Here is a 57671-nt window from a genome sequence, read left to right as displayed (position 1 = left end):
CTTTAATATTGGAATTGCTTATTTTTTCTAAGAGATACGCCTCATATCTTTTCTTATTAACCTTAAATCATTTTTGCTATGAAAAAAACAGTAGTATTTATCGTATGCGCGTTTATCGGTCTGAGCACCAGTAACGCACAAGTTATTCAGGGCACCAGTAACGTCGGAGGCGGCAGTAGTGCCGACACTGAATTCAATATTGGGGTCAAGGCAGGTTTCGGAGCATCTACTTTTTTCGGCTCCGGATTCACCGGTATTTCTGCACGACCTAGTGTTTATGCCGGGGGTATTGCTGAGATACCTGCTTTTTTTGATGGTTTTTATTTGCAACCGGAACTGGTTTTTTCATTACAAGGGGCTGATGTTGGTTTGGACAATTTGAACCTGTACTACCTGAACATCCCGCTAATGGGCAAGTACCATATTACAGAGGAGATCGCCGTTGAGCTTGGACCACAAATCGGCTTTTTGATTGCCGACAGCTGGGACGACCCAGTTACGGGCTCTGAAACGAACAAAATCAACCTCGGGATCAATATCGGTGGGGGCTATCGACTGAACGAGAATCTTTATTTTCAGTTGCGATTTAGTCCCGGTTTCACTAAGATTCTGGATGATATCAATCTTACCAATGGTGTATTTCAGGTAGGAGCGGCCTATTTCTTTTAGATTGATATTGAGAAAATGATAGTAGTTACCAAGACCAACGTTTTCTTTTAAGGTGAAATAGCCTAATTTTAACCTATGAAGTTAATTATCATAAACGGCCCGAATCTCAATCTTCTTGGAAAACGGGAACCTGAAGTCTACGGCAACAAGACTTTTGAGGATTATTTTGCCGAACTTCAAATCAAGTTCAAGAATGTTCAACTGGAGTATTTTCAATCCAATATCGAGGGAGAGCTTATCAGTCGAATTCAGGAAGTTGGTTTTTCATATGATGGTATTGTGCTTAACGCCGCTAGTTATACCCATACTTCTGTCGGTATAGGTGATGCGGTAAAGGCCGTTGAGACACCTGTAGTCGAAGTGCATATCTCCAATACCCATAAAAGGGAAGAGTTCAGGCATGTTTCCTATATATCCTCTGGGGCCAAAGGTGTCATACTTGGTTTCGGTTTACAAAGCTATGACCTGGCCATACAAGCTTTTATCGATTCGAAGTAAAGTCCGAATCTGGTTTACGGTGCGTATATATTCATAAAAACCCCCTGCTATGAAACCGATTATAGGGCTGCTGCTGCTTGTTTTTTTCCCATTCTTTTCTTGTAATACTGAAGATGCACAGGTTGCTGTGGATGGTGTCGAAGAGGAGGAAACGGAAGAACCCGTCATAGCCAAGGTCGAGATTTCCTTGTCAACGGCCTTCCCAGAGCTCTCTTTCGAACAGCCACTTGACCTACAATCGCCAAATGATGGTACGGACCGTATTTTCGTAGTCGAGAAGCCAGGAAGAATCCAGGTCTTTTCCAATGCTACGGATACTAGCGAAGCTACACTTTTTCTAGACTTGGGAAATGACATTTCTACAACCAGTGAGCAAGGGCTTTTAGGCTTGGCGTTTCATCCTGATTACAGCTCAAATGGCTTCTTTTATGTGTATTATACGCCCAACACGGGGCAGTCGGTTGTATCTCGCTTCTCGGTTTCAGCATCCAATGGTAGTACTGCCGAGCGCGATAGCGAACTGGTTTTGTTAGAGATACCACAACCTTTTACAAATCACAATGGAGGACAAATCGCTTTTGGACCGGATGGCTTTCTCTATATTGCTCTTGGCGACGGGGGAAGTGGGGGCGACCCACTGAATCATGGTCAAACAACAAGGTCACTTTTGGGTAGTATACTTCGCATTGATGTTGATAACCGGGAAGGTGAAGCCAATTATGCAATTCCGCAAGATAATCCCTTTGTGGATGACCAAGGCTCACGAAATGAGATTTATGCTTACGGTCTTCGAAATCCGTGGCGGATGAGTTTTGATAGCCAGACCGATAAATTATGGACGGGTGATGTGGGTCAAGGTGCTATAGAGGAGATCGATATTATTACGAATGGTGGAAATTATGGTTGGAAATTTTTTGAAGGCACCGAGTGTTTTTCAGGGGATTGTGATGCTACAGGATTGATTCCTCCGATTTTTGAGTACGATCATACAAATGGAGACCGTTCGATTACCGGTGGATATGTATATCGAGGGGCGGCACTTCCCACCCTACAGGGAAAATATATCTACGGTGATTTCGTCAGTGGCAGAATATGGGCCTTGGAAGAAGACGGAAGTGCAAATACCTTGCTTGTTGAATCAGGCCTTGCCGTCGCCTCTTTCGGCACGGATGCAAACCACGAATTATACGTATGCGCTTTTGATGGTTCGATTTATAAGTTTGTAGAAAACGCCCAATAGGTTCTTTAAGTAAGCGATTACCCTTCAACTCTAGAACTCACTCCGATGCTTTCAAGGGTTTCAAATACTTTGAGTCCACATAGAAGGTAGCAAAGGGGAGAAGGGATGCGGTCAATAAAATGACCACTCGTTTGAACGGCCATTTTTTTTGGAAACAAAAAAGCAAAGCGAGTAGGATGTATGCAATAAAAAGAACGCCATGCGCATAACCAACATATTTATTGGGCATGGGTAAGCCGGCCATGTACTTCAGAGGCATGGTCACCGCAAACAAGGAGAGATAGGATATGCCTTCTAAAATGGAGGTAATGCGGAACAGGTTGAGCATAGCTTTAACTAAAGAGAATTAAGATAATAACGGGGAAAATCAACCCTATAAGTGCCAATTTCCACCCCCTTCTTTTAAAGGTGTTCTTTCCCTTGGTGATAATGAACATTCCGGTAAAGGCGATGACAAGCATACCGATACCGAAAACATCTGAATACCAGATCCAGAACTTATTGGTCGTTTTATGCAAGAACATCGTTTGCCCCAAAATAGGAGTTTTACGCTTGTACTCTACAATGCCTTTGCCGGTAGTCAGGTCAGCATCAAGCACAATATTATCATCATAATAGACGCGGAGTTCGTTATCTCGAATTCGGTGACTATCATATTCGACATCCAGATTCCAAGATGACGAAATTTCTTTGATGAACTTCTCCGAATCAATGGCGTTTTTATCCGACGGAAGCTCCAATTGCACTTCTTTGGTCTCATAGGTGTAATCCATTGGGTACCAATCTTGCCGATGGTTCAATATGATTCCTGAAAAAGAGAATGCGATAATCAAACCGATATAAAAATAGGCGACATCTCTATGAACAGTTCTATTTTCCCATTTCATTTCGACTATATTTTTCTAGTTTTATCGATACCTCAACCTTGGAGCAATCCCAAAGGATATACCGACTATGATTTCGAGTTCGCTGTATTATAAATGGATAACCTCGTCATAAGCGTCCGCTACTGCTTCCATAACTGCTTCGCTCATGGTCGGGTGAGGGTGAACAGCTTTCAAAACTTCGTGACCAGTAGTCTCTAGTTTACGCGCGACCACCGCCTCGGCGATCATATCGGTCACACCAGCTCCGATCATGTGACAGCCTAACCATTCGCCATATTTCGCGTCGAATATTACTTTCACAAAACCGTCTGAGGCTCCAGATGCTTTTGCTTTACCACTTGCCGAAAAAGGAAATTTCCCCACTTTAATGTCCAATCCTTTTTCTTTGGCCTGTTTCTCGGTTAGCCCCACGGAAGCCACTTCAGGAGAACAGTACGTACAACCAGGTATATTACCGTAATCCAACGCTTCCACATGCATTCCCGCGATTTTTTCGACACAAAGAATTCCTTCTGCGGAAGCAACATGGGCCAAGGCCTGTCCGGGTGTCACGTCTCCTATTGCGTAGTATCCAGGGATATTCGTCTGATAGAAATCGTTGACCAATATTTTGTCCCTGTCCGTAGCTATACCTACATCTTCAAGACCGATATGCTCAATATTGGTTTTGATGCCAACGGCGGAGAGCACCACATCAGCTTCTAAGATTTCCTCTCCTTTTGAGGTTTTTACCGTAGCTTTTACTCCTTCACCTGAGGTATCTACTCCAGTGACCTCGGCTGATGTCATTATCTTGATTCCGGTTTTCTTGAAACTTCGTTCCAACTGTTTCGACACATCCTCGTCTTCTACGGGAACGATACGGTCCAAATATTCAACAACGGTAACCTCCGTTCCCATGGCATTGTAGAAATAGGCGAACTCGATACCTATTGCCCCACTACCCACTACAACAAGCTTTTTTGGCTGTTTTTCCAAGGTCATCGCTTCGCGATATCCAATGATTTTTTTCCCATCTTGAGGTAGACTTGGAAGCTCACGGCTACGAGCACCTGTAGCAATGACAATGTGCGAGGCACTATGTTCGGTTTCGCTGCCATCTTCACTTTTCACGGAGATTTTCTTGCCCGGTTTTAAAGTTCCGAAACCCTTGATCACTTCGATTTTATTTTTTTTCATCAAGAATTGAACGCCCTTACTCATGCCATCTGCGACACCTCTACTACGTTTCACCACGGCATCGAAATCCTTATCCACTCCTTCGGCCTTTAGGCCGTAGTCACCTGCATGTTGAAGGTATTCGAATACCTGTGCTGATTTCAATAGTGCTTTGGTCGGTATACAACCCCAGTTCAGGCAAACACCGCCAAGGCTTTCCTTTTCTACAATGGCTGTTTTCAAACCCAATTGTGACGCCCTGATAGCGGTTACGTAGCCGCCTGGACCACTACCCAAAACAATAACATCGAAATTGCTCATATCCTTAGTTTTTGAAGTTCATTTTACGAAGTGCAAAAGTACGGAATTCAAACTCCAAAAAGCAAGTGCCGAATCGCAAAAGAGCGATAATCCGAAATTGATTTACAAACCGAATTTTTCTTTGTTAAAGGTTGCAGAGCCCCCCTTGGGGATGGAGAGGGAATTCCATCCGGCCCCTTTTATCATTTTTCCGATAAAAACGATTTGTCCCACATGATTTGAATAGTGGGCGAGTTGGCGATGCACGGCTTCTATGACCGTATGTTGCTCATTCCGAATGCGTATGGGTGTATTAAAATTGGTACCGTTAAGGGTCGCTAAAGCATCGAATAGGCAGTTCCAGCCCTTGGCCCACGCTTCGAGCATTTCTTTTTTTGACCCGTAGCCGTTTTCGAATTCATCTTCCCGATTGCGCCAGATCTTCTCGCCATCTTCCTCCAAAAAATTAGTCCATCTGCTACGCATATTTCCCACTAAATGCTTTACGATAATCGCAATGCTGTTATCGGTATCGCTATAGGTCCAATGGATGTCCTGATTATCAAGCTGGGCAAAGGTTCGGTCACCTAGTGTTTTGTAGCGTTTAAATTCGAATAGGGCACTATCTATAAAATTTTTCTCGTAGCTCATGTACTTCAAGATAAAAAATAATAGGCTTACTTGTATTTTGTACCAGTTCAAGAACAAAAAAACCGGAACCTATCGGCCCCGGAATTTGAAGTTTGTCTTTCTTTTCAAAGAAATCAAACACTAAGGGATCACAACCTCTATTTTGAGGGGATGAATTTCAAGGCAGCGCCATTGATACAGTGCCGTTCGCCCGTTGGGGCAGGGCCGTCTTCAAAAACATGTCCTAAATGCCCACCACAGGTAGCGCAATGCTCTTCGGTGCGTTTGTATCCTATTTTATAATCGACGTCATAGCCAACATTTCCTTCTATTTCCTTATAAAAACTGGGCCATCCCGTACCGGAGTCGAATTTGGTCTCGCTTCTAAATAGTTCCGTGTCGCAGGCGGCACAGACATATATACCTTCCTCTTTATTGTCTAAAAGTTCGCTCGTGAATGGGTTTTCGGTAGCTTCCTTTCGAAGGACATAGAACTGCATGTCGGTCAGTTGATTTTTCCATTCTGCCTCGGTCTTGGTAATTGGAAATTCCTTTTCGGACTTTTTTTGAATGACTTTTGCCGATTCATTTTCTTGCGAGTTGCCCTTGCAGGCGAGTACTAAGAAGCAAAGGGCGATGGTAATATTTCGTAACATAGCTAAATTTTGTTTTTTCTTTTTCTCATTCCTCTTTTATCAGGAATTGTTTTTGGAAATTCTAATTGAAATGAACTTTCGTTTTTAGACGTAGCGCACTTGGAATACTTTCAAAATTAAGAATTATTCCTATAGGTACTGATAAAGAAAAAGCCCCCTTAGTAATTAGAAAAAGGGGGCTGTTTTAAGGGTTTTACCGCTCTTAGGGCAATTTGATTTTTTGGATATCACCTTCTTCGATATTTAAGGCCTGAAGTACGGTTGATAGATTTGATTTATCCATTTTAGAGGACGTGCCCAGATTGGCAGGAATGACTACGACCCTGAATACTTGTGCCTCCACAAGATCCGCCGGTATTAGGGTTGCATCGAACTCGGGTTCGACGAATATTCCGAAATCAGCTTGCGTAAAATCGAAATTATAGTATAATAATCCTTGTTCGGAGAAAAACGGTTGTGGTAACTGTCGCCAAACATCAAGTCCGTCGTTTACCTCCTCCAGTCGATACATTAGTATGACATCATCTTGTATTAGGGTGATGTCCGACGGGTAGAGCTCTGGGCCAAATTCATAGATGTTGGCATCGGTATTCAGCAAGAAATCTATTTCAAACTCAAAAGCCGCTGCCTCGAAGGCCGATCCGTCCTCACCGGCTGGTCCCTGAGGACCTTGTGCTCCGTCAAAACCAGGAGGTCCGATAGGGCCTTCGCATGAAGTTAAAAATAAGGCTAAAAATACTCCGAATACTACACTGATTTTTCTCATAATGAATATTTAATACGTTTTGTTCGATTTCTATTTTTTCTATCGTTTCAAAAAGCGTTCCATTTTTTTGGTTTGCGCAAAAGTAAAAAGACCGAATGCCAAAGTAAGCAACGCTTTTTCCTTATATTTCGCACAAGTTAGTTAGTTTTGCATCCTAATTATCAACGATATGGCCAAAGTAATAGTACATAGTCTTTTTACCGATTTCGATATTGATTTGTTTAAAGCCGGAAAGCATTTTCGATTGTACGATAAGTTGGGTTCACATCCTTTGGAAGTAGCAGGAGTTAAGGGTACTTATTTCGCGGTTTGGGCCCCAACGGCACGAAGTGTATCCGTAGTTGGTAATTTCAATGATTGGAACGATAGTGCCCATCTTTTAAATGTACGATGGGACTCTAGTGGTATATGGGAGGGTTTTATCCCCGATGTAGGACACGGTGAAATTTATAAGTATAAAATATACTCGAACAATCATGGTGCCGTAACGGAAAAGGCCGATCCTTTCGCAAGATACTGCGAGCACCCGCCCAACACTGCTTCCATCATTTGGGAAGCGGATTATAAGTGGAAAGATAAGAAATGGATGGGTTACCGGGCCGAAAAGAACGGGCTCAATCGCCCATATTCGGTTTATGAGGTACATTTGGGATCTTGGAAAAAGAAAAATGGCAATGAATTCCTGTCCTATGCCGATTTGGCTAAGGAATTAACGGAATATGTAAAGGATATGGGTTTTACCCACGTGGAGTTTATGCCCATCATGGAATACCCCTATGACCCCTCTTGGGGCTATCAATTGACAGGGTATTTTGCACCTACATCTCGTTTTGGTGAGCCGGAAGGCTTTAAGCTTTTGGTCGATACCCTTCATCAGAACGATATTGGGGTCATTCTTGATTGGGTGCCGTCACATTTTCCGGAAGATGCCCATGGCCTCGGTTTTTTTGACGGATCACACCTCTATGAACATCCCGATCGCAGAAAAGGATACCACCCCGATTGGAAGAGTTTGATTTTCAACTATGGTAGAAATGAAGTACGTGCTTTCTTGATCAGTAATGCCCTTTTCTGGCTCGATCAATTTCATGTAGACGGACTTCGGGTCGATGCAGTGGCTTCAATGCTTTATTTGGATTACTCAAGGGAAGAGGGCGAATGGGAGCCCAATATCTATGGCAATAACGAAAATCTTGAAGCCATGTCGTTTATTCGTGAAATGAACGAGGCGGTCTATTCTAACTTTTCAGGTGTACAGACGATTGCGGAGGAATCAACAGCTTTTACAGGTGTCTCGAAACCCGTTAATCTAGGGGGGCTCGGTTTCGGAATGAAGTGGATGATGGGCTGGATGCACGATACCCTTGAATATTTCAAAAAAGAGCCTGTCTACAGAAAACATCACCAGAACGACCTTACCTTTAGCATGACCTACGCATTCACCGAAAACTTTATGCTTCCTTTTTCGCATGATGAAGTGGTGTATGGCAAACAATCGTTATTGTACAGAATGCCCGGTGACGAGTGGCAGCGATTTGCGAACCTGAGACTACTGTATGGCTATATGTTTACACATCCTGGTGCGAATTTGATTTTTATGGGTGGGGAGTTCGGTCAAACTTCCGAATGGAATTTCCAACAAAGTCTTGATTGGCACTTATTGCAGTATGAAGTGCATTCGGGTACGCAACAAATGGTAAAGGACCTGAACGCATTTTACAAGACACATCCGGCTTTGTATGAGAAGCAATTCAGTCCCGAAGGTTTTCAATGGATCGATTACGGAGATCATGAGAATTCCGTATTGACCTATATTAGAAAAGGACATGATACCAAGAACGATATTTATGTTGTCTTGAATTTAACACCGGTACCTCGGGAGAATTATAGAATAGGGCTTCCTAAAAAATCCGGTACGATGAAAGAGCTCTTTAACAGTGACGAAAAGAAATATGGCGGCTCCGGTATGTCTTCCAATATTTCAAAATTGGCCAAGAAACCCTGGCATGGTCATGAAAAATCAATCGAAATAACCATTCCCCCTTTAAGTATTGTGATTTTTCAATAACCTTTAACGAAGAAAATGCAATTTCTGCCGAATCGGTATCCTTTCATTTTCTAATTAGAAGTTAAAGTGTTTTTTTTGTTAGCTTATTAAAAACCTACTATGATTACAAACACGGAATTAGAGTATAAGGGTGATTTATACCCCAATCAAATAGTCGATTTTTTACAGGACGTCGACAAGCTTTATTTTACTTCTGAAAATGGAGTGGTATTGCAAATTACGGTACTTCGAAATAGTGCCCTTCGTTTTCGGTATGCCACCAATTATACTTTTCAACCCGATTTCTCCTATGCGATCAGTGAGGTTGGTCTTCGAGGGTATGACAAGCTTGATGTTTCGGAAACCGATACGGAGTATCTTGTCGAAACCATACGGATGAAGGTTTTGGTCGATAAAAAGACCATGCGTGTTCAGATTTCCGACCCTGACGGACAGATTATTAATGAAGATGAGATAGGGTTTCATTGGGAAGAAAACTACCAGTATGGCGGTAATACGGTGAAAATGAGCAAGATTACCCAATCCGGCGAAAGCTTTTACGGAATGGGTGATAAAGCGACACACTCCAATTTGAAAGGCAAGCGCATTTCTAACTGGGTGACCGATCAATATGCCTATGGTAAAGATCAGGATCCGTTGTACAAGGCAATACCGTTTTATGTGGGTTTGACAAATGGTAAGGCCTATGGCATATTTTTCGATAATACCTTCAAGACCCATTTCGATTTTGCCCATGAACGAAGAAATGCGACGAGTTTTTGGGCTGATGGAGGAGAGATGAATTACTATTTCATCTATGGCCCTGATATGAAGAAAGTGGTACGCCTCTATACGGATTTGACAGGGAAACCGGAATTGCCCCCGCTTTGGGCTTTGGGATATCAGCAATCAAAATGGAGTTATTTTCCCGAGAGTAATGTCAAAGAGATTGCCAAGAAGTTCAGAGACTTAAAAATACCCTGTGACGCCATTTATCTGGATATCGATTATATGGATGGTTTCCGCTGCTTTACTTGGGATAAAGAACGATTTCCTGATCCGAAAAGAATGATCGGTGAATTGGAGGAAGATGGGTTTAAGACCGTTGTTATGATCGATCCTGGTATTAAGGTAGATCGCGACTATTGGGTCTATCAAGAAGCCATGGAGAACGACTATTTCTGCAAACGAGGTGATGGTCCGTATATGAGTGGAAAGGTATGGCCGGGCCAATGCCACTTTCCTGATTTCACGAATCCTGAGGTCAGGGCTTGGTGGGCAGAACTATATAAGGAGTTTATGGCCGAAATGGGGGTCCATGCCGTCTGGAACGACATGAACGAACCTGCCGTTATGGAGGTTCCTTCAAAGACCGCACCGCTTGATACCCGTCATGACTATGAGGGTAATTCCTGTACACATCGGAAAGCACACAATGTATATGGTATGCAAATGGTGAGAGCCACCTATGCAGGGGTAAAAAAGCATACCTACCCGAAAAGACCATTTGTCATCACCCGTGCCGCCTATGCAGGAACGCAGCGCTACGCATGTACCTGGACGGGCGATAATGTTGCCACATGGGAACATTTGTGGTTGGCCAATGTGCAAATGCAACGCATGTGTATGAGTGGCTATTCTTTTGTAGGTTCCGATATCGGTGGATTTGCCGAACAACCTAACGGAGAGCTTTTTGCCAGATGGATTCAACTTGGTATTTTCCATCCCTTCTGTCGAGTGCATTCCAGTGGAGATCATGGTGATCAAGAACCATGGTCTTTTGATACTGATGTGACCGATATTGTCAGAAGGTTTATCGAGTTGCGTTATCAATTGTTGCCTTATTTATATACGATGTTCTACGAATACTCAAAAGGAGGTATCGCGATGTTGAAATCACTTGTGATGTTCGATCAAGAAGATCCACAGACCCATTACAGAACTGATGAGTTTATTTTTGGAGACCAAATCTTGGTCTGTCCGGTTCAGGAACCGAATGCTCAGGGAAGAAGAATGTACATCCCTCGAGGGAAATGGTATAACTATTGGAACGATGAGCTATTTGAAGGCGGCAAAGAGAAGTGGGTAGCCGCCGATATCGATAGTATTCCATTATTTGTAAAAGCAGGAGCGATTATACCGAAATACCCTGTGCAACAATACATAGGTGAAAAAGAAATCGACAAGTTGATCCTTGAGGTGTATTTTAAGGACGGCGTCGAGAATTCAACGGTATATGAAGATGGTGCAGACGGCTATGACTATACCAAAGGAAGATATAGCTTAAGAAATTTCAAGTTGGTCGGAAAGGAGAAACAATTAAGTATTCAGCAGTATAAAGATGGTACGTTCATCACGCCCTATGGCACTATGGAAATCAAATTGCACGGGTTGCCTTTTCAGATAGATGGCATAGAGATTGATAATGAAAAGGTAGATTTAAAAGACGTCAAGCGCAACGGAAATGATTCGATCGAGGTGGATAAGGACTTTACGACCTTGCACATCACGGGAAAATAATTTTTTTTGTATTTTACGTCAAACTAAACACTATCATACAATGAAAAAAGTAATTCTGATCATGGCCCTTTTTTTGGGCGTGACGGCTTGTAAGGTCAACCCTTTTACAGGCAAAAAAATGTTGAATTTTTATGGGAATAAACAGATTTTCCCAATGGCTTTTGCCCAATATGATCAATTCTTGACTGAAAATGCCGTAGTCGAGAATACGGCGGAATCACGCATGATTACAAAAGTTGGCCAACGCATAGCTTCTGCTGCCGAGAGATGGTTGAACGCCAATGGGTTTCAAGGGTATCTCAATGATTATAAATGGGAATACAATTTGGTAAAGGATGAGACGGTGAATGCGTGGTGTATGCCTGGCGGTAAAATCGTTTTTTATACCGGCATTTTGCCGATTACCCAAACCGAGAGGGGGGTAGCGGTAGTTATGGGCCATGAGGTGGCACATGCTTTGGCAGATCACGGGGCGCAGCGTATGAGCGCTGGAACACTACAACAGATAGGAGCAGTGGCCGGTAATGTCGCTATTCAAGATGAGCGAAAGCGAAATATGTTCAATCAGGCATATGGTCTAGGTTCGACTTTAGGGATTATGCTGCCCTTCAGTCGAGGTCATGAAACAGAGGCGGATCGCATCGGGCTTCAGATTATGGCAATTGCCGGATATGATCCTACGGAAGCAGCTGAACTATGGAAACGCATGAAGACCAAAAGTGGGGGACAGGCCCCACCGGAATTCATGAGTACCCACCCATCGAATGACACACGAATTCAAAACCTTACTGCTTGGGCTCCATTGGCCAAGCAAGAGGCTCAAAAATTCGGGGTTACAACTTTTCAATAAATAAGGGTAATAATCGTATATTTAAAACCGTTCCACACTGGAACGGTTTTTTTATAGTTTCATGGCAAAGACCGCACCGATTAAAGGAAGCAAGAAATTATTGAATGCTTGGGCATTCTATGATTGGGCGAATTCCGTTTACACCCTGACCATTGCTTCATCGATCTTTCCTATATTTTATTCTGCCCTGTTCTCTTCCAAAGACGAATTGGTCACCGCTTTCGGTTTTGAGATGAAGCCGACGGTACTCATTGAAATCATTACTGCATTTACTTTTTTGGTCGTGGCCGTGTCTTCTCCCATTTTGTCGGGAATTGCCGATTATGTGGGCAACAAGAAGAATTTCATGAAGTTCTTTTGCTATCTGGGCAGTCTTGGATGCATCGGGTTGTATTGGTTTGATCTAGACTATATTCATACCAGTCTTCTGTTCTATTTTATGGGGTTGTTAGGGTATTGGGGTAGCTTGGTCTTTTACAATTCTTACTTGCCGGATATCGCTTTTGAAGAGCAGCAAGACCGTATTAGTGCCAAAGGCTTTTCTATGGGCTATATCGGTAGTGTGCTGCTGCTGGTGCTCAATTTGGCCATGGTCATGAAGCCGGAATGGTTCGGGTTTGATATCGGAACCACCGAAAAGGAACTCAATATGGCGAAGTTCGAGGCTATGAAGATTTCCTTTATTACGGTTGGACTTTGGTGGGCCCTTTTCAGTCAATATACCTTTGCGATTTTGCCCAAAGGTGTATCCAATGGCCATAAAGTCACCAAAGATGTCTTGCTGAACGGATTTAAGGAATTACAGTCCGTTTGGCAACAATTGAAGCAAGACCTAAGGTTAAAGCGCTATTTGGAAGCCTTTTTTGTATTTAGCATGGCCGTACAGACCATTATGCTGATCGCAGTGTATTTTGGCGAAAAGGAAATCGCGTGGGCCGATGATGATCAAAAAACCACCGGATTGATTATCAGTATTTTGGTCATTCAATTAGTAGCTATTGTCGGGGCGGTGCTCACTTCTAGGGCTTCGGATAGATTCGGTAATATCAAAACGCTTATCGTCGTCAATGCCATATGGATGTGTCTTTGTTTCTATGCCTATTTTATGGTGACGCCGACGCAATTCTATATAGCCGCTGGTTTTGTAGGTTTGGTGATGGGCGGGGTACAGGCGTTGGCCAGATCTACCTATTCCAAATTTTTACCAGAGACTGAGGATACGGCAAGCTATTTCAGTTTTTATGATGTGGCCGAAAAAATAGGTATTGTTATCGGAATGGTCATTTTTGCGATAGTGGATGAAAAATTCAATATGCGATATGCCATACTTTTCTTGTTCTTATTCTTTTTGATTGGTATTATATTGCTTTTTCGAGTGCCTAGAAATGAAAAAACCCCTGTATGAACAGGGGCTCTAGTGTTGTTCGTTTTTTGATGTTGGGTTTGTTATCCTCTTGAGATATCTCCTGATCCCGAGGCCTTGGTATCTACTTTCTCTGGGTTTCCACGATAGTTAATGTCCCCTGAACCGGATACGCGTGCTTTCAGCATCTTGTTAGCGGTCACCTTGATATCCGCAGAACCTGACACGGTGGCGTCAACGTTGTCCGCCTCTAAATCGTATGCTTTGATATCTCCGCTTCCTGAAATCGTGGCTTCGAAGTCAGTTGTGGATCCACTTAACCGGATATCCCCAGACCCTGACATCCTGGCTTCCACCGAACTTGCATCGACATCCACAGTAATATCTCCTGAACCTGACATTGCCGTTTTGAACGTATTGGTCTTGATGGTCGTTTTTGAAACGATATCTCCAGAACCTGATAGGGCCAAGGCATCGATGCTCTCAACGGGTACGGTTATCCGTATGCCGTCATCCCAGGAAGAAGGTTTTAGGTTCACTCCTTTTTTGGTCTTGATCACCAATTTTCCATCTTTTACTTCGGTGATTACATAGTCCAACAAATTGGACTCCCCTTCCAAGGTAATGGTACCTTCCTTACCGTCTACTAAATCTACATCGAACCAGCCCGATAGCGCAACAGCATCATAATCACCAACGCTGCGATCTGTGGTTATTGTGTTTCCATTGCCTTTGATACGTTTTCCCCATTGGGCGGTACATGAAACCGTGAAGGCCATTATTAAACTTAAAGTGATGATTTTTTTCATTTTGATTGTTGTTTTGACCTGCCTGTCGACAGGTTGTTAATATACTGAAGACTAAATTATTCTAATTTTTCGTAAATGTTATTCCTCCATAGTCACTGGAGATATTCACGGAGTTACCGCTGTTCGCCGAGCCGTAATATCCCTTGTAATACTTACTGGTATTCTTGACTTCACTGATGTTCATTTCAAAATCGTCTTTACCACTGACTCCGGCATACGATGTTTTTATCTCGAAATCAAAGTGATATTGCGGGTCGTACCCTATTTTAATGCCTGTGTAATCACCATTTACCCGGAGATTGCCAGCGTCTGAGGCCATTTCATTGATTTTAACGGAACCATAGTCGGCCGTAATATCCACATTGCCATGAAGGGTTCCCAATTTTACTGTAATATAATCACCCGTGCCCTGAACATTGTCGGCCTCACCGACCTCCAATTTTCCATAATCGGTATTGTAATCAAGATTACCCATTTTTTCAACGGTCGAATTGGTGTAATCTGCATTGATTTTCAAATCACCAGCCTTTGCGATGGTAAAACCGGAATAATCGGCCGTAATCGTACCACTATTTATAAAATCGATTGTAGACTTTGAAGTGTAATCAAAATTCAACTGGTTGTTCCTTCCACGGAGCTCACCAATCTCCAAGCGGCCATAATCACAATTGATTTTTGCATGTCCGTCTATCCTATCTAAGATGATATTGCCATAGTCATTGTTCAGATGTACACTATTTTTGACCGGTAATTTTATGGTATAATTGATTTGCATATGTACGTTGTTGTTTCGGCCGCCCCAGCCCCAACCATTCCTTGAGTTGTTGAAGATGGTTTTTGCGGAAACTACGCTGCTACTGGCATCAAAGTCTACGGTGATACCGTCTAGCTTTCGCTGCACTTTTTCCTCATTGTTTCCATTGGTCTTGATATGCACTTCGATCAGCACCTTGTTTCCTTCCCAGGAGGTCAGGTTGAGGTTTCCATAGCTATTGCTTACCTTAAGTAAGGCATCTGAGTTGACATCGAATTCCTTCTTGATGGTTTTTTCCTTGGTATACTTACCTTTCAATTTGCCATTGCCGGCCGAAAGAAGCATGGGGACTGTTAAAAACAGTACCGTTATGTATTTAAATAGTATAGTTCGCATCATTTTGATTTTTTAGTGTTTTTATTGTTTCGATTTGGTCGAGCACGTCTTCTAAAAGGTCTATCCTTGTTTGAAAATTCGTAATCATGGCACTGAGGATCAATTTACTGTTACCGCCATTGATGAGGTCTTGTTCCAAAGTGCTATAGTTGGTTTCCAGACGCCGTAATTGTATCGTGGTATCGTCGATTATCTTTTGGGTCTCAGGTGTACCCATCTCTTCAAGTTCCCTCACCTGTTCTTCGATCAAACTCGCAAAGTAAAACTGTGTTTGTGACACCTCCGGTGATATTTCCGCCACCTGCTCATCGCGAGTCGGTGCTGAATTGAAAAAGCCGATGCCGACGCCGACAAGTAGCACAATGGAGGCTGCTATCGATAAAGGTCTCCACCATGATTTCTTTTTGCGCTCTATAGAGACCACCCCTTGTGAGGCTTGTAATTTTTCAAGAAAGCGTTGTTGATGTCCTTCTTTGGGTTCTCCGATATCGAAAGTGCCCTGGAGCTTGTCAAACAGTTGTTCTATATTTTCGTTTTCCATTAGTAGGGAATTGTTAATTTCTTTCTTAGACTTTCCTTTGCCCTGCTTATCGTCGTGCGACAGTTGGCATTGCTGATATTCATGATTTGACTGATTTCTTCATAATCATATCCTTCAATTAAATGTAAGGTCAAAGAAACTCTGTAATTGTCCTTTAATAGGTTCATGGTTTCCATCACTTTTTGAGCCTTCAGTTCGGTTAACGCATGATCCGAAACAACTCCGTCATTATCTTCGACCTTATAAATTACATCATCCAGATCAACTTCTTTTTTCTTCTGTTTCTTTCTGTAATGATAGATACTGTTGTTTATCACAATGCGTTTAAGCCAAGCTCCGAAAGTTACCTCTCCCTTAAATGTATGCAGCTTCGTAAACGCGTTTAAAAACGACTCTTGCATTACATCCTCAGCTTCGGCGCTATCTTTTACAATCCGAACGGCCGTGTTGTACATGGCTTTGTAATAGCGGTTGTAAATTTCCAATTGTGCACTTGATTTTCCTTCTAGACACAATTGCAATAAAGCGTCAGTATGTTCTTTTTTGTGGCTCAAAAAATGAATGGTTTGTCTTAGAGATAAGCCAATTTAACGATTGTTACAGTTTGTGCTAAAAAAAAACAACATTATGGCATGGGAATTGCCAAATCAAAGGGAATGAAGTACACAAAGAACACCTTAACTGCCCCAAGCGTAGGAGTTCAGGGTGTTGAAGTATAATTTTTAAAAATAGAGTTCTGTACAGCTAATGACAGAATGACCGAAATACGACTATGGGAGATTCCAAGTTTACAAATTTTGACAATATGTCTTTGCATTCTATTGAAGAGGATGCGGAATTAATACCACTTTTGACACCGGAGGATGAGGAGCAGATGAACAATGAAAATCTCCCGGAAACCCTGCCTATATTGCCTCTGCGCAATACGGTCTTGTTTCCAGGAGTAGTCGTTCCAATTACCGCAGGTCGCGATAAATCGATAAAACTCGTAAAAGATGCCAATACCGGGTCTAAGGTTATCGGTGTGGTCTCTCAAAAAGACGAGAGTGTTGAGAATCCTGATGTGAAGGACATCAATACGATAGGTACTGTTGCCCGTATCCTCCGTATTTTGCAAATGCCCGACGGAAATACGACTGTCATCATTCAAGGAAAGAAACGGTTTGAAATAGCCGAGGTGCTTACAAAAGACCCCTATCTTACGGCTACGGTACGCGAAACGAAAGAGGAGCGACCCGCACCGGAAGACAAGGAGTTTCTGACGATTATCGAAACTATCAAAGAAGTGGCCCTTCAAATCATTAGGGACAACCCGAATATACCTAGTGAGGCCTCATTTGCCATTAAAAATATTCAAAGCAATTCGTTCCTGATCAATTTTGTTTCATCAAATCTCAATCTCGATGTAAAGGACAAACAGGAATTGTTGGAAATCGGCAATTTACAAGACCGTGCACTGGCTACCTTGAAGTATATGAATGTCGAGTTGCAAAAGTTGGAACTTAAGAACGATATTCAATCGAAGGTCCGAAATGATATGGATCAACAACAGCGTGAGTATTTCTTGCATCAACAGATGAAAACCATTCAAGAAGAATTGGGTGGTGGGTCTTATGATGAAGAGCTGCACGAAATGCGGGTGAAGGCGAAAAAGAAGAAATGGGACGAAAAGGTCAAAGAACACTTCGAAAAAGAGCTTTCCAAGATGCAGCGAATGAACCCTCAGGTTGCGGAATACTCTATTCAACGAAATTATCTTGATTTATTCTTGGATTTACCTTGGAATTACTTTTCAAAGGATAAATTCGATTTAAAGCGTGCCGAACGAATTCTGGATCGAGATCACTATGGCCTGGAGGATGTGAAACGACGCATTATAGAATATTTGGCCGTGCTGAAGCTGAGAAATGATATGAAATCGCCCATTCTCTGTTTATACGGGCCTCCAGGTGTAGGAAAGACCTCTTTGGGTAAATCGGTTGCGGAAGCCCTAGGAAGGGAATATGTTCGTATGTCCTTGGGAGGGCTGCGGGATGAGGCCGAAATCCGGGGGCATCGAAAGACCTATATTGGCGCAATGCCAGGTCGAATCGTTCAGAGCCTGAAAAAAGCCGGAACCTCGAATCCAGTGTTTATTTTGGATGAAATCGATAAGCTTTCGAATAGTCACCAAGGTGACCCTTCTTCCGCGATGTTAGAAGTGTTGGATCCGGAACAGAATAGTGAGTTCTATGACAACTTCCTCGAAATGGGGTATGATCTTTCTAAAGTGATGTTTATCGCTACAGCGAATAACCTGTCTACCATACAGCCTGCTTTACGAGATCGTATGGAGATCATCAATGTCACGGGATATACCATTGAAGAAAAAGTGGAAATCGCCAAAAGGCATTTACTGCCCAAACAGTTGGAGGAACATGGTCTAACCACCAAACACCTTAAAATCGGTAAACCACAACTTGAAAAAATAGTTGAAGGATATACACGTGAGTCAGGGGTGCGTTCACTTGAAAAGCAAATCGCCAAAATGGTGCGCTATGCCGCCAAATCGATTGCTACCGAGGAATCGTACAATATCAAAATCACTAGTGCGGATGTGGAAAAAGTGTTGGGCCCGGCGCGGTTAGAACGTGATAAGTATGAGAATAACGATGTTGCAGGGGTCGTAACCGGATTGGCTTGGACAAGTGTCGGAGGTGACATCCTTTTTATTGAATCTATTTTATCTAAAGGCAAGGGTTCTTTGAACATTACGGGCAACTTGGGTAAAGTAATGAAGGAATCTGCGACAATCGCCATGGAATATATCAAGTCGAACGCGGAACGTTTTGGGCTCGATTCCGAAATATTCGAAAAATACAACGTTCATATTCACGTGCCTGAGGGAGCAACACCAAAAGATGGCCCAAGTGCCGGTATCACCATGTTGACATCATTGGTCTCTCTATTTACCCAAAGGAAGGTGAAAAAAAGTTTGGCGATGACGGGTGAGATAACCTTGAGGGGCAAAGTACTTCCGGTAGGCGGAATTAAGGAAAAAATACTTGCTGCCAAGCGGGCACGAATCAAAGAGATCATACTTTGTAAGGATAATGAAAAAGATATTCTTGAGATTAAAAAAGACTATCTAAAGGGACTTACGTTTCATTACGTTACAGATATGCATGAGGTAATCGATTTGGCGATTACCGGACAAAAAGTGAGGAATGCGAAAAAGTTGTAACTGAATTTAGAGACCCGCTGAAAGGGAGGGGGTTACACCGTTTTTTCTGCCTATTTTTACAGTGTGAAAAAAATCACCATCGCCATAGACGGATATTCGTCCACCGGGAAAAGTACGATTGCCAAGCAGTTGGCAAAGGCACTTGACTACATATATGTAGATACAGGCGCCATGTATCGGGCCGTTACCCTCTTTGCGATGCGGAACGGCTTCATAGGTAAGGGTCAGGAAAATACCCAAGCCCTGATTAAGTTACTACCGAGGATCAAGCTTTTATTTAAGTACAACAAAGACCTTGGCTTTTCGGAAATGTATTTGAATGGGGAAAATGTCGAAAAGGAAATCCGGTCGTTAGAGGTGTCGAAGTATGTGAGCAGAGTTGCTGAGTTGGAACAAGTGCGCCATATGCTTGTGGATATGCAAAAAAAAATGGGTCTGGAGAAGGGTATCGTTATGGATGGTCGGGACATCGGAACGGTGGTTTTCCCCGATGCGGAGCTCAAGATATTCATGACTGCCTCCCCAGAGAAAAGAGCCCACCGACGCTACAAAGAATTACTGGATAAGGGTGAGGAAGTCGAATACGAGGATGTGCTCAAGAATGTACGCTACAGGGATGACATTGACTCGAATCGCGAATTCTCCCCACTTCGTCAGGCCAAAGATGCCATACCATTCGATAATAGTGATATGGGGCTGGAGGAGCAGTTTGAACGGATGTATAATTACGCGCTTCGAATAATCGAGTAGGAATAGGCCTGGAATAAACAGTCTGGACACATTCGTAAAACGACTGTTGGTAAAATAGATACAAAAAAAATGCCGTTGGATATCCAACGGCATTTTCATTTTGATGTACGATTTTAGATATTTGGAATGACCAATACCTGATCTGGATGAATCACATCAGGATTCTTCAAGATATTGGTATTTGCCTCAAAAATTTTAGTGTACTTCATGGCATCACCGTAATAATGCTTGGCGATTTTACTCAAAGATTCGCCACTAGCTACCGTATGTCTATGGTACACTGAGTCATCTTCTACCGAGATATTCGCCATGATGTCCGACGCGTTCTCGCCACCAGCTTCTTTGATCTTATCCCATAAAAGATCTTTTTCATAGGGAGTTGACGCTTGTCCTTTGATTTTAAGAACACCGTTTTCTTCGGTCACTTTTCCATCTTTGATTCCTAGTTGCTCACCAAGGGATAAGACACCTTGGTATTTTGCTTTAACACTCATAAGTTAATGTATTTGTTCGTTAATATTTAGGCACTCAATATAGTAATAATTGCCAGAAGTTGGTACTAAAAGCAATGAAATAGTAAATAAAGAAGGGTCATTGCTTAGAAAGAGTTGTGATACTTCGGTAAAAAGTGTACTTTTGCAGCCCTTTTTAACAAAGATTCAAGAGCGGAAAGGGATAACTATAAGGAAATAAATAACAACTTCTACGATGATTGTTGAGCTCTTGTTTAATCGTAGAATACAAATTTTAAGCTATACAAATGGCTGAAGAAAAAACACAAGCCGAAGTAGAAGAAACTACTGAAGCACAAGTCGAAGCTACTGAGGCTCCGAAGGCGGAAAAAGAGACTGCTCCTGCACAAGATCCCCAAGAATTTTTGGAAAACTTCAACTGGGAAAAATACGAACAAGGAATCGAAAAAGTAGAGGACTCTAAACTAGAGGAGTTCGAAAAATTGGTTTCTGAAAATTTCGTGGATACCGCTGATGAAGAAGTGGTTACCGGTACCGTGGTCTATCTTACCGATCGCGAAGCGATTATCGATATCAACGCCAAATCTGAAGGTGTTATCTCTCTAAACGAGTTTAGGTATAATCCAGATTTAAAGGTAGGTGACAAAGTCGAGGTGTTGATCGACATCCGCGAAGATAAAAGTGGTCAATTGGTACTTTCACACAGAAAGGCCAGAACGATTATGGCCTGGGATCGCGTAAATGCGGCACATGACAAAGAAGAAGTAGTAAGTGGTTTTGTCAAATGCAGAACCAAAGGTGGTATGATCGTGGATGTCTTCGGTATCGAGGCATTCTTACCGGGCTCACAAATAGATGTGAAACCGATTCGTGACTACGACCAATATGTGAATAAAACGATGGAATTCAAGGTGGTTAAGATCAATCACGAATTCAAGAACGTTGTTGTTTCGCACAAAGCACTTATCGAGGCTGATATCGAAGAACAAAAGAAAGAGATCATCAGTCAGCTTGAAAAAGGTCAAGTATTGGAGGGTGTGGTCAAAAACATCACTTCATACGGTGTCTTTATCGACCTTGGTGGTGTAGATGGTTTGGTCCATATCACAGATCTATCTTGGAGCCGTATCAACCATCCGAACGAAGTGGTGGAGCTCGATCAAAAATTAAATGTTGTAATTCTTGATTTCGATGAAAACAAATCGAGAATACAATTGGGCTTGAAGCAATTGGAGAAACATCCTTGGGATGCCTTGAGCGACGAAATCAAAATTGGAGACAAGGTGAAAGGTAAGGTAGTCGTAATTGCTGATTACGGTGCGTTTATCGAAGTTGTCGAAGGTGTTGAAGGATTGATTCACGTTTCTGAAATGTCTTGGTCGACCCACTTGCGGTCTGCTCAAGATTTCGTCAAAGTTGGCGATGAGATAGAAGCTGTTGTTTTGACCCTTGATCGCGAAGATCGTAAAATGTCGTTGGGTATCAAGCAATTGAGTCCTGATCCTTGGACCGATATCACAACCAAATACCCTGTCGGATCAAGACATAAAGGTATTGTTCGCAACTTCACCAACTTTGGTGTTTTTGTTGAATTGGAAGAAGGTATCGATGGATTGATCTATATCTCTGACCTTTCTTGGACTAAGAAAATCAAGCATCCATCTGAATTCGTAACGGTTGGCGATACCTTGGAAGTAGAGGTATTGGAATTGGACGTTGAAGGCCGAAAGTTGAGCTTGGGCCATAAGCAGACCACTGAAAATCCTTGGGATAAATACGAAAGTGAGTTTGGTTTAGACTCTGTTCATACCGCTTCTATCACAGAGATCGTTGATAAAGGTGCTATCATTGAATTCAATGAAGACATCACCGCTTTTGTACCACAACGTCACCTTGAAAAAGAAGATGGTAAGAAACTTGGAAAAGGAGAAGAAGCCCAATTCAAGATCATCGAGTTCAATAAGGACTTTAAGCGCGTAGTCGCAAGTCACACGGCTATTTTCAGGGAAGAAGAGAAACGTAACGTAAAGGCTGCCGCTAAAAGGCAGAAGGCCGCTGCTGATGAAGCAAAACCTACTTTAGGTGATGCCAATGAGGCTTTACAAGCGTTGAAAGATAAAATGGAAGCCGGTAAGAAATAACGGTTTTTCATTTTAAAATAGCAAAAGGCTCCAGACACTTCGGTTTGGGGCCTTTTTTTGTTATCCGTTTGCCTAAAGGTTATTCGAGGGAATTTCCTATTTTTGTGCCACTAAAGTATTGAAGACCTATTATGAGTCAAAAAGTACTGCTTTCCTCCGAAGAAATCAATATCATACTCCATCGTTTGGCTTGTCAACTTCTTGAGAATCATCTTGATTTTGAGCATACTGTTCTTATCGGTATTCAGCCAAGAGGCACCTTCGTAGCCGAAAGATTGACCAAAATCTTGAAAGAAGAATATGGGGTAAAGCATATTGATGTAGGTTTTTTGGATATTACCTTTTATCGAGACGACTTTAGAAGAGGAGACAAGACTTTGGCCGCTACCAAAACGAAAATCGATTTTTTGGTCGAGGATAAGAAGGTGGTTCTGATCGATGATGTTCTCTATACCGGAAGAAGTATACGAGCTGCACTTACCGCGATTCAGTCTTTTGGTAGGCCTTCTGAAATCGAACTTTTAGCACTGATCGATCGACGATTTAGCAGGCATTTGCCAATACAACCCAATTACAGAGGTAGACAGGTAGATGCGATCAATGAAGAAAAGGTAAAGGTGATGTGGAAGGAGAACGACGGGAAGGATGTAATTTATTTGATAAATAAGTAGAATGGCAGAATTAAGTGTAAAACACTTGTTGGGAATAAAATATCTTAATGAAAAAGATATACAACTCATTTTTGATACTGCCGATCATTTCAAGGAAGTAATCAATCGTTCCATTAAAAAAGTTCCATCACTACGTGATATCACCATAGCCAATATCTTTTTTGAAAACAGTACTAGAACCAAGCTATCATTTGAACTTGCCGAAAAGCGTCTGTCAGCGGATGTCATCAATTTCTCGGCAGGGCAGTCTTCGGTAAAAAAGGGAGAAACCTTAATTGATACCGTAAACAACATTTTATCAATGAAGGTTGATATGGTAGTAATGCGACATCCAAACCCAGGTTCCGGTATTTTTTTGGCAAAGCATGTAAACGCTTCCATCGTAAATGCAGGAGATGGAGCACATGAGCATCCTACCCAAGCGCTATTGGATTCTTATTCCATCCGGGAAAAATTAGGTGACGTAGCCGGAAAGAAGGTGGTTATTGTAGGTGATATTTTGCATTCAAGAGTTGCCTTGTCGAATATTTTCGCATTGAAGTTGCAAGGCGCCAAGGTAAAGGTCTGCGGACCAAAAACCCTTTTGCCCAAGTATATAGAGTCGTTAGGTGTTGAAGTTGAGACCGATTTGAGAAAAGCACTGAATTGGTGTGATGTGGCCAATATGCTCCGCATTCAAAACGAGCGTTTGGACATTAGTTACTTTCCGACAACAAGAGAGTACACGCAACAGTTTGGTGTCAATAAGACCCTATTGAACAGTCTTGACAAAGAAATCGTCATCATGCACCCAGGACCCATCAATAGGGGAGTGGAGATCACCAGTGATGTGGCCGATTCCAAACAGTCCATAATTTTGAACCAAGTGGAAAACGGGGTTGCGATTCGAATGGCGGTAATCTATCTGTTGGCCTCTAAAATAAAATAAACCTCATATGCCTTCAAGACCTGTGAGGTCTAAAAGATTAACTATGATTTTTGACAAAGAAGGAACGACCACTATCGTATTTCAAGAACATATTGCACTGAATGAATTTTTGAAGAATTTAAATGATGGATACTCAAAAATTGAGAATGATCATATCATTGTGAATTTATTCTCTTTTTCCAAATTGACCGCAAACCATATTTTGGAGTTTTTGACGTTGTCCAGCGCCCATCGAGAATCAGGTAAATCGTTCGTCTTGGTAACCGATAAGGTGTCTTACGATGAGGTTCCGGAAGAAATATTGGTCGTACCCACACTTCAAGAAGCCAGGGATGTCATTGAAATGGAAGAAATAGAAAGAGATCTCGGGCTGTGAACTTGACGATTCTTGGCTGCTATGCCGCAACTCCAAGGGCAATGACCAACGCTACATCGCAAGTGTTGGAAATCAAAGGTCATCTTTTTCTGATCGACTGTGGAGAGGGTACTCAAGTACAACTGCGGAAAAATAAAATCAAATTCTCTCGCATCAACCATATTTTCATCTCCCATTTGCATGGCGATCATTTCTTTGGTCTTCCCGGGCTCATTTCAACATTTCGTTTGTTGGGAAGAAACAAGGAAATGCATATCTACGGCCCTAAAGGGATAAAAGAAGCCATTACACTTTTGTTGAAGCTCGGTGATTCATGGACAAATTTTCCTTTGATTTTTCACGAACTGGTTTCCAAGGAAAGCCAAGTGATCTATGAGGACGAAAAGACGATGGTCGAGACCATTCCCTTGAATCATAGGGTGTATACCAATGGATTTTTGTTTCGTGAAAAACTGGGGGAACGTAAGCTGCATATCGAAGCGGTAAATAAATACAAAATCGATACCTCGCAATATCGAAACATTAAAAACGGGAGAAGCATCACATTGGATGATGGCCAAGTAATATCAAACAGTGCACTTACCTTTGACCCGCCAAACCCCAAAGCCTATGCCTATTGCAGCGATACGGCCCACAAACCTGATATTGTGCCCCAGATAAAGGGAGTCGACGCCCTGTATCACGAGGCTACCTTTCTCGATTCAGAGGCACATTTAGCGAAAAAAACAAGACATACCACGGCCAAAGAAGCGGCCTCCATTGCCCAAGCGGCCCGGGTAGGTACTTTGATTTTGGGTCATTATTCCACAAGGTATAGGTCCATTGAACCCTTTAAGGAAGAAGCTCGGACAATATTCGAATCGGTCTTATTGGCTGATGACGGTAAGGTATTTGAATTTTAAGGGTGTTGCTTCTCGACGAAGTACTTAAACTGGTCAAGCCATTTTTGGACCTGTTTCCTGAACATACCAGGAAATAATTTGGCCAGCACTTTGGGTAAAAAGCCATTGAACTTTGTATAGTGTATCTCTTGCTTAAGTCGCGTAGTTCCAACATCTATCACCTTGAATCTACATGACATGGTATTGACCATATGTTTATGTTCATAGTTGGCCTTAAACTCTTCTGGCAGTTCATTTCGGATAATGGTCTCCACAAGTGATAACCTATCGTAGCTTAATTTTGAGATGGACCCCTCTGCGCCAGGAGCTCCTGAGATGTATTCTATGCGTTTAAAGCCATCTTGCCAGTGTTTGAGATTATCAGGATTTTTAAATAAATCCACTACAATCTGAATAGGTGCCTTAATATCCGTATAACAGGTGAATCGCATGGTTTTTATCTCGAACAGGTATGGGTAAGGTACAAAAAGTAGCGAATTGGCACAGCACAGGCCTATCGTGAAATCCATTTAATCCTAATTTATGCTTCCCCCTAGGCATAGGCCATTTTTACTGGAAGGTGTTTTTTTTTGATTTGTACCATGAGTTTAGGCAATGAAGAAATGAGATTGAAAAATTTCTTGTCGAATGGAAAGTTTACACCGGTTCGGTTGTAAATTGCAGTATAAAATAAAGCTATGCAAAACGATTTAGGAAATTACCGAAAGGCATACGAAAAAAGTGCACTTATGGAAGGTTCCATTTCCGAGAATCCGATGGAACTTTTTCAAAAGTGGTTTTACGAGGTCGAGGCGTCGGACGGTGTTGATGAAACCAATGCAATGACGCTTTCAACGATGGGTTTAGATGGGTTCCCTAAAAGCCGTGTAGTGTTATTGAAAAAGTATACCCACGAAGGATTTATTTTTTATACCAACTACAAAAGTGAAAAGGGGAGGGCTATTGCGGAGAACCCAAATGTATGTATTTCCTTTTTCTGGCCGAATCTCGAACGTCAGGTTATCATAAAAGGTCGAGCGAATAAAATAGCCGAAAACCTGTCGGATGGTTATTTTCAATCACGCCCTGCAGGTAGTCAACTTGGAGCTATTGTCTCTGATCAAAGTAGTGTAATCCCCTCAAGGGATGTTTTGGAAGAAGAATTGAAACGTCTCGAGAAAGAATTTGAAGGAAAGGAAATCGAACGACCCGAATGGTGGGGTGGGTACCTCGTAGCACCTGTTTCTATGGAGTTCTGGCAAGGTAGGCCAAATCGCTTGCACGATCGAATTCGATTCACTCTAGAGGGTATCGATTGGAAAATAGAACGTCTGGCTCCTTAAAAAAACAGCTATGAAAACACTCATTTTAGTCCGTCACGGTAAATCCTCTTGGGAGTATTCGGTAGGTGATAAAGATCGTCCACTACTGCAGCGGGGAATTAACGATGCCCATTTGGTTTCCGACAGGTTCCAGGAGAGTGCACCGAAAATCGACATGATTTTTTCAAGTCCGGCAAATAGGGCATTACATACCGCGATGATTTTTTGTAGACAAATGTACCTTCCATTAGATCAATTTCGAATTACCGAAAGGCTCTATGATTTTTCAGGTGATGAGGTGCTACACTTCATAAAGGAGTTGGATAACACATGTGATACGATTATGATTTTTGGACATAATCACGCCTTTACATACATTGCGAATTCCCTCGGAAATACCTATATTGAAAATGTTCCCACAAGCGGTCTGGTGCGGCTGGAGTTTGATGTAAATGAGTGGGCTTCGATACAAAAGGGAATCACCGAACAGACTATTTTTCCAAAGGCATTAAGAGCATGATAAAAACTAAAAATCAATATATAAATCGTGAAATCAGTTGGTTACGATTTAATGATCGTGTGCTTCAGGAAAGCGCAGACACTAATGTTCCGCTTATCGAGAGATTGCGGTTTTTGGGAATCTTTTCCAATAACCTTGACGAGTTTTTCAAAGTACGGTATGCTACGGTCAAACGAATTGTCGATGCCGGTAAAAAAGGTAAAAGTGCTTTAGGTGGTGAAACCGCAAAAGATCTCTTGGCTGAAATCACCAAAATCGTGATTGACCAGCAGGCCAGCAGTGTAAACATCCTAAAAGAGATACAGGAAGAATTAGAAGGACAGAATATTTTTATCATCAAAGAAACGGAACTGAGCGAAACGCAACGAGGTTTCGTGAAAGACTATTTTCTGAAAAAGGTCAGTCCGCAGTTGATGACGATTATTCTCAACGATTTGACCGAGTTTCCGATTCTGAAGGACACTGCCGCTTATCTGGCGGTAAAAATGATTATCATCGGGGATCAAATTGCCGAGGACAAAGAGAAGAGGTATGCGTTAATAGAAATTCCTAAAGGGATAGATCGTTTTGTAGTGCTACCGAAAGAGGGCAATAAAAACTACATCATCATTTTAGACGATTTGATACGGTATTGCCTAAGAAACATTTTCACGATGTTCGAATATGAGTCCATATCGGCTCATATGATTAAGATTACCCGTGATGCCGAGCTTGATATGGACAATGATTTGAGTAAGAGTTTTATTGACAAAATTTCCTCGAGCGTTGAGCACCGAAAATTAGGGGATCCTGTACGTTTTGTATATGACAAGAGTATAGGAAAGGACACCCTGCGCTTTCTAAAGGAGAAAATGAATATAGAGGACACGGATAGTGTTATTCCTGGGGGGCGGTATCACAATCGACGAGACTATATGGGCTTTCCTAGTTTGGGAAGGAATGACCTGATGTATGACAAAATCGATGCATTGCCCGTTAAGGGATTTAGTATGGAGGGTAGTCTTCTGGAGCAAATTGCTCAAAAAGACTATTTGCAATATACCCCCTATCATACCTTCTCTTATATCATCAAGTTCTTAAGGGAAGCCGCTTTAGACCCAAAAGTAAAGACCATAAAGATTACCGTCTATCGTTTGGCGAGCAATTCGCAAGTAGCAGCCTCTTTGATCAATGCCGTGAAAAATGGGAAACAGGTTACTGTTCAAATAGAGTTACAAGCACGTTTTGACGAACAAGCGAATATCGAGTATGCCGAACAATTACAAGCAGAAGGTGTCAAACTGATTTTTGGAGTGCCCGGACTTAAGGTTCACAGTAAAATATGCGTTATTGAGCGAGAGGAAGATGAAGGAATGAAACGGTATGGTTTCATAAGTACAGGTAATTTCAGTGAGGCCACAGCTCGAATCTATACCGATTATACCTTATTTACGGCGCATGAGTCGATTCTTAAGGAGTTGAACAAGGTTTTTGACTTCTTCGAGACAACATACAAAATCAACAAGTACAAGCATTTGGTGGTCTCTCCGCATTACACCAAGAGTACCTTTCAAAAATTGATTGATAATGAAATCGCCAACGCGATTGTAGGTAAAGAGGCGTATATCAAGATTAAGATGAATAGCTTCACAAGCTATAAAATGGTTGATAAACTTTATGAAGCGAGTAGGGCAGGGGTGAAGATTCAATTGATCATTAGGGGAATTTGTTGTCTCATTCCAGGTGTAAAAGGAATGAGTGAGAACATTGAAGCTATCAGTATCGTCGACAAGTTCTTGGAACATCCGCGAATGTTCATTTTCGGAAATGAAGGGGATCCAAAAATATATATATCCTCAGCCGACTGGATGACCCGTAATCTTGATTATCGCGTTGAAGTGGGTTGCCCTATTTATGATGAGGATATCAAGCAAGAGCTTTTGGACACTTTTGAAATATCTTGGAACGATAATACAAAAGCACGGATTTTTAATGAACAACAAGACAACTCTTATCTAAAGAATGATTTACCGAAAGTGCGTTCACAGTTTGCCATGTACGACTACTATCTGAAGAAGTTAGATATGTAATAAGCCATACCTTCGAATAGAATTGAAATAGCTCGGAAAGTATATCGAGAAACCGGTTCTAAAAGTTCGGCCTTAGCCGTGAATAGTCTCGTTCCTTCCTAGGTTTTTCACGATTTCCGCCTCATATTCCAGTAAATCTTGCCACTTTTTATCAACTTCGTTTCGATTTCCATAGTGTCTGGCGAATTTTAAGAACATCGTATAGTGACTTGCTTCACTGATCATTAGTTTGTGGTAGAATTCCGCCAGTTCCTTATCTTCGAGCTCTTCCGATAACAGTCTGAAACGCTCGCAACTTCTGGCTTCGATTAAGGCGGCATACAACAGGCGGTGTACCAATTGTGTTGTTCTGCTACCTCCCTTGGGAAAGAAGGTTACCAGTTGAAGCACATAGTCATCTTTGCGATCTCTCCCTAATGTTTTTCCACGGGCAATAATTTTGTCATGCACCATTTTAAAATGTCCCATTTCCTCTCTCGAAAGGGCAATCATTTCTTCCACTAGTTCAGGATATTCCGGAAAACTTACGATCAATGAAATTGCTGTGCTGGCCGCTTTTTGTTCACAATAGGCATGATCGGTCAATATTTCATCGACATTCTTCTCAACAATATTGACCCATCTAGGGTCCGTAGGTAATTTCAAGCCTAGCATCAGCAGTAATTTTGACAACAAAAATAGAAAGAAAACGTTATTTTAAGGCCTTGTTAACCAAACATACGTCACATGAACACCCTTTTTAAAGTATTGGCCATAGTTTTTGGAATTGTATTTCTGGTTTCTGCAGGACTTCAGTACAATGATCCCGACCCCTTATTGTGGGTTACTATTTGGGGATTAGCCGGAATAATCGCCTTAGGCTGTGCTTTTGATAAAGTACCTACATCAGTGCCATTGGTTGCCGGTATAGCTGCTTTGATAGGCTTTTTCTATACCTATCCTGAAAAGTTCGAGGGTTTTGAAATCGGCCAAGGCGATATCAAAAATGTAGAAGAAGGTCGAGAAGCCTATGGTTTATTGATTATCGCTATTGTTATGCTCTTGCTGGTCTTCAAGGCGATACGGCATAGATCAAAGGTCTAAATCGAACTCTTTCCGCAATAAATCTATGGCAGGGTTTTTCTCCCTTAGTTTTTCGTACTTCTCTTCAGGTGTAAAGGCGAATTTTTTAGCAGTTTCCTCGTTGACAGTGATTTTCAAACTGATGAAATGATTATTCAGTTTTGACTTAAGATATTCCATTAAATCGTACTGTTCCCGTTCAATTTCTTTTTTCATCGTACTGTTTGGGAGCTCTATCCAGAGTGTCGTCTCATTAAGCAATTTGGGAACATCAGAGTGCAGATTCGAGGCTAGTATCTTTCGGCCCTCGTTGTCTATTTTCTGTACGAAATCGGCCCAATGACCTTGCATGACTCCCTCTGTGAAGATGTCTCGAGGCAATTGGCTTTCATCAACGGAATTATCCTTCTTGTTGAGTTCGTGCGCCTTTTTAGCCTTTAAACTAGAGATACTTAGACCCGAAACGCGGTTTTGAGGTTTCTTTATATCGACCTTTTTGACAACCGTTTCGCCTACCCCCTCACTTTCTTGTTTCTCTGCGACCTGGGCCGATTGGATACCTGTAGGTTGAACTATGCTTCCCCTGTTGTTAGGTAATGCATCGCTCTGTACCTCGTCAGCTTTTTGAATAGAATCTATTTTCTCAACAGCTTGTGCAGCAGGTTTTGGCTCTTGCGCACTCTGATCATTCTGGAGGTCTGAGACAGTCGCAACCTTTGTGGTTTTCTCTTTGGGTATGTTCAATCCCTTAAAGAATGAGGCAGGAGCAATGAATTCGACCGTTTTTTGATCGAGTGCTACGGATTCAGGATTTTTTTTTTGACCTTCAAAATCAATGGAGGCCAATTTCATTAAGGTCAGTTCGACCAGCAAGCGTTGATTTTTGCTTGTTTTGTATTTCAGGTCACAATCGTTGGCAATTCCCAATGCATGAAGCAAAAAAGTCTTTGAGACTTTACTGGATTGTTCAAGATATAACTTTTTGGCTCCTTCACCTACCTCTAGAAGAGCAATCGTATTCTGGTGCTGACAGACCATAAGATCCCTAAAATGGGAGGCGAGCCCACTTATAAAATGATGGCCATCAAAACCAAGGGCCAATGTCTTATTGAACAATAATAGTAATTCAGGAATGTTGTGTTCTAGAATAAGGTCTGTTGTCCGAAAATAAGTGTCATAATCCAATACGTTGAGATTTTCGGTTACCGCCTTTCTGGTCAATTGTTTTCCAGAGAAACTGACCACGCGATCGAAAATCGATAGTGCGTCGCGCATGGCACCATCGGCTTTTTGTGCGATAATATGAAGGGCATCGTCATCCGCCTCAATGCCCTGACTTTCAGCGATATATTTCAGATATTCAGTTGCATCTTTAACCGTAATTCGCTTAAAATCAAAAATTTGACACCTCGAGAGTATGGTGGGAATGATTTTGTGTTTTTCAGTAGTGGCCAATATGAAAATGGCATGTTTCGGAGGTTCTTCCAACGTTTTTAGAAAAGCGTTAAAAGCAGATGCAGACAGCATGTGAACCTCATCGATGATGTATACTTTGTATTTTCCAACTTGAGGTGGAATGCGTACCTGATCGATCAGATTCCGAATATCATCGACCGAGTTGTTTGAAGCGGCATCGAGTTCAAAAATATTGAATGCGAAGTCTTCGTCCGCACCTTGGGTTCCGTCATGGTTGATCTGTTTCGCCAATATTCGCGCACAGGTGGTTTTGCCCACCCCTCTTGGCCCACAAAACAAAAGGGCTTGCGCCAAGTGATTGTTTTCAATGGCGTTGAGCAAAGTATTGGTAATAGCCTGTTGCCCGACCACATCTTTAAAGGTCTGCGGACGGTACTTTCTTGCCGAAACAATGAAGGGTTCCAAATTCTAGTGCTTTTTTTAGGACGGTTATACAAGCTGCCCAAGGGTGACTACAAATATAAAAATTGGAATGGATCAAGCATTTTCTTTATAGTCGATTAAGTCCTTTTTTATCAACAATTAGCCTAAATTTGCCCTGAGCAGGTCACCCTATCGCTGTAGTTGAAATTACTACCGAGGAAAGTCCGGACACCAGAGTGCAACATAGCGGGTAACGCCCGTCATCACGTCTTGACGTGATAGGACAAGTGCAGCAGAAAGAATGTACAGGTAATGCTGTAGTGAAATCAGGTAAACTCTATGTGGTGAAACGTCATGTAAATCGATGTTCGAGGGTAGCGCGCCCGAGTCGAAGGGTAGGCGGTTTGAGTCTTTGGGTAACTAAAGACCTAGATAAATGATAGGGCTTCGTCTCGTACGAATACAGAATCCGGCTTACGGCCTGCTTTTTTTGAAACGCTTTTTGGCCAAAGACAGTCCTCATTTTGAGCAGGGATTCTTTGCCCCATGTCTTATTTATATATGAAGAACCAATTCTAAATGACCACCTACCTCGACCTGTTCCCAGTTCCTCATTAGCCTTTTCAGTTCCTCTCTGATATCTCGTAACCTTTCTTGATTCAACTGCTCCGGAAAAGCGAGGTTATTCTCTTTTAAAATAGTACCTATTGTTTTGATAAGGTCGAGTTGGTCGGCTGCAGGACATTGAAAATCAATTTGCAATACATTGACGAGATGCTCTGTCATCAAGGCTTCCGGGTGAAGATTTTTCGGTTGTAGCGCCTGAGGTCTTTCCTCCCTCAGGAGCTGGAAATCACCAATTTCATACCCCAGTGCGAGCAAGCCGTAAAAGGCATGGGTAAAACCGAGCTGTTTTTCAACAACATAGTGCGCAATATCATGGATTTCAAGATTCAGGGGTAATTTTGTAAAAGTGCTTGAACCATCACTCCGAATACAATTCAGAATGGTGGTGTTGTGATGTTTCTTTTTTAGTTGAATACGAAGATTCATGGTACCTAATATCAGATGACGCCAGAGCTACATAGTATTTTGGAAAAAGCTAAAAACGCTACCTCCGTATTTTCGCTCGCTTATGAAGTGGGTTAAATGGGAAAGTTTCATTTGTTTGGCGTGCTCGATGATCAAGCGTCCTCCCGGTAAAAGAAGTTCCTTTTCGAAAACCAACTCATGAATCTTTTCAAAATCACTCAAGTCCATGTTATAAGGAGGGTCAGCAAAAATAATATCCGATTTGGACGGGTTTCTTTCGAGATAGGAAAAAACATCCAGTTTTTGTGCCGTAATTTTCATTTCAAGGCCAGATGCGGTTTTTTCGATGAACCGCACACAATCGGCGTTCGCGTCAACAGCGGTGATGGAAGAAACTCCTCTTGAGGCGAACTCGTAGCTGATGTTTCCCGTTCCGGAAAAAAGGTCGAGAACCGATATTTCGTCAAAATAATAGTGATTGTTCAGAATATTGAACAAGCCTTCTTTGGCCATATCTGTTGTAGGCCTAACAGGCAACTTCTTTGGCGCCGTAATTCGCCTTCCTTTAAAAGTACCTGAGATAATTCGCATTACAGAGAGTTAAGAACCGCAAAGTCAATGACTTCCTCGTCTCTAGTATGGAAAGGATACCAGGAGGTTGGAGGCGCAAAAATCGAAACATTTTTCACGTATTGATAGCAGATAGTATAGAACTCATCGCCTTCCTCGATGTTCCCGAACAGTTTGATGAGCACTTTTTCGGGGTCTAGACTCAATTGTTCGACAGCGAAGAGGAGGTAGTAAATGAAATCCTCTTTTGTACTAAACTTAAAACTATTGAATAGCAGTAGTTTCTTTTTCGAAAGCACTGTAATATCCATTTGCCGTAACCCTATATGAACATAACAGATCGGTTCCTGTCCTTGGGTATTGCTTTTGAGCAATGATTCGACCATCACGGTGCCATTATGCTTAAATGTAAACGCACCAAAAAGCTCATAGATGTAATTGTTCACATTGACAAAAGGAACATACACATTGATCATGTCGTTGTCTTCTATTTCATCATAGTCCAGGTGATCCGTGGCCAGGATTTTCGCATTGAATTTGAGATAGTTGGGCATCTCGTCGACATCGAAAAGCGGTTTGGGTACTAGACTGAACAACGTATTGCAATGAATCACGATAACCTCCGCAAAACTCTTCTTGGGTAACTGATGCTTTTCAAAAAGGGAAACCAATCCTTTCCTCAGGCCATAAGGTGAACGTTCTTCTTCAAAAGCAAGGGTATCCGATAAACGGATGCGATTCTCAATAGTGTCGAGAACACAAAAAGAAAGTCCATTCAAGCTGACTTGAATGGACAATTTATCAAATTCTTGTACTATGTCGTTATTAGTCTTTTTTACGGTCATAAATCGGTGGCCAGTTTCCACTTGTGCTCACTTGTGTTAATGAACCAACTGAAACGTAGGGTCCATTGACCTCATCAACACTAACTTGTGCATTTTCTCTAGATCTCAGGTCTTTGGGTTGGTCTGCCAAAACAATGTCCTTAGCAACTTTAGCTTCGAATACCGGGGCTTTATAACCACCTTTATCTATAATATCCGATTTCATTTCGAAGGACTTTCCACTTGCACCTGGCACATTCATCATGGTCTTAAATCGATCGTCTTTTCCGAAAAGGGAATCTTTCACCGAAACAAAGCCGAGAGTATCAATAACTACGGTATCGACCGGCATATCGATTTGAAAGGCCTCATTGTAACGCATGAATGAAGAATCTTTTTGCGAAGTAATCGTGTATTTACCACCATCCACAAAGCTGACCAACGACTTAAAATCATTCGCGTACTTGCCATTCACGGTTTTATACGCTTCCTGCGAATTTCGAATATCTTTAAGGTTGGATATCACCTTAGCGAAACGTTCCTGTTTTACTTGGGCGAATTGAATAGGTCCTGTTACCGATTGGTAAATAAGATAGGCCAAAACTGCGCATCCAATCCAAAGTACAATTTGTATGATGGTCTTCATTATGTCTCGAGTTAATTAAATTTAGTGGTTGCAACAAATTTACATTTTTTTTTCAATCGTAAAAGTTTTTGACCTAAAAATCCTGATTATCTTTGAAAGCCTATGACGATGCTTACAGCAGCTTCTTTTTACTCCATTTTAAAGGAAAGATTTCCACATCAGCCTACGCTAAAACAAGAGGTCGCCTTACACAAGTTGGCCGCTTACATTTTATCCAACAAAAAAGATGCCATCTTTTTGTTGAAAGGTTTTGCAGGCACTGGTAAGACTACCCTTGTAGGTACTCTGGTCAATAGTCTTTGGAAGACGGCCATGAAGTCTGTTTTGATGGCACCTACTGGTAGGGCGGCAAAGGTGATGTCAAATTATTCGAATACCCCGGCGTTCACTATTCATAGAAAGATTTACTTTCCCAAGAAGCAAAGTGGAGGTGGTGTGCAGTTTGTTCTGGCACCCAACAAGCATAGAAATACGGTTTTTATAGTCGATGAAGCCTCCATGATTCCGGATACACCTGCTGATTCCAAGTTATTTGAAAACGGTTCTCTGCTAGACGATTTGTTGCAGTTCATTTATTCAGGACACAATTGTAAGTTGATTTTAATCGGTGATACGGCCCAGTTGCCACCGGTAAAGTTAAACCTGAGCCCGGCATTGGATGCGGATCGATTGGAAATGGACTATAATAAAGAGGTCGTACGCATAGAATTGGATGAAGTGGTGCGTCAAGCGGAGAATTCCGGAATATTGGCAAATGCCACGTTATTGCGGGAACAACTGCAAAATACCTATTTCGACAGTTTCCAGTTTGACCTTGGTAGCTATCCTGATATTGTTCGTTTGATCGATGGAAATGAAATACAAGAGGCCATTGACACCTCCTATGCTGAAAATGGAAAGGAAGAAACGGCTTTTATCGTGCGATCGAACAAAAGAGCCAACCTGTATAATGAGAATATTCGATCACGTATTCTCTATTTGGAAAATGAAATTGCAGTGGGAGACTACATGATGGTAGTCAAGAACAATTATTTTTGGTTGGATCCAAAGACCGAAGCAGGTTTTATCGCAAATGGTGATATTATAGAGGTTTTGGAGATTTTCTCGATCAAGGAACTCTATTCGTTCAAATTTGCGGAAGTGAAAGTACAAATGGTCGACTATCCTAATCAAAAGCCCTTTGAGACCGTGTTGTTATTGGACACGATTCAATCGGTAACCCCATCATTGTCTTATGAAGACGGTAACCGTCTATATCAGAACGTTATGGAAGACTACGCCGAGGAGAAGTCGAAGTATAAGAGGTTTCTAGGAGTCAAGGGCAATAAGTACTTTAATGCGCTACAGGTCAAGTTTTCTTATGCGATTACTTGTCATAAGTCGCAAGGAGGTCAATGGAATACCGTTTTTGTAGAACAGCCCTATCTTCCTAACGGAGTGGATAAAGACTATTTGCGTTGGCTTTATACCGCTATAACCCGCGCCAAGAATCAGCTCTTTCTCATTGGTTTCAAAGACGATTTTTTTCTTGAGACGGAATAGGTTAAATTCGTAGCGCACAGAAGCTTGTGAACATAAAGTTTCCCTCTAATTGCTTTCCGTGCGAAGACCAATAAGTAGTTCTAAAATGACTTCCGAAACAATAATCAGTATTTTTCTTGGTGTGGGCCTCGCCGCTTCGGTCGGCTTTCGTGTTTTTCTGCCCCTTTTCGCTTTGAGTATGGCTGCCTATTTTGATGTATGGCAGTTAAACGACAATTGGCAATGGATTGGAAGTCTTGCTGCAGTGATAACTTTGGGCGTTGCGACCTTGGTGGAGATATTCGCCTATTTTATTCCATGGGTAGATAATCTTTTGGATAGTGTGGCCGTACCTTTGGCAGCGATTGCTGGTACGGCGGTTATGGTATCTACGGTGGCCGATCTAGACCCGGTAATCACTTGGTCTCTAGCGATTATTGCTGGTGGAGGTACGGCTACCGCGATTAAGGGCGCCGGAGCTACAGGTAGATTGGCTTCGACGGCCACTACGGGCGGATTGGCAAATCCTCTTGTTTCCACCTTGGAAACGGGCACAGCGGCATTGGTGACCACCGCATCCATATTCGCTCCATTTTTTGCAGCGATCTTGGTTATCATCATTTTGTTCATAATTTTTCGAATTTATCGAAAGTTAAGACCACGCCCTAAAACCTAAATACGCTTTATTTGCAAAAGCCGAAGAAAACGGAATAAATCTTATCCTTTTGAAAACAATCGCAATGATACCGGCCCGCTATGCGGCATCTCGATTTCCGGCAAAACTGATGCAAGATCTGTCTGGAAAACCTGTCATAGTGCGAACCTATGAAGCCACGATAAACACAAAACTCTTTGATGAGGTCTTTGTAGTGACCGATAGCGCAATCATATTCGACACAATCACAAAAGCGGGAGGAAAGGCGATAATGAGCTTAAAAGAGCATGATTGTGGGAGTGATCGAATCGCAGAAGCTGTATCGAATATGGATGTGGACATCATCGTTAATGTTCAGGGAGACGAACCCTTTACGGATCGTGAAAGTTTGGCAAGTGTTCTAGATGTTTTCCGGGACGATGTTGCTATGGAAATCGATTTGGCTTCCCTTATGGTACGAATAGATGATGGTGAAGAAATCGCTAATCCTAATACCGTGAAGGTCATTGTAGACAATAGAAATTTTGCCCTATATTTTTCGCGGTCCCCGATACCATACCCTAGGGCGGAGGAAGTGGAGAAGGTTTATTATAAACACAAAGGAATATATGCTTTTAGAAAGCGTGCATTGATGGACTTTCAAAGGCTGCCCATGTTGTCTTTGGAAGCAACTGAAAAAATCGAGGCCATACGTTATTTGGAGTATGGTAAGAAGATAAAAATGGTAGAAACTTCGGTAAGTGGTATAGAAATTGATACCCCTGAAGATTTGAAAAGAGCTCAGAAAGCATGGAAATAGATAAAAGTAAGATCAAAGTTATCGGCTTTGATGCGGATGACACCCTTTGGGTCAATGAAACTTACTTTAGGGAAACCGAAGAAAGGTTTGCTGATTTATTGGAGGGGTATGAGACCAGGAATAAAATCGACCAAGAGCTCTTCAAAATGGAAATGAAAAATTTGGAACTCTATGGCTATGGAATAAAGGGGTTTATGCTCTCAATGGTAGAGTCGGCCTTAGAACTTTCAAATAATACGGTTTCGCAGGCAACCCTGAAGGAGATTTTGACTCTTGGTAAAAAGATGATACAACATCCCGTCGAGTTATTGGAAGGAGTGGTAGAGGTACTTGAAAAACTGAACGGAAAGTATCGTCTGATTGTCATGACCAAAGGAGATTTGTTGGATCAAGAACGGAAAATAGAACGATCCGGTCTGTCAAAGTACTTTCATCATATCGAGGTGCTTAGTGACAAGAAGGAGAACAACTATATTAATTTGCTCGAGAATTTAGAAGTTGATGTCCGAGAGTTTTTAATGATCGGCAATTCACTGAAATCAGATGTGCTGCCTATTTTGAATATTGGTGCCCAAGCCGTTCACGTTCCGTTCCACACTACTTGGCAACATGAACAAGTAAAAGAACAGGAAGGTGAATTTAATTATTTGAAAATCAATAATTTAAGTGATATTCTTAACTACTTGTAAAGCAAGGTATGGAGATAAGAAAAGATACTGCTATTAAGAAGAAGTCGATAAACCAGGTACCCGGGTATCGCAATTTCCCAATGGTGCCAAGAGTGGTGTTCGGCCGAGGTAGTTTTGATCAACTGAGCGAAATTTTAATGCCAAATCGCAAGCATTCCGATGCTCCATTTATTTTTCTGGTCGATGATGTTTTCGAGGGCACGGCTTTGATCAAACGAATTCCCCTGATTTTTAACGACCAACTTATTTTTATTTCCGCGGATGAAGAACCCAAAACCGAACAAGTCGATTACCTGGTAAAGAGAATACGAACTGATTTCAATGAATTGCCCTCTGGTATTGTCGGTATTGGTGGCGGTACCCTATTGGATTTGTCAAAGGCGGTCTCCATCATGTTGACCAACCGGGGTAGTGCTGCAGATTATCAGGGCTGGGATCTTGTCCATAAGAAATCGATCTATCACGTGGGTATTCCGACAATTAGTGGTACGGGTGCCGAAGTTTCGAGAACGACCGTGCTTTTGGGGCCTAAGATGAAATTAGGAATCAATTCGGACCATACGACCTTTAGTCAGGTGGTATTAGACCCCGATTTGACCAAGGGTGTTGAGAAAACCCAATGGTTTTACACCGGTATGGATTGTTTTATTCACTGTATCGAATCTTTAAGCGGTACTTATTTGAACGCTTTTAGCGAGAGTTATGGTGAAAAAGCGCTTGATCTTTGTAAAGAAGTGTATTTGGGAGAATTATCACCTGAAGCATCCCGGGCTAAATTAATGATGGCCTCTTGGCACGGAGGTATGAGCATTGCCTATTCTCAAGTAGGCGTGGCCCACGCACTTAGTTATGGATTATCCTATCTTTTGGGTGTCAAACATGGTATTGGTAACTGTTTGGTATTTCAGCATCTTGAGGAATTCTATCCCGAAGGAGTGGCCTTATTTAAACTCATGAAGGATAAACATCAAATTCAACTCCCAACGAACATATGCGCAAACCTTAACGATTCAGACTTCGACACCATGATTAACGTGGCTATGGGTATGGAGCCGCTTTGGGAAAATGCCTTGGGCCTCAACTGGAAAAAAGTGATTACCCCTGAAAAATTGAAATCCATTTATAAAAAAATCTAATTCTTTAAAGCGGATTACATCAAATCAATAGGACATTTCTAGAGCCCTTAAATCAAAAGTGCTATGCAATTCATTGCGAAATTTATATACTTTAAGATACTGGGCTGGAAGGTAGTTGGCGAGTTTCCGTATCATATCGATAAATGCGTTTTTATCGTTGTTCCGCATACAAGTTGGGTCGACTTTTTTTTAGGATTGCTCATCCGAAAAGTTTGGAATGCGGAGATCAATTACGTAGGTAAGAAAAGCCTTTTTAAACCTCCTTTCGGATTTATTTTTAGGTGGACTGGTGGAGCCCCAATCGATAGAACTAAATCGAACGATACGGTTAGTGCGACAGCTGCTATTTTCAAAGAACGTAAAAGGTTTCGACTGACTATTGCACCGGAGGGAACCCGTAAGAAGGTCACCAAATGGAAAACGGGTTTTTATTACATCGCCAAGGCTGCTCAAGTACCGATAGTGATGGTCGCTTTTGATTTTGGCAAAAAGCAGGTCAAAGTATCCGAACCAACATATCCTACGGGGAATTTGGAAGTTGATTTTCAGAAGTATCATGCTTTTTACAAAGGAGTGGTAGGAAAGGTACCCAAATATGATTTCAATTGAGGCCAACATTCCTTCAAATCAGTCGGTTGTTTTTTCTTACGTTTTTCAGACCTCTTGTTAAATAAGTTTCTATTCATTTGATGTTTTCTCGAATCGATGGTTGTAAATAGTGCCGTTCATCGAATATTTCGAACACATTAACAAGAATCCACAATAAATGTATGTATTTGACCGGATCAAATGTTAATATTGAGCTAACCAAAACAAACCAATTTCAAAACTGATTTCAAAATCGGAGCTTCTAGTTAATATATGAAAGTTCTTTTCTCCCCCCTTTTTTTTGACGGTTTTTGGAAGAACTACTCCGAAAGGTAGTGGGTCGTTTCAAGAGGTACGTTTTGAGGATATTTTGCATTTGAGTTCTCTTTTGAGAAAGTTTACGGTTAGGCTTTTGGCCTATTGTATTCTCATTTGTAGGTAGCATCAATTGTAATTTTTTTAAGACATCCCAAATCTTAAAATGATTTTTTCCTGTTTATGATCACTTTAATTAAGGGGTCATTACATGAAAATAAATTACGTTAAAAAAATTCTTTTCACCTTATCAACTTCAATGAAGGCAATTGACCGGTCATTGGAGTTTCTCCTTATTTCCTTGAAAATAAATGCATTCTGCGTCACATCGAAAAACAACTATGATGATTCGATGTGTGAGCAATTGCCAGAATCAGATATCAAACCACAATGTATATAATCAATAGTAACGCTATGAAAATGAGAACCGCCCACACTTTTTCCAAACTTCTAATACTAGTATGTCTGGTGTTAGGTTATTCATCAACCTTATCCGCTCAAGCGGATTTTGTAGGTAATGTACAAACAGGCCCACTTAATCCGAGTACACCTTTTACGGTGACAATTGCACTGCAATCGAGCAGTCAGTTAGTCGATGCCGCAGAGGTACACTTGGCATTTGACCCGAGCGCTTTACAGGTCACTAATCTGTCGATCGCGGGCACGAATCAACTGACGACCCCCTTTGTGTCACCGGTTTTTGATAATACGGCTGGTACAATCGATTATTCAGCGGGTGTTCAAACCCCGCCCGCAATTCCGGTTACGGCAAATTTCGATTTTCTCGTAATCGAATTTGAAGCTTCACAGGCCGGTGTGACAACGGTAAACTTTGTGGACCCAAATCCTCCCATTGCATTAACGGTGGCCTATCTGGCCGGTACCGATGTCTTAAATGAACCAGATCCTATCGAATTGACGATTGTAGGTGCGAACGGAGATCCCGTAGCTGATTTTACGGCTACGCCCAATCCGGCGGAAACCGATCAAATTATTTCGTTTAACGCCTCGACTTCTTCGGATCCAGATGATGACCTACTTACTTATGAGTGGGATTTTGGTGATGGTGCCACGGGCAATGGACAGACAATAGACCATGCGTATACTGCGGCGGATACGTACAATGTAGTGCTAACGGTAACCGACGGTAATGGAGGTAGCGATACTGAGAATATACAAGTTGTTGTAAACGCGCCTACCGTAACGACCTATGTTATTGCAGCAAGTGCAGGGCCAAATGGTTCCATTTCTCCCATTGGCGATACCTCAGTTATCGCTGGCGGAAATCAAATATTTACGATTACACCGGAATCAGGATATGAAATAGATGATGTCTTGGTCGGTGGAATATCCCAAGGTCCTCTGACTTCTTATGAATTTATGAATGTTTCAGCTCCCGGGACAATTGCCGCAACTTTTAAATTAGCCGCATTCGATCCCATATACGTAAACTGTGGGGGAGGTGAAGTGAACACCGGTGGCATCACATTTTTGGCCGACACCGGTTTTACAGGAGGTACGGCATTTCCGACTAACGCCGGTCAGGTGACTACTTTGGCGAATACCGATTTTGCGAATACTTCGGATGACGAAATTTATCGCAAAGAACGTTTTGGCGACTATTCGTACAATTTTAATGTGCCCAATGGTGATTACATTGTTGACCTATACATAGCAGAGATTTTTCAAGGTGTCTTAAATGCACCTTCAAATGCAATACCGGGTAAACGCATATTCAATGTGAATATTGAAGGAAATGCGATTGAGTTGGATAATTTTGATGCACTAAATCCTAATTCGGGCGGTGCTTTTGCACCGGCTACCGGTCTGATCAAGACATTCGTAGTAACCGTCACTGACGGTGTTCTTAGCATAGCGACTACTACGTTGGTAGACAATGCAAAACTAAGTGCTATAGGTATCAGGGCAAACGATGGTTCGGCCAATTCGGCCCCATCGATTACTACGATCAACGACATTGCTATAGACCAGGGAGATACTATAACACAAGCGATTACAGCGAGTGACGTAGATGGTATTTCTGAGTTTCAAATAAAGATTACAAACGACGCTGACGACAGTGTAGTCCCAAGTAGTTCCTACACCTTAACTCCCAATGGGAACAGTGCTGTTTTTGAATGGATAACAGTAGCTGGCGATGCTGGAGACTACACCGCCACTTTATTGGCTTTTGATGGAAAGGATGTGACTTCAACGACTTTTGCAATAAGCATTGGTATTGGCAATAATGCGGCCCCGACTATTGGAGCTATCGCTGAAGTTTTTGAGGTGAAGGAGAACGAAAGTATTACGATTCCGATTACGGTTACTGATGATACGGATACCTCGGCCTCCATCGTAATTTATGATAAGAGTATCAATACAACTCCCGAAAACACGAACACAGTACCTTATACCTCTGGAGGAACGATAGCTGGCTATACCTTTTTGGAAAATCCTGTAGGTTCAGGGAATTATGTGCTTTCATTTGCGAGTGGTATTCCGGATTCAAGATCCTATTTTGCGCGGGTCACTGCGAATGATGGTGTCAATCCAGAGGTTACGAAAACCTTCATTATCAATGTGGCACATCCTGTATCCAACGATGCCAATACACCAAGTGTCCTTGATGCCACTACTTTTTCAAACCCTTTACCATGGTATGGAAATAGTCCAGGAGTAAATGCGGAAGGAACTTTTACGGTTTCGATAGAAAATTCAGGTACCAATATCGGGTATATTGAAAACGGGGATTTTGTAGAATACCTTATCGATGTACCAGAAGCAGGTCTTTATGAGGTCAAGTTTACCTCTGCAAATGGAAGCGGGGCAAATGGTAGTTCTACCGATATTATCATGTTCGAAGAAGGAAACCCTACGTCCATAGGTTTCGTAACGGTTCCGAAAGCGGGATGGTCCAATTACAAGGATTTCACAACTACGGTGACCTTTGCCAACAGTGGGTTACAAACACTACTATTGGAGTTCGACGGTGGGGTGAATACGCAAAAATTGGAGTTTACACCTTCAACGCAAAATACGGCCCCTACAGTGCTTATTTCCACCCCAGCTGATGGTATTGCTTTGACTACAGGCACTACATTGAATTTTAGCGGTACGGCCAATGACTTTCAAGATGGTGATTTGTCGTCCACTATTATATGGACTTCAGATATTGATGGCCCATTGGGGGTAGGAGCGGATATCACAGCTGCCCTTAGCACGATTGGCACGCATATAATAACTGCGGAAGCAACCGATAGTGACGCTTCTCCTTTAACCGGTACTGCTACGGTCACTCTTGTAGTCACTGAGATCGACCCTTCTTGTGATGCTCGTTTTAGGGTCAACGCCGGAGGACCTACCTTGTTGGCCAACTTCGGTGATTTTGAAGAAGATCAGGCCACTTCAGGAGCTGATGCAGGATCAAGTGCGAGCCCTGGTACACCTTCGCCCTATGTCAACTTAGTTGCACCTGCTGAAGATAAAACTTTTGGTTCACTAACGCCTCTTGTATCCAATACCACAGGATATCCTGATTTCTTGTTTCAGACGGAACGTTACAGCACGGTGGCCAACCCTGATAATATGAATTGGTCTTTCCCAACAGGTGATGGTATTTTCGATGTTAAGATATTATTTAACGAGAATTGGAATGGAGAAGGAGGAGATCCTCGGGTCTTTGATGTAGAAATTGAGGGTGACCTTGCTTTAGACGATTATAGGCCTTCAGTTGATGGAACGCAAATCAATGTAGCCAAAGTGGAAACATATCGGGCTACTGTACGAGATGGTATTTTAAATGTCAATTTCCTCAAGGGAACTCAAAACCCTTCCGTTAAAGGTTTTGATATTTGTTTTATCTCTGATTTACCAAATGAGGCTCCCGAGGTCACCATTACGGCACCTGCCGATGGCGCGAATGTCATCAGAGGAACGGATATTCTATTGACCGCTACGGCCAATGATGCCGAGGACGGAGATATTTCCGGTTCGATTGAATGGTTATCTTCCGATACGGAGTTTGATACGGATGCCACAAATAATGTAGGCGCCTCTGTAAATGGACAATTTGTGAAACCCGGCCCTCAAACATTGACGGCTAATGTTCTTGATTCAAATAGCGAATTGGGGACTGACGAAATTACAGTAAATGTTTCCTCTCCGGAGGTTGTGTTTACAGCACCAAACAACGAAGATGATTTAAGTAGCTTGACGGTCAGTGTCACGGTTGATCCAACCAGTGTCTTATTTGACAATGCGGAACACTTCCATTTTTATATCAACCCACCGGATATCAATGCTCTCGATTCTGAAAAGCGTATCTCTACGGCCGGTAGCTCCGCTACTATATTTGAATTCGATGAAAATAGCGGCTTGTTGGCCAAAGATGGCGCCGGTAATGGAATTATCGAAGGTCAGAATACTATTTTGGTTTTTGCCGCTGATAAGGATCATGTACAATTTCCGAATTCTGGAGCTATGGATATGATAACGTTTACGGTGACACTTCCGGATACGACACCGCCAACGATTACCTGTCCCGGCGATATTGTTGTGAATAACGATGCAGGGGAATGTGGAGCCGCGGTAGCTTTCAGTGCACCGGTTGGAGAGGATAACCTTCCCGGGGCGATAACCAGTCAGATCGACGGTCCGTCCAGCGGTGATACTTTCCCGATCGGGGAAACCACGGTTACTTTCGAAGTAGAGGATGCCGCAGGCAACAAAGAGCAGTGTAGCTTTACGGTTACCGTAAACGATACCGAAGCGCCTGAGGTAACCTGTCCACCGAACATTTCGGTGACCAGTCTTGATGGAAGTCCGATGATGATCGAGGATATCGGATTCGCTACTGCTAGTGATAACTGTCCCGGAATTTTAGAGGTTACGGGTGAAGTAAGAGATACTGGTAACCCGATACCAAATATCTTCCCAGTAGGTACGACGATCATTCGTTGGTCGACTGTTGATTCCAATGGTATTCCTGGATTTTGTGACCAGAGCATTACCGTGAATTTCACTGCGTCCTCCGAAAAAGAGATAACCGCATTCACCTTAGCGAATCAAGTTGGAGCAACAACGATAGTTGGAAATACCATTTCCTTGGATATGCCTGCGGGTAGTGATGTCACCAATTTGGTGCCCGCAAGTTTGGTATTCTCTGCTGGTGCTTCTATCGAGCCTGGAACCAATGTGGCAAGAGACTTTAGTGGGTCGGTAGACTATACCGTTACCGCACAGGATAATAGCCAAAAAATATGGACGGTAGACGTGACCGTACTTCCGGATACGACACCGCCAACGATTACCTGTCCCGGCGATATTGTTGTGAATAACGATGCAGGGGAATGTGGAGCCGCGGTAGCTTTCAGTGCACCGGTTGGAGAGGATAACCTTCCCGGGGCGATAACCAGTCAGATCGACGGTCCGTCCAGCGGTGATACTTTCCCGATCGGGGAAACCACGGTTACTTTCGAAGTAGAGGATGCCGCAGGCAACAAAGAGCAGTGTAGCTTTACGGTTACCGTAAACGATACCGAAGCGCCTGAGGTAACCTGTCCACCGAACATTTCGGTGACCAGTCTTGATGGAAGTCCGATGATGATCGAGGATATCGGATTCGCTACTGCTAGTGATAACTGTCCCGGAATTTTAGAGGTTACGGGTGAAGTAAGAGATACTGGTAACCCGATACCAAATATCTTCCCAGTAGGTACGACGATCATTCGTTGGTCGACTGTTGATTCCAATGGTATTCCTGGATTTTGTGACCAGAGCATTACCGTGAATTTCACTGCGTCCTCCGAGAAAGAGATAACCGCATTCACTTTGGCAGGTCAAGTAGGAGCAACAACGATTAGCGGAAGCACGATTTCCTTGACCATGCCGATTGGAAGTGATGTCACCAATTTGGTGCCCGCAAGTTTGGTATTCTCTGCTGGTGCTTCTATCGAGCCTGGAACCAATGTAGCAAGAGACTTTAGCGATTTAATCGAATACATAGTTACAGCGCAAGACAACAGTGAAAAAGTATGGACCGTGAACGTTACGGTGTTGGAAGACACAACGCCGCCGACAATTACCTGTCCTGGAGATATCGTAGTCGCTAACGATACTGGTGTTTGCGGTGCTGCGGTAGCTTTTAGTGACCCTGTAGGTGAGGATGATCTTCCTGGGGCAATAACCAAGCAGATTGCCGGTCCGAGCAGCGGTGACACTTTCCCGATCGGGGAAACGACGGTTACTTTCGAAGTAGAGGATGCCGCAGGTAACAAAGAGCAGTGTAGCTTTACGGTTACCGTAAACGATACGGAGGCACCAGTTGCGGTTTGTAGTGACACGACCATTCAATTGAATGCTTCAGGAACCGCGACTATCAACGCGAACATTTTAGGTAGCGCATCTAGTGACAACTGTGGAATAGCGAGCATTACTTCCAGTAAGACAACGTTCACCGCGGCCGATTTGGGTGCAAATACAATTACCCTCACCGTTACCGATTTAAGTGGTACTCAAAGTACGTGTACTTCTGTTGTTACGGTTGAAGCTGCTTCGGTTGGTAATACCCAGCTGACCGTGTTGGATGCTACGACAGACGAGCCACTATTTGATTTAGTCGATGGTTTGGTGATTAAAAAGAGTGACATTGGCAATACGCCATTAGGTATTATTTTCAATGCGAGTTTCAATCCTAATGGAGTGTTCTTCAAACTCTCCGGGCCCATTACACAAAATAGAGGTGAGGGCCAAACCCCACCGTATTCACTTTTCGGTGATATAGGTACTAATATTTTAGGGAAACCTTTTCCAGTAGGGAACTATACCTTATCGGCGAATCCGAACTCAGGCCCGACCATTGTGGTGAATTTTGAAGTAACCGACGTGGATCCGGCATGTGAGAATTTTGACTTAGCGGTTTCATCCACATCTGATCCGACCACTTGTAATGGTACAGATGGTGAGATTGTTGTGAGTACCACAGGATCTACTGCATTGCCGGTGACCTACAACTGGTCTCATGACGACAACCTTTCAGGAAATACTGCTACAGGTCTTGAGGCAGGTACCTATTCGGTTACTGCTTCCGATGGAGCAGGATGTTCAGAAACAGTGACGATAACGCTTGATGGTCCGCCATTGCCGACGGTTACTTTGGCGCCTTTTGCCAATGTGTTGGAGACCGCTTCATCATTTGCGTTGACCGGAGGTCTTCCTGCAGGAGGAACGTATAGTGGTCAAGGTGTGACCAATAATACCTTTGATCCTAGTATAGGTCCTGGAAGTTATTCGATTACCTATACCTATACTGATGGCGAAGGTTGTTCAAATAGTGCATCAAGAAACATCTTGGTTACATCGGAAACAGCAAATGCTGCCCTTATCGTACTGGATGCGAGAGATGATACCGAATTATTTGCGCTAACCGATGGACTTCAAATAAATAAGAGTATGATTGGTGAGATACCGTTGGGTGTTATTTACAACACCAATTTGAATCCGAACGGCGTCGCTTTCAAACTGACGGGTCCACTTACCCAGAATCGATTTGAAGGCCCTGCCCCGCACTCTTTATTTGGGGATATCGGAGTCAACATCATAGGGAAAGTATTTCCTGTAGGGAATTACACGCTAGTCGCGAACCCTAATAATGGACCTACAATAACTGTCAATTTTGCTGTTGTCGAAGGTAATCCATTGTGTGATGATATGAATGTTACCGTACAGTCAAAGGTGAATCCTAGCACTTGTGGAGGTTCTGATGGGGCTATTGTGCTTTCCATCACTGGTGCTGTTCAACCCTATACCTATAGTTGGAGCCACGATAATTCGCTTCAGTCTTCTTCTGCGGCAGGGCTTACGGACGGAACATATACCGTTACCGTTACTGATGCCAATGGATGTTCTGATGAGGTCACGACCTCCTTAAGTGATCCTGCCGGTCCGAATGTGACCTTAGCGATGTTTGATTCGGTGATGGATACCGAAGATGCTTTTGACTTGACTGGAGGTATACCTGTTGGAGGAACGTATTCCGGTGAAGGGGTATCCAACGGTATGTTCGATCCGTCTGTTGGAGCTGGTACTTATGCCATTACCTACTCGTATACCGATCCGAATACGGGCTGCGATGGAAGTGCAATGAGAAACATTACCGTTACAACAGTGAACGCTGAACTTTCTGTGCTCAGCTTCACGTTGGTGAACGCCAATACAAATGCCGATATTCTTACTCTAACGAGTGGAGCGGTAATTGCCATAGGTGATCTGCCTACAACAAACCTGAACATTCGGGCGAACACGACCACGGACGTCGGTAGTGTGTCATTTACATTGACAGGCGCGCAATCGCATGGTAGCTTGGAAAATGTTGCACCGTATGCCCTATTCGGAGATTCTCCGGCAGGTGTTTACGTTGGAAATGAATTCATTACCGGTAACTATGTAGTATCCGCGACCCCACACTCCTTAAATGGAGGTGGAGGAGCCACAGGGACTGCATTGACCGTCGGATTTACGTTGCAGGAGGCAACACTTTCGGCGAAAACTGTTCGTGAAATGACCATTTCACCCAACCCCGTAGATAAAGTGGCCACACTCCTTTTTGAAACACCGAAGAGGGTAAGTACAATCAATGTCTATGATTCAACCGGTAGATTGGCCAAAACTTTTGTTGGCGAGGTAGGAGAAGAAATAACGATAAGACAGATTCCGGTTCAGGACCTACCATCAGGTACGTATTTCGTACGTACTATTGACGCTAGCGGAAAAGAACTGCAACAACAAATGGCTATTAAACGATAGAAGTAAGTCCCAATATAAAAGAGAAAAAAATGAAAAAGTATCCTGTAAATGCCATGATGGTGGAGTCCCCTACGCTCGCTATCGTCCAAAGGCAAAATATAATGAGTCCAATGAAATGGGTCGGTATGGCAATTACTGCCTTATTCTTGATGTTCTTGGGAGTTCAAAACCTGAGCGCGCAGTCCTTTGGACAAAGTAACTTGAACTTTGATGGAAACGGAGGAGTGAACAACGGTACATCACTGATGTATGGTCCTGATGGGCGACTCTATGTGTTGAGTCTAAATGGAACCATAGACATTTTCACAGTTCAAAAGAACGGTAACAATGACTATGTGGTTACCGCTTCGGAAGAGTTATTGGATGTCAAAAATATTCCAAACCATAACGATGATGGTAGTAATACCAGTGGTGACTCAAGGGAAGCAACCGGTTTGACCGTGGCAGGAACAGCGACAAATCCTATAATGTATGTTACGTCAAGTGATTCAAGGGTAGGTGGGCCAGCTGGAGACAAAAACTTGGATACCAATTCAGGGGTCATCACCAGATTGACCTGGACCGGAAGTGAATGGGACGTTGTCGATATCGTACGCGGATTACCGAGGTCAGAGGAAAATCATGCCACTAATGGTCTTGAATTCGTGACCATCGGTACCACGGACTTCTTGATTGTTGCCAGTGGTGGCCATGCGAATGCGGGTGCCCCTTCGGACAATTTTGCATGGACTACGGAGTATGCACTTTCAGCGGCAGTTCTTTCGGTCAATTTGACCATGCTTGAGGCCATAACGCCAATGCTCGATGGAGGACGAAAGTATCTTTATGATTTGCCTACACTTGATGATCCCACAAGGCCCAACGTTGGCCCTGAAGATCCTGATGCGGGTGGTTATACCGGTATTGACGTGAACGACCCATGGGGAGGTAACGATGGGCTGAACCAAGCCATGATCGTTGAAGGCGGGCCAGTACAGATTTTTTCCGCAGGTTACCGTAACAGTTATGACTTGGCCGTCACGGAAAGTGGCGCCGTATATGTGACCGACAATGGAGCCAATGGTGGATGGGGCGGTTTGCCGGAAGGTGAAGGTACCGCCAATGTAACCAACAATTACAATCCGGCAGAACCAGGTAGCAGTTCCCCCGTAGATGGTGAGCAGGTGGATAATCAAGATCATCTGTCTCTGGTGACCACTGACATTCAGAATTATAACTTCGGCAGTTTCTATGGAGGACATCCAGCTCCGATTCGAGCAAACCCGGAAGGTGCTGGTCTGTATACAAACCCTTCGGAAAACAATACCGTTGGGGCAGTATTCAGAACTAAAAAATATGACCCCACTGGCACTAAAGACCCAAATATCTATACCTCAGATGCGAGTATTGCCCTTCCAGCAAACTGGCCTCCGGTGCCTGTAGGATTGGCAGATGTGCGTCAAGGCGATTGGAGAGGTCCTACCGTATTCAATCCAGATGGCCCGCAAGACGTTCTTGTTACTACATGGCAGAACAACAGTAATGGGATAGATGAGTACACCTCGACTATTTTTACAGGTGAGGAAAGTATGGTCGGTGACCTTATCGTAGGACGAAATAGCAATAACGTTAAAAGTTTGCACCGTGTGGAGCTTCAACCAGATGGTAGTTTGGAAAACTTGACTCAAAATTTTATCTCTAACCTTGGAGGTAATCCTCTTGGAATTACCTGTAATAGTGATACCGATCCCTTTCCAGGAACGATTTGGGTGGCTACCTTTAATGGTACCATTAAAATTTTTGAGCCGGAACCTAATATCATTTGTATCGATCCCACGGATCCCTTATTTGTTGAAACCGATGATACGGACCTTGATGGCTACGCGAATCTAGATGAAGTTCAAAATGGTGTTGATCATTGTAACGGTGGTGCACAGCCCACAGACTTTGATAAAGATGCAGGAGGAACATTAGTATCCGATTTAAATGATACGGATGATGACAATGACGGAATTCTTGATAAGGACGACGTGTTTCAATTGGGTGACCCTACGGACTCCGGAAGCGACGCTTTTGATTTACCGGTATTGAACGATCTCTTATCGGATAACCCAGTACTCAAAGGAATTTCAGGACTCGGTATGACCGGATTTATGAACAACGGAGCACCTAATCCGAACTGGCTTGATTGGCTGGATGTCCTTGGAGCAGGCCCGAATCCGAACGATATTGTCGGAGGCGCAGTTGGTGCGATGACCTTACAGATGACCGATGGCACGGCGCTTGGCACGACAAATGATCAAGATAAGGGCTACCAATATGGCGTCAATGTCGATCAATCCTTAACTAGTTTTACGGTCGAAGGGCGTTTGCTGAATTTTACTGACCCCCTTCAACTATATGGCTCTTCCGCTCCGACGAATGGTGAGCTTGGCTTATTCATCGGGGATGGTACCCAGAGCAATTATATCAAATTTGTGGTCAACCAGACAGGTTTACAAGCGTTGCAAGAGATTAATGATGTACCGCAGGCACCCATCGAATTGGCCCTAGCTCCAGGGGATCGACCTAATGGCAGCATGACGATTTTCTTTACAATCGATCCAGCCACTGGTATTGTGACCTTGCAATATAAAATTAACGGGGGAACGATGCAGACCTTGGGTGACATTACGGCTCAAGGGGCAGTACTCAATGCGATACAACAAAGCAACAATCCCTTGGCTGTAGGTTTGATCGGTTCTTCGAATACCGTTGGAGCGGAAGTGGAAGGAACTTGGGATTACTTATACGTACAAGCCAGCCAGCCTACGATTCAACAGCCCATACCCGATTCTAGCTTTTTGGTTGGGGAAACGGCTACGTCTTACTCTTTGGATGAGTATTTCAGTGATGATGGGGGTGACGCGAATCTTGTGTATTCTGTATTCTCGAATACAAATGTATTGTTCGATCCACAGGTCAATAACAATATTTTGGATGTTTCCTTACCTAATGAAGCAGCTACCACGGAAATTACTATTCGCGCCACGGATGGAGCAGGTCTTTTCGTTGATCAGACCTTTACGGTTACTATTAGTGATGAGCCCATACCCATTATACGAATTCGTGCCAATGGAGCGTCGATTACGGCTACGGATGCACCGAATCCAAATTGGCAAGGCATTACCGCCACCGGAGCACAATCCGGAACGTCAAATGGTATTGGTTACAGTGTGAATGGCGGAAATCATTCTACACACAATATTGCGGGTAGGGACGCTTCTCTACCGGACTACGTGCCACAGGCTATTTTTGCCAATGAGCGCTGGGATCCCCCTGCAGGTGCCGAGATGTTGTGGAATTTTACGCTTCCCGATGGTGATTATTTCGTGCGTTTGTATATGGGCAATGGTTTTGATGGTACGTCCACTGTTGGAACCCGTGTTTTTGATATTTCAATCGAAGGGGTACTCGTACAAAATGATATTGATTTGATTACCGAGTTCGGTGATGACACAGGAGGTATGAAAGAATACCAGGTTACGGCAACTGGTGGTGACCTCACTATTCTTTTCGAACATGTAGTTGAAAACCCATTGATCAACGGAATCGAGATCCTGAGCTTAGGTGGAACCTTTACCCCCCCATTGGCGGTTGATGCGATACCGAACCAAGCCAGCAGCGTAGGTGCTTTGGTGAATCTCGATATTATCAATGCCTCAGGCGGAGACAGCAATGAGAACTTCATGTATTCCGCTACCGGCCTGCCTCCGGGATTAGAGATAGAACCTACCACAGGAAATATTAACGGAACAATTGAAGCAAATGCAGACGCAGGCAGTCCGTATACGGTAGAGATTACCGTAGACAAAACTTCCAGTGATGCAGTGAGTACTACCTTTTCTTGGACTGTCAATGATGGTTCAAATCCAGGAGGGGTAGTGTATCGTGTGAATACCGGAGGGGGTCTGACCTCTTCAAACGATAGTTCACCCGTAGCTTGGGAAGAAGATCAAAAATCTGCGGGCAGCCCAGGAAACATAGGAGGTAATGCAGTAACCGGAACGCCCTCTCCCTATGTGAATTTCGCTACCCAAGATTTGACTTTTGGAGCTGATTTACCAGGAGGGTTCGTGAATTCCACAGGTTACCCGAATGCGTTATTCGCTACGGAACGCTATAATTCCAATCCGGTACCGGATAATATGAAGTGGAGTTTCCCCACCGGTAATGGCACTTTTCAAGTAAATCTATTGTTCAATGAAAATTGGGCGAATGAAAATGCCGAAACAGCGAATAACCGAATCTTCGATGTTGAAATAGAAGGTGCGCTTGTTCTGGATAATTACCGTCCTTCCGTCGATGGTTCTGAAACGAATATTGCGAAAGTTGAGTCTTTTCAGACTATTGTAGATGATGGTACCTTGAATATAGACTTTATACAAATTAACCAGAATCCCGCGATTAAGGGAATCGAGATTATTGCTGCGGCACCACCAGTTAATGACGAATGGACTGCACAAACCGATGATGAAAACCATACGGCAAGGCATGAATGTTCTTTTGTTCAGGCCGGCGATAAGTTTTATCTGTTCGGTGGTAGGGAGAACCCAGCTGATTTGGACGTTTACGATTATCAATCGAAAACTTGGAGTACTATAGGATCTTCGGCACCTTCCGATTTCAATCACTTTCAGGCAGTGGAATACAACGGTCTGATTTGGGTTATTGGAGCCTTTAAGGATAATGATTTCCCGAATGAGGTACCTGCCGATTTTGTATGGACTTACAACCCGGCAACGGATGATTGGGTACAAGGGCCTGCGGTGCCAAATGCTCGAAAAAGAGGATCTGCCGGTCTTGTGATGTACAATAACAAGTTCTATGTCATTGCAGGGAATGCAGACGGTCACGATGGACAATATGTGCCGTGGTTTGATGAGTTTGATCCGGCTACCGGTATTTGGACTACATTGGCCGATGCTCCACGAGCACGGGATCACTTTCACGCCGGAGTCATAGACGATAAATTATATGTTGCTGGTGGACGTCTTTCTGGAGGACCTGGTGGAACGTTTAGTCCACTTATTGCGGAAGTCGATGTTTTCGATTTTTCTGCTGGAACCTGGTCTACTTTACCAGCCGGGCAGAATATACCGACCCCAAGAGCAGCCGCTTCGGTAGCCGTTTTCCAAGATGAGTTGTATGTTATTGGAGGCGAAATCGAAAATGATCTTGATGGTAATCTTGTAGATGATGCGGTTACAACAACAGAATCTTTTAATCCCGCTACAGGGAATTGGACCTCTAGGGCCGACTTAATCACCGAAAGACATGGCACACAAGCTATTGTATCAGGGAACGGCATACATGTTACTGCCGGTTCGAGCTCTAAAGGCGGTGGAGGTACTATGAAGAACATGGAGTTCTTTGGTACAGATAACCCACAAGGTACTCCGTTGGTTGCAGGCGTGCTAACATTACCTGCTGACATCACTGTCCCTACGGGAGGTACGGAAACGGTTTCAATAACCCATTCCAGTGGTAACGCGGCGGTGATTATTACAAGTATACAATTAGGTGGAACCAATGCAAGTGAGTTTTCGATTTCTTCGAATACAGGATTTGGTCTAATTAATCCGGGAGAGACGGTATCCGTTTCAATAGTGCATACGGGATCTTCCCAAGGCGAAACGGCTAGTTTAGTAGTGGCTTATGATGACGGAAAAAGTGTGAACTCTCCAATAGTTTCTGGGGAAGCCATAGATGCGGTACTCTACCGTATCAATGCTGGAGGTGCCTTGGTGGTGGACGCAGCGGGCGACTTCGAAGAAGATCAAAGTGCTGCCAGTGCTGGAGGATCTGCAAATACGGGAACACCTTCGCCATACGTCAATACTGTAGCTCCAGCTGTGGATAATACTTTTGGTTCAAACGCCGCATTGGCGCAAAATACCACGGGCTATCCGGATGCAGTTTTCCAGACAGAACGCTGGAGCGATGCGGCCAATCCGAACAATATGAATTGGAGCTTCCCGACAGGGGATGGCACCTTTCGTGTAAACCTTTTGTTCAATGAGAACTGGGCGGACGAAAACGCAGCACCGGCCAATAATCGTATTTTCGATGTTGAAATCGAAGACGTCCTGGTTTTGGATGATTATCGTCCATCAGGAGACGGTTCCGATGTAAATATCGCCAAAGTCGAGTCTTTCTTGGCCATTGTAAATGACGGTACATTGAATATTGATTTTATCAAAGGGAATCAAAATCCAGCGATAAAAGGAATTGAAATCCTAAGTGTTACCCCGACAACGGGAGGAGGTCCCTTAGTGACCAATCCTGGTGCTCAAGTGAGCGTTGAAGGAGATGTGATCAATTTGCCGATTGTGGCGCTCGATGGAACAAGTCCGCCTTGTGGGCCATTGACATACACTGCTGAAAATCTTCCGGAAAATCTGACAATCGATGAGACGACCGGAGTAATTTCAGGCACCTTGCTTGAAGGTACCGGTAGTGGAACCGCTGGGGCCTTTATTGAAGAAAATGGTCTGGTGGTCATCGAAATGGAGTCTACTGATAATTTGCCGGGCAGTTGGGTAAATGCTGCAAATGCGACTTCTCCAAACATTACGAGCCCAGAAAACGCCACAGGCGATGATTTTATCGTTTGGGAAGCAGGACAGTTTCTAGGTCAAACAGGTGTCTCAACTATTACCTATCCGGTAGAAATAACCACCACGGGTGTCTATCAATTCAAATGGCGGACCCAAGTGGGGAACGGCACCAGTTCTACGGATCACAATGATACTTGGTTGAAAATCGAAGGGGATGCCTTTTATGGACAAAAAGGTAATGGGAGTAGTATTGTCTGTCCAAAAGGATTCAATGGAAGTACGAATGATTGTACGGGGAATGCGCCCCAAGGTGCTGGAGGAAATGGCTGGTTCAAGGTCTTCTCAAGTGGTTCAACGAACTGGACATGGTCCACGTTGACCAGTGACAATGATGGACATCAAATATTCGCTCGTTTTGACAATCCGGGTACATACAATATATTGATTTCGGTTCGCTCGAGTAATCATGCGTTGGATCGAATGGTCTTGGCCCACTCAGGTTTTAGTGGTAATGAACAAAACCTTTCCCTTCCCGAGTCAGAGAGAGCTGTCGGGCAGGTACAGGGTGCTTCTGCCGATAGCCCGTATGATGTTATCGTCAATGTTGCCGATGCTTGTGATCCTCAAGGCACTACCCAGGTAGAATTTACTTGGAACGTTACCGCCACCGAAATTGGAAATCCTTCGGCAACTGTGGGAGTTACTACGGGTAGCGGCCTCACTTCATCCACTTTTGGAAACAATTCTTTTGTAATCCAGAATACGGGTGATGATGAAATTGTGAATGTTACCTTGGATATGACCTCAGGGTTTATGAAAGATGTGGTTTTCGATCCGGTAGGTACTGCAGGCGATTCTACTGCAAAATGTCTTTCTGCTGGTTCGAACCCAGGAGGACCTGTAGGTCTTACCGCCGGGGCTGATGGAAGCGGGCAAGATGATTGTGTGGACATCTTCACGCAATTTCACAATGGAATCGATGATGAAGAAGGGTATGATATCATGAGTCTTGATTTTACGGATTTCAATCCTGGTGAGACCTTTAGTTTTGGGGTGGATATGGATCCTACAACTATAAAAGGAGATTTAACGGCTGGTGATGCGGGATCGATTTCCGGATTTGAACTGATTGGCGCTACCATTAGTATTCAATTTGCAAGTGGTGTTGTATATA

General features: G+C 43.0%; 45 protein-coding genes and 1 other RNA gene (2 of these 46 running past the window's edge). 28 read left to right on the top strand and 18 right to left on the bottom strand.

Annotation, left to right across the window (positions count from 1 at the left end; genetic code table 11):
- The 4 genes from ACKWCA_RS15545 to ACKWCA_RS15530 all read left to right on the top strand — a co-directional run.
- Positions 1–31 carry the 3' end of an outer membrane beta-barrel protein gene (locus ACKWCA_RS15545; protein ID WP_413979123.1) on the top strand. It extends 566 nt beyond the left edge of the window, so 31 of the gene's 597 nt are visible here — the last part of the coding sequence; its start codon lies off the left edge, out of view; its stop codon occupies positions 29–31.
- 47 nt (positions 32–78) lie between these two features.
- Positions 79–669, top strand: a complete 591-nt coding sequence (locus ACKWCA_RS15540; RefSeq protein ID WP_413979122.1) for a porin family protein — start codon at positions 79–81, stop codon at positions 667–669.
- Between the two features lie 75 nt (positions 670–744).
- The gene (gene aroQ, locus ACKWCA_RS15535) at positions 745–1167 is read left to right on the top strand and encodes a type II 3-dehydroquinate dehydratase (RefSeq protein ID WP_413979121.1); all 423 of its coding nucleotides are present in this window, start codon (positions 745–747) and stop codon (positions 1165–1167) included.
- Positions 1168–1216: 49 nt separating this feature from the next.
- On the top strand, positions 1217–2407 hold the full coding sequence (locus tag ACKWCA_RS15530; protein WP_413979120.1) for a PQQ-dependent sugar dehydrogenase: 1191 nt from the start codon (positions 1217–1219) through the stop codon (positions 2405–2407).
- A gap of 37 nt (positions 2408–2444) precedes the next feature.
- Here ACKWCA_RS15530 and ACKWCA_RS15525 read toward each other — a convergent pair whose 3' ends face one another.
- The 6 genes from ACKWCA_RS15525 to ACKWCA_RS15500 all read right to left on the bottom strand — a co-directional run bounded on the left by ACKWCA_RS15525 (position 2445) and on the right by ACKWCA_RS15500 (position 6804).
- Positions 2445–2735 carry a DUF3817 domain-containing protein gene (locus ACKWCA_RS15525; protein WP_413979119.1) on the bottom strand — a complete coding sequence of 97 codons (291 nt, stop codon included), beginning with the start codon at positions 2733–2735 and terminating at the stop codon, positions 2445–2447.
- Positions 2736–2739: 4 nt separating this feature from the next.
- A complete protein-coding gene (locus ACKWCA_RS15520) occupies positions 2740–3294 on the bottom strand; it encodes a PepSY-associated TM helix domain-containing protein (protein ID WP_413979118.1) in 555 nt (184 codons plus the stop codon).
- A gap of 87 nt (positions 3295–3381) precedes the next feature.
- Complete coding sequence (gene lpdA, locus ACKWCA_RS15515) at positions 3382–4773, bottom strand: dihydrolipoyl dehydrogenase (protein WP_413979117.1); 1392 nt, start codon at positions 4771–4773, stop codon at positions 3382–3384.
- 102 nt (positions 4774–4875) lie between these two features.
- Positions 4876–5403, bottom strand: a complete 528-nt coding sequence (locus ACKWCA_RS15510) for a DUF1572 family protein (protein WP_413979116.1) — start codon at positions 5401–5403, stop codon at positions 4876–4878.
- Between the two features lie 137 nt (positions 5404–5540).
- Complete coding sequence (gene msrB / locus ACKWCA_RS15505) at positions 5541–6038, bottom strand: peptide-methionine (R)-S-oxide reductase MsrB (RefSeq protein ID WP_413979115.1); 498 nt, start codon at positions 6036–6038, stop codon at positions 5541–5543.
- Positions 6039–6240: 202 nt separating this feature from the next.
- Positions 6241–6804, bottom strand: a complete 564-nt coding sequence (locus ACKWCA_RS15500; RefSeq protein ID WP_413979114.1) for a collagen-like triple helix repeat-containing protein — start codon at positions 6802–6804, stop codon at positions 6241–6243.
- A gap of 169 nt (positions 6805–6973) precedes the next feature.
- On the opposite strand from ACKWCA_RS15500, the gene glgB reads away from it, so the two are divergent.
- The 4 genes from glgB to ACKWCA_RS15480 all read left to right on the top strand — a co-directional run bounded on the left by glgB (position 6974) and on the right by ACKWCA_RS15480 (position 13626).
- A complete protein-coding gene (gene glgB, locus ACKWCA_RS15495) occupies positions 6974–8872 on the top strand; it encodes a 1,4-alpha-glucan branching protein GlgB (protein WP_413979113.1) in 1899 nt (632 codons plus the stop codon).
- Between the two features lie 99 nt (positions 8873–8971).
- The gene (locus tag ACKWCA_RS15490) at positions 8972–11371 is read left to right on the top strand and encodes a glycoside hydrolase family 31 protein (protein WP_413979112.1); all 2400 of its coding nucleotides are present in this window, start codon (positions 8972–8974) and stop codon (positions 11369–11371) included.
- 40 nt (positions 11372–11411) lie between these two features.
- Positions 11412–12221 (top strand): M48 family metallopeptidase, encoded by an 810-nt coding sequence (locus ACKWCA_RS15485; protein ID WP_413979111.1) that lies wholly within the window; start codon positions 11412–11414, stop codon positions 12219–12221.
- 61 nt (positions 12222–12282) lie between these two features.
- Entirely contained in the window at positions 12283–13626 is a 1344-nt protein-coding gene (locus tag ACKWCA_RS15480) for an MFS transporter (RefSeq protein ID WP_413979110.1), read from the top strand.
- A 41-nt stretch (positions 13627–13667) separates the two neighbouring features.
- On the opposite strand, the gene ACKWCA_RS15475 is transcribed toward ACKWCA_RS15480, so the two are convergent.
- The 4 genes from ACKWCA_RS15475 to ACKWCA_RS15460 all read right to left on the bottom strand — a co-directional run bounded on the left by ACKWCA_RS15475 (position 13668) and on the right by ACKWCA_RS15460 (position 16638).
- On the bottom strand, positions 13668–14393 hold the full coding sequence (locus ACKWCA_RS15475) for a head GIN domain-containing protein (RefSeq protein ID WP_413979109.1): 726 nt from the start codon (positions 14391–14393) through the stop codon (positions 13668–13670).
- A gap of 61 nt (positions 14394–14454) precedes the next feature.
- Positions 14455–15543 (bottom strand): hypothetical protein, encoded by a 1089-nt coding sequence (locus ACKWCA_RS15470; RefSeq protein WP_413979506.1) that lies wholly within the window; start codon positions 15541–15543, stop codon positions 14455–14457.
- On the bottom strand, positions 15524–16084 hold the full coding sequence (locus ACKWCA_RS15465; protein WP_413979108.1) for a hypothetical protein: 561 nt from the start codon (positions 16082–16084) through the stop codon (positions 15524–15526). The genes ACKWCA_RS15470 and ACKWCA_RS15465 overlap by 20 nt, the downstream gene beginning before the upstream one ends.
- Entirely contained in the window at positions 16084–16638 is a 555-nt protein-coding gene (locus ACKWCA_RS15460; RefSeq protein ID WP_413979107.1) for an RNA polymerase sigma factor, read from the bottom strand. The genes ACKWCA_RS15465 and ACKWCA_RS15460 overlap by 1 nt, the downstream gene beginning before the upstream one ends.
- Positions 16639–16856: 218 nt before the next feature.
- Between ACKWCA_RS15460 and lon the strand changes: the two genes are divergently transcribed.
- Both lon and cmk read left to right on the top strand, forming a co-directional pair.
- A complete protein-coding gene (gene lon, locus ACKWCA_RS15455; RefSeq protein WP_413979106.1) occupies positions 16857–19307 on the top strand; it encodes an endopeptidase La in 2451 nt (816 codons plus the stop codon).
- Positions 19308–19370: 63 nt separating this feature from the next.
- The gene (gene cmk, locus ACKWCA_RS15450; protein WP_413979105.1) at positions 19371–20057 is read left to right on the top strand and encodes a (d)CMP kinase; all 687 of its coding nucleotides are present in this window, start codon (positions 19371–19373) and stop codon (positions 20055–20057) included.
- A gap of 113 nt (positions 20058–20170) precedes the next feature.
- On the opposite strand, the gene ACKWCA_RS15445 is transcribed toward cmk, so the two are convergent.
- Positions 20171–20551: a LysM peptidoglycan-binding domain-containing protein gene (locus ACKWCA_RS15445; RefSeq protein WP_413979104.1), complete on the bottom strand. Its 381-nt coding sequence runs from the start codon at positions 20549–20551 to the stop codon at positions 20171–20173.
- Positions 20552–20817: 266 nt separating this feature from the next.
- Between ACKWCA_RS15445 and rpsA the strand changes: the two genes are divergently transcribed.
- The 5 genes from rpsA (at position 20818) to ACKWCA_RS15420 (ending at position 25548) form a co-directional block, all read left to right on the top strand.
- Positions 20818–22671 carry a 30S ribosomal protein S1 gene (gene rpsA, locus ACKWCA_RS15440; protein WP_413979103.1) on the top strand — a complete coding sequence of 618 codons (1854 nt, stop codon included), beginning with the start codon at positions 20818–20820 and terminating at the stop codon, positions 22669–22671.
- A 131-nt stretch (positions 22672–22802) separates the two neighbouring features.
- Entirely contained in the window at positions 22803–23342 is a 540-nt protein-coding gene (pyrR, locus tag ACKWCA_RS15435; RefSeq protein WP_413979102.1) for a bifunctional pyr operon transcriptional regulator/uracil phosphoribosyltransferase PyrR, read from the top strand.
- A 1-nt stretch (position 23343) separates the two neighbouring features.
- Entirely contained in the window at positions 23344–24270 is a 927-nt protein-coding gene (locus ACKWCA_RS15430) for an aspartate carbamoyltransferase catalytic subunit (protein WP_413979101.1), read from the top strand.
- A 43-nt stretch (positions 24271–24313) separates the two neighbouring features.
- Positions 24314–24646 carry a ribonuclease Z gene (locus ACKWCA_RS15425; RefSeq protein ID WP_413979100.1) on the top strand — a complete coding sequence of 111 codons (333 nt, stop codon included), beginning with the start codon at positions 24314–24316 and terminating at the stop codon, positions 24644–24646.
- Complete coding sequence (locus ACKWCA_RS15420; RefSeq protein ID WP_413979099.1) at positions 24643–25548, top strand: ribonuclease Z; 906 nt, start codon at positions 24643–24645, stop codon at positions 25546–25548. The genes ACKWCA_RS15425 and ACKWCA_RS15420 overlap by 4 nt, the downstream gene beginning before the upstream one ends.
- Here ACKWCA_RS15420 and ACKWCA_RS15415 read toward each other — a convergent pair.
- A complete protein-coding gene (locus ACKWCA_RS15415; protein WP_413979098.1) occupies positions 25545–26057 on the bottom strand; it encodes an SRPBCC family protein in 513 nt (170 codons plus the stop codon). The genes ACKWCA_RS15420 and ACKWCA_RS15415 overlap by 4 nt on opposite strands.
- 168 nt (positions 26058–26225) lie before the next feature.
- Here ACKWCA_RS15415 and pdxH point away from each other — a divergent pair, with 168 nt between their 5' ends.
- From pdxH to ppk1, 3 genes are read left to right on the top strand one after another with little or no spacing between them, the layout of a single operon-like run.
- Positions 26226–26870 carry a pyridoxamine 5'-phosphate oxidase gene (gene pdxH, locus ACKWCA_RS15410; RefSeq protein ID WP_413979097.1) on the top strand — a complete coding sequence of 215 codons (645 nt, stop codon included), beginning with the start codon at positions 26226–26228 and terminating at the stop codon, positions 26868–26870.
- A 10-nt stretch (positions 26871–26880) separates the two neighbouring features.
- A complete protein-coding gene (locus ACKWCA_RS15405) occupies positions 26881–27369 on the top strand; it encodes a SixA phosphatase family protein (protein WP_413979096.1) in 489 nt (162 codons plus the stop codon).
- The gene (gene ppk1, locus ACKWCA_RS15400; protein ID WP_413979095.1) at positions 27366–29438 is read left to right on the top strand and encodes a polyphosphate kinase 1; all 2073 of its coding nucleotides are present in this window, start codon (positions 27366–27368) and stop codon (positions 29436–29438) included. Before ACKWCA_RS15405 ends, ppk1 begins: the two co-directional genes overlap by 4 nt.
- A 72-nt stretch (positions 29439–29510) precedes the next feature.
- Here ppk1 and ACKWCA_RS15395 read toward each other — a convergent pair whose 3' ends face one another.
- A complete protein-coding gene (locus tag ACKWCA_RS15395) occupies positions 29511–30092 on the bottom strand; it encodes a MiaE family protein (RefSeq protein WP_413979094.1) in 582 nt (193 codons plus the stop codon).
- 72 nt (positions 30093–30164) lie between these two features.
- Between ACKWCA_RS15395 and ACKWCA_RS15390 the strand changes: the two genes are divergently transcribed.
- Positions 30165–30521, top strand: coding sequence for a transmembrane 220 family protein (locus ACKWCA_RS15390; protein WP_413979093.1), 357 nt, complete (start codon positions 30165–30167; stop codon positions 30519–30521).
- Here the strand turns inward: ACKWCA_RS15390 and ACKWCA_RS15385 are convergent.
- Positions 30510–32381 (bottom strand): DNA polymerase III subunit gamma/tau, encoded by a 1872-nt coding sequence (locus tag ACKWCA_RS15385; protein WP_413979092.1) that lies wholly within the window; start codon positions 32379–32381, stop codon positions 30510–30512. The genes ACKWCA_RS15390 and ACKWCA_RS15385 overlap by 12 nt on opposite strands.
- 134 nt (positions 32382–32515) lie before the next feature.
- Here ACKWCA_RS15385 and rnpB point away from each other — a divergent pair.
- An RNA gene (gene rnpB, locus ACKWCA_RS15380) (RNase P RNA component class A) lies at positions 32516–32831 on the top strand.
- A gap of 63 nt (positions 32832–32894) precedes the next feature.
- On the opposite strand, the gene ACKWCA_RS15375 is transcribed toward rnpB, so the two are convergent.
- From ACKWCA_RS15375 to ACKWCA_RS15360, 4 genes are read right to left on the bottom strand one after another with little or no spacing between them, the layout of a single operon-like run.
- Positions 32895–33392 (bottom strand): hypothetical protein, encoded by a 498-nt coding sequence (locus ACKWCA_RS15375; protein ID WP_413979091.1) that lies wholly within the window; start codon positions 33390–33392, stop codon positions 32895–32897.
- 27 nt (positions 33393–33419) lie between these two features.
- Entirely contained in the window at positions 33420–33962 is a 543-nt protein-coding gene (locus ACKWCA_RS15370) for an RsmD family RNA methyltransferase (protein WP_413979090.1), read from the bottom strand.
- Entirely contained in the window at positions 33962–34786 is an 825-nt protein-coding gene (locus ACKWCA_RS15365; RefSeq protein WP_413979089.1) for a DUF3822 family protein, read from the bottom strand. Before ACKWCA_RS15365 ends, ACKWCA_RS15370 begins: the two co-directional genes overlap by 1 nt.
- Positions 34767–35411 carry a hypothetical protein gene (locus ACKWCA_RS15360; protein WP_413979088.1) on the bottom strand — a complete coding sequence of 215 codons (645 nt, stop codon included), beginning with the start codon at positions 35409–35411 and terminating at the stop codon, positions 34767–34769. The genes ACKWCA_RS15365 and ACKWCA_RS15360 overlap by 20 nt, the downstream gene beginning before the upstream one ends.
- A gap of 102 nt (positions 35412–35513) precedes the next feature.
- On the opposite strand from ACKWCA_RS15360, the gene ACKWCA_RS15355 reads away from it, so the two are divergent.
- The 8 genes from ACKWCA_RS15355 to ACKWCA_RS15320 all read left to right on the top strand — a co-directional run.
- Positions 35514–36953, top strand: coding sequence for an ATP-dependent DNA helicase (locus ACKWCA_RS15355; RefSeq protein WP_413979087.1), 1440 nt, complete (start codon positions 35514–35516; stop codon positions 36951–36953).
- Between the two features lie 85 nt (positions 36954–37038).
- Positions 37039–37608 (top strand): DUF4126 domain-containing protein, encoded by a 570-nt coding sequence (locus ACKWCA_RS15350; RefSeq protein ID WP_413979505.1) that lies wholly within the window; start codon positions 37039–37041, stop codon positions 37606–37608.
- A 64-nt stretch (positions 37609–37672) separates the two neighbouring features.
- Entirely contained in the window at positions 37673–38386 is a 714-nt protein-coding gene (kdsB, locus tag ACKWCA_RS15345) for a 3-deoxy-manno-octulosonate cytidylyltransferase (RefSeq protein ID WP_413979504.1), read from the top strand.
- Positions 38377–39075, top strand: a complete 699-nt coding sequence (locus tag ACKWCA_RS15340; protein WP_413979086.1) for an HAD family hydrolase — start codon at positions 38377–38379, stop codon at positions 39073–39075. The genes kdsB and ACKWCA_RS15340 overlap by 10 nt, the downstream gene beginning before the upstream one ends.
- 8 nt (positions 39076–39083) lie before the next feature.
- Positions 39084–40211: an iron-containing alcohol dehydrogenase family protein gene (locus ACKWCA_RS15335; protein ID WP_413979085.1), complete on the top strand. Its 1128-nt coding sequence runs from the start codon at positions 39084–39086 to the stop codon at positions 40209–40211.
- Between the two features lie 63 nt (positions 40212–40274).
- Complete coding sequence (locus tag ACKWCA_RS15330) at positions 40275–40820, top strand: 1-acyl-sn-glycerol-3-phosphate acyltransferase (protein ID WP_413979084.1); 546 nt, start codon at positions 40275–40277, stop codon at positions 40818–40820.
- A 708-nt stretch (positions 40821–41528) separates the two neighbouring features.
- Positions 41529–49919, top strand: a complete 8391-nt coding sequence (locus ACKWCA_RS15325) for an HYR domain-containing protein (RefSeq protein ID WP_413979083.1) — start codon at positions 41529–41531, stop codon at positions 49917–49919.
- A gap of 29 nt (positions 49920–49948) precedes the next feature.
- Positions 49949–57671: the 5' portion of a malectin domain-containing carbohydrate-binding protein gene (locus ACKWCA_RS15320; RefSeq protein WP_413979082.1), read on the top strand. It continues 1853 nt past the right edge of the window; only the first 7723 of its 9576 coding nucleotides appear in the window; its start codon is at positions 49949–49951; its stop codon lies off the right edge, out of view.

The organism is Maribacter corallii (assembly GCF_047345415.1).
In the GTDB taxonomy this organism is placed as follows: domain Bacteria; phylum Bacteroidota; class Bacteroidia; order Flavobacteriales; family Flavobacteriaceae; genus Maribacter_C.
This window is presented reverse-complemented; position numbering and strand designations above follow the sequence as displayed.

What these genes read in the sequence shown, in the direction of transcription:
- ACKWCA_RS15540 (WP_413979122.1), top strand. Translation starts at nt 79, where the DNA reads ATGAAAAAAACAGTAGTATTTATCGTATGCGCGTTTATCGGTCTGAGC.
- aroQ (WP_413979121.1), top strand. Translation starts at nt 745, where the DNA reads ATGAAGTTAATTATCATAAACGGCCCGAATCTCAATCTTCTTGGAAAA.
- ACKWCA_RS15530 (WP_413979120.1), top strand. Translation starts at nt 1,217, where the DNA reads ATGAAACCGATTATAGGGCTGCTGCTGCTTGTTTTTTTCCCATTCTTT.
- ACKWCA_RS15525 (WP_413979119.1), bottom strand. Translation starts at nt 2,735, where the DNA reads ATGCTCAACCTGTTCCGCATTACCTCCATTTTAGAAGGCATATCCTAT.
- ACKWCA_RS15520 (WP_413979118.1), bottom strand. Translation starts at nt 3,294, where the DNA reads ATGAAATGGGAAAATAGAACTGTTCATAGAGATGTCGCCTATTTTTAT.
- lpdA (WP_413979117.1), bottom strand. Translation starts at nt 4,773, where the DNA reads ATGAGCAATTTCGATGTTATTGTTTTGGGTAGTGGTCCAGGCGGCTAC.
- ACKWCA_RS15510 (WP_413979116.1), bottom strand. Translation starts at nt 5,403, where the DNA reads ATGAGCTACGAGAAAAATTTTATAGATAGTGCCCTATTCGAATTTAAA.
- msrB (WP_413979115.1), bottom strand. Translation starts at nt 6,038, where the DNA reads ATGTTACGAAATATTACCATCGCCCTTTGCTTCTTAGTACTCGCCTGC.
- ACKWCA_RS15500 (WP_413979114.1), bottom strand. Translation starts at nt 6,804, where the DNA reads ATGAGAAAAATCAGTGTAGTATTCGGAGTATTTTTAGCCTTATTTTTA.
- glgB (WP_413979113.1), top strand. Translation starts at nt 6,974, where the DNA reads ATGGCCAAAGTAATAGTACATAGTCTTTTTACCGATTTCGATATTGAT.
- ACKWCA_RS15490 (WP_413979112.1), top strand. Translation starts at nt 8,972, where the DNA reads ATGATTACAAACACGGAATTAGAGTATAAGGGTGATTTATACCCCAAT.
- ACKWCA_RS15485 (WP_413979111.1), top strand. Translation starts at nt 11,412, where the DNA reads ATGAAAAAAGTAATTCTGATCATGGCCCTTTTTTTGGGCGTGACGGCT.
- ACKWCA_RS15480 (WP_413979110.1), top strand. Translation starts at nt 12,283, where the DNA reads ATGGCAAAGACCGCACCGATTAAAGGAAGCAAGAAATTATTGAATGCT.
- ACKWCA_RS15475 (WP_413979109.1), bottom strand. Translation starts at nt 14,393, where the DNA reads ATGAAAAAAATCATCACTTTAAGTTTAATAATGGCCTTCACGGTTTCA.
- ACKWCA_RS15470 (WP_413979506.1), bottom strand. Translation starts at nt 15,543, where the DNA reads ATGCGAACTATACTATTTAAATACATAACGGTACTGTTTTTAACAGTC.
- ACKWCA_RS15465 (WP_413979108.1), bottom strand. Translation starts at nt 16,084, where the DNA reads ATGGAAAACGAAAATATAGAACAACTGTTTGACAAGCTCCAGGGCACT.
- lon (WP_413979106.1), top strand. Translation starts at nt 16,857, where the DNA reads ATGGGAGATTCCAAGTTTACAAATTTTGACAATATGTCTTTGCATTCT.
- ACKWCA_RS15445 (WP_413979104.1), bottom strand. Translation starts at nt 20,551, where the DNA reads ATGAGTGTTAAAGCAAAATACCAAGGTGTCTTATCCCTTGGTGAGCAA.
- rpsA (WP_413979103.1), top strand. Translation starts at nt 20,818, where the DNA reads ATGGCTGAAGAAAAAACACAAGCCGAAGTAGAAGAAACTACTGAAGCA.
- pyrR (WP_413979102.1), top strand. Translation starts at nt 22,803, where the DNA reads ATGAGTCAAAAAGTACTGCTTTCCTCCGAAGAAATCAATATCATACTC.
- ACKWCA_RS15430 (WP_413979101.1), top strand. Translation starts at nt 23,344, where the DNA reads ATGGCAGAATTAAGTGTAAAACACTTGTTGGGAATAAAATATCTTAAT.
- ACKWCA_RS15425 (WP_413979100.1), top strand. Translation starts at nt 24,314, where the DNA reads ATGATTTTTGACAAAGAAGGAACGACCACTATCGTATTTCAAGAACAT.
- ACKWCA_RS15415 (WP_413979098.1), bottom strand. Translation starts at nt 26,057, where the DNA reads ATGGATTTCACGATAGGCCTGTGCTGTGCCAATTCGCTACTTTTTGTA.
- pdxH (WP_413979097.1), top strand. Translation starts at nt 26,226, where the DNA reads ATGCAAAACGATTTAGGAAATTACCGAAAGGCATACGAAAAAAGTGCA.
- ACKWCA_RS15405 (WP_413979096.1), top strand. Translation starts at nt 26,881, where the DNA reads ATGAAAACACTCATTTTAGTCCGTCACGGTAAATCCTCTTGGGAGTAT.
- ppk1 (WP_413979095.1), top strand. Translation starts at nt 27,366, where the DNA reads ATGATAAAAACTAAAAATCAATATATAAATCGTGAAATCAGTTGGTTA.
- ACKWCA_RS15395 (WP_413979094.1), bottom strand. Translation starts at nt 30,092, where the DNA reads ATGCTAGGCTTGAAATTACCTACGGACCCTAGATGGGTCAATATTGTT.
- ACKWCA_RS15390 (WP_413979093.1), top strand. Translation starts at nt 30,165, where the DNA reads ATGAACACCCTTTTTAAAGTATTGGCCATAGTTTTTGGAATTGTATTT.
- ACKWCA_RS15375 (WP_413979091.1), bottom strand. Translation starts at nt 33,392, where the DNA reads ATGAATCTTCGTATTCAACTAAAAAAGAAACATCACAACACCACCATT.
- ACKWCA_RS15370 (WP_413979090.1), bottom strand. Translation starts at nt 33,962, where the DNA reads ATGCGAATTATCTCAGGTACTTTTAAAGGAAGGCGAATTACGGCGCCA.
- ACKWCA_RS15365 (WP_413979089.1), bottom strand. Translation starts at nt 34,786, where the DNA reads ATGACCGTAAAAAAGACTAATAACGACATAGTACAAGAATTTGATAAA.
- ACKWCA_RS15360 (WP_413979088.1), bottom strand. Translation starts at nt 35,411, where the DNA reads ATGAAGACCATCATACAAATTGTACTTTGGATTGGATGCGCAGTTTTG.
- ACKWCA_RS15355 (WP_413979087.1), top strand. Translation starts at nt 35,514, where the DNA reads ATGACGATGCTTACAGCAGCTTCTTTTTACTCCATTTTAAAGGAAAGA.
- ACKWCA_RS15350 (WP_413979505.1), top strand. Translation starts at nt 37,039, where the DNA reads ATGACTTCCGAAACAATAATCAGTATTTTTCTTGGTGTGGGCCTCGCC.
- kdsB (WP_413979504.1), top strand. Translation starts at nt 37,673, where the DNA reads ATGATACCGGCCCGCTATGCGGCATCTCGATTTCCGGCAAAACTGATG.
- ACKWCA_RS15340 (WP_413979086.1), top strand. Translation starts at nt 38,377, where the DNA reads ATGGAAATAGATAAAAGTAAGATCAAAGTTATCGGCTTTGATGCGGAT.
- ACKWCA_RS15335 (WP_413979085.1), top strand. Translation starts at nt 39,084, where the DNA reads ATGGAGATAAGAAAAGATACTGCTATTAAGAAGAAGTCGATAAACCAG.
- ACKWCA_RS15330 (WP_413979084.1), top strand. Translation starts at nt 40,275, where the DNA reads ATGCAATTCATTGCGAAATTTATATACTTTAAGATACTGGGCTGGAAG.
- ACKWCA_RS15325 (WP_413979083.1), top strand. Translation starts at nt 41,529, where the DNA reads ATGAAAATGAGAACCGCCCACACTTTTTCCAAACTTCTAATACTAGTA.